This is a genomic window from Streptomyces sp. NPDC002513 (assembly GCF_053595355.1).
Window position 1 is genome coordinate 229,237 of the sequence record NZ_JBSFXK010000003.1, and the last position, 49,174, is coordinate 278,410.

At 70.6% G+C, this 49,174-nt stretch carries 45 protein-coding genes and 3 pseudogenes (1 of these 48 cut by a window edge); 30 read left to right on the forward strand and 18 right to left on the reverse strand.

From position 1 onward, the window contains the following. On the forward strand, nt 1-273 hold the 3' portion of the coding sequence (locus ACWD5Q_RS03800) for a nucleotidyltransferase domain-containing protein (protein ID WP_451425376.1). The gene continues 519 nt to the left of window position 1, outside the view; the window shows 273 of its 792 coding nt (coding positions 520-792); the start codon falls outside the window, past its left edge; the stop codon is at nt 271-273. 202 nt (nt 274-475) lie between these two features. Further along, nucleotides 476-658: pseudogene (locus ACWD5Q_RS03805) on the forward strand (hypothetical protein); the annotation flags it as partial. A gap of 5 nt (nt 659-663) precedes the next feature. Here the strand turns inward: ACWD5Q_RS03805 and ACWD5Q_RS03810 are convergent. Continuing rightward, nucleotides 664-1,098 carry a hypothetical protein gene (locus ACWD5Q_RS03810; RefSeq protein ID WP_451425377.1) on the reverse strand — a complete coding sequence of 145 codons (435 nt, stop codon included), beginning with the start codon at nt 1,096-1,098 and terminating at the stop codon, nt 664-666. Between the two features lie 14 nt (nt 1,099-1,112). After that, a complete protein-coding gene (locus ACWD5Q_RS03815) occupies nt 1,113-1,838 on the reverse strand; it encodes an ATP-binding protein (protein ID WP_451425378.1) in 726 nt (241 codons plus the stop codon). Nucleotides 1,839-2,202: 364 nt separating this feature from the next. On the opposite strand from ACWD5Q_RS03815, the gene ACWD5Q_RS03820 reads away from it, so the two are divergent. The 3 genes from ACWD5Q_RS03820 (at nt 2,203) to ACWD5Q_RS03830 (ending at nt 4,268) form a co-directional block, all read left to right on the forward strand. Further along, a complete protein-coding gene (locus ACWD5Q_RS03820; RefSeq protein WP_451425379.1) occupies nt 2,203-3,063 on the forward strand; it encodes a helix-turn-helix domain-containing protein in 861 nt (286 codons plus the stop codon). Next, complete coding sequence (locus ACWD5Q_RS03825) at nt 3,064-3,318, forward strand: DUF397 domain-containing protein (protein WP_451425380.1); 255 nt, start codon at nt 3,064-3,066, stop codon at nt 3,316-3,318. A gap of 134 nt (nt 3,319-3,452) precedes the next feature. Continuing rightward, nucleotides 3,453-4,268 carry an SAM-dependent methyltransferase gene (locus tag ACWD5Q_RS03830; RefSeq protein WP_451425381.1) on the forward strand — a complete coding sequence of 272 codons (816 nt, stop codon included), beginning with the start codon at nt 3,453-3,455 and terminating at the stop codon, nt 4,266-4,268. 371 nt (nt 4,269-4,639) lie between these two features. On the opposite strand, the gene ACWD5Q_RS03835 is transcribed toward ACWD5Q_RS03830, so the two are convergent. Further along, nucleotides 4,640-5,296: a response regulator gene (locus ACWD5Q_RS03835; protein ID WP_451425382.1), complete on the reverse strand. Its 657-nt coding sequence runs from the start codon at nt 5,294-5,296 to the stop codon at nt 4,640-4,642. Continuing rightward, nucleotides 5,293-6,480, reverse strand: a complete 1,188-nt coding sequence (locus ACWD5Q_RS03840) for a sensor histidine kinase (protein ID WP_451425383.1) — start codon at nt 6,478-6,480, stop codon at nt 5,293-5,295. The genes ACWD5Q_RS03835 and ACWD5Q_RS03840 overlap by 4 nt, the downstream gene beginning before the upstream one ends. 134 nt (nt 6,481-6,614) lie before the next feature. Here ACWD5Q_RS03840 and ACWD5Q_RS03845 point away from each other — a divergent pair, with 134 nt between their 5' ends. After that, nucleotides 6,615-7,526 (forward strand): ABC transporter ATP-binding protein, encoded by a 912-nt coding sequence (locus tag ACWD5Q_RS03845; protein ID WP_451425384.1) that lies wholly within the window; start codon nt 6,615-6,617, stop codon nt 7,524-7,526. After that, entirely contained in the window at nt 7,523-8,386 is an 864-nt protein-coding gene (locus tag ACWD5Q_RS03850; protein ID WP_451425385.1) for an ABC transporter permease, read from the forward strand. Before ACWD5Q_RS03845 ends, ACWD5Q_RS03850 begins: the two co-directional genes overlap by 4 nt. Nucleotides 8,387-8,476: 90 nt before the next feature. Here ACWD5Q_RS03850 and ACWD5Q_RS03855 read toward each other — a convergent pair whose 3' ends face one another. Then, nucleotides 8,477-9,967, reverse strand: coding sequence for a glutamate synthase subunit beta (locus ACWD5Q_RS03855; protein ID WP_451425386.1), 1,491 nt, complete (start codon nt 9,965-9,967; stop codon nt 8,477-8,479). 558 nt (nt 9,968-10,525) lie between these two features. Further along, the gene (locus ACWD5Q_RS03860) at nt 10,526-11,215 is read right to left on the reverse strand and encodes a DUF2293 domain-containing protein (RefSeq protein ID WP_451425387.1); all 690 of its coding nucleotides are present in this window, start codon (nt 11,213-11,215) and stop codon (nt 10,526-10,528) included. Between the two features lie 155 nt (nt 11,216-11,370). Between ACWD5Q_RS03860 and ACWD5Q_RS03865 the strand changes: the two genes are divergently transcribed. Continuing rightward, nucleotides 11,371-12,012 (forward strand): uridine kinase, encoded by a 642-nt coding sequence (locus ACWD5Q_RS03865; RefSeq protein WP_451425388.1) that lies wholly within the window; start codon nt 11,371-11,373, stop codon nt 12,010-12,012. A gap of 152 nt (nt 12,013-12,164) precedes the next feature. Then, the gene (locus ACWD5Q_RS03870) at nt 12,165-12,593 is read left to right on the forward strand and encodes a CBS domain-containing protein (RefSeq protein ID WP_451425389.1); all 429 of its coding nucleotides are present in this window, start codon (nt 12,165-12,167) and stop codon (nt 12,591-12,593) included. A gap of 187 nt (nt 12,594-12,780) precedes the next feature. Here the strand turns inward: ACWD5Q_RS03870 and corA are convergent, their stop codons facing one another. Beyond that, the gene (gene corA, locus ACWD5Q_RS03875) at nt 12,781-13,908 is read right to left on the reverse strand and encodes a magnesium/cobalt transporter CorA (protein ID WP_451425390.1); all 1,128 of its coding nucleotides are present in this window, start codon (nt 13,906-13,908) and stop codon (nt 12,781-12,783) included. Between the two features lie 197 nt (nt 13,909-14,105). Here corA and ACWD5Q_RS03880 point away from each other — a divergent pair, with 197 nt between their 5' ends. Next, the gene (locus ACWD5Q_RS03880; protein ID WP_451425391.1) at nt 14,106-14,900 is read left to right on the forward strand and encodes a methyltransferase domain-containing protein; all 795 of its coding nucleotides are present in this window, start codon (nt 14,106-14,108) and stop codon (nt 14,898-14,900) included. A gap of 52 nt (nt 14,901-14,952) precedes the next feature. Here the strand turns inward: ACWD5Q_RS03880 and ACWD5Q_RS03885 are convergent. From ACWD5Q_RS03885 to ACWD5Q_RS03900, 4 genes and pseudogenes are all read right to left on the reverse strand, one after another. Further along, nucleotides 14,953-15,216: pseudogene (locus tag ACWD5Q_RS03885) on the reverse strand (carbohydrate kinase family protein); the annotation flags it as partial. A 59-nt stretch (nt 15,217-15,275) separates the two neighbouring features. Further along, nucleotides 15,276-16,181 carry a pseudouridine-5'-phosphate glycosidase gene (locus tag ACWD5Q_RS03890; protein ID WP_451425392.1) on the reverse strand — a complete coding sequence of 302 codons (906 nt, stop codon included), beginning with the start codon at nt 16,179-16,181 and terminating at the stop codon, nt 15,276-15,278. 204 nt (nt 16,182-16,385) lie between these two features. Continuing rightward, a complete protein-coding gene (locus tag ACWD5Q_RS03895) occupies nt 16,386-16,940 on the reverse strand; it encodes a methylated-DNA--[protein]-cysteine S-methyltransferase (protein ID WP_451425393.1) in 555 nt (184 codons plus the stop codon). A gap of 75 nt (nt 16,941-17,015) precedes the next feature. Next, nucleotides 17,016-17,891 (reverse strand): glycerophosphodiester phosphodiesterase, encoded by an 876-nt coding sequence (locus ACWD5Q_RS03900; RefSeq protein WP_451425394.1) that lies wholly within the window; start codon nt 17,889-17,891, stop codon nt 17,016-17,018. Nucleotides 17,892-18,170: 279 nt separating this feature from the next. On the opposite strand from ACWD5Q_RS03900, the gene ACWD5Q_RS03905 reads away from it, so the two are divergent. The 6 genes from ACWD5Q_RS03905 to ACWD5Q_RS03930 all read left to right on the forward strand — a co-directional run bounded on the left by ACWD5Q_RS03905 (nt 18,171) and on the right by ACWD5Q_RS03930 (nt 26,486). Further along, nucleotides 18,171-19,037, forward strand: coding sequence for an MHYT domain-containing protein (locus ACWD5Q_RS03905; protein WP_451425395.1), 867 nt, complete (start codon nt 18,171-18,173; stop codon nt 19,035-19,037). A gap of 39 nt (nt 19,038-19,076) precedes the next feature. After that, on the forward strand, nt 19,077-21,215 hold the full coding sequence (gene uvrB / locus ACWD5Q_RS03910) for an excinuclease ABC subunit UvrB (protein WP_451425396.1): 2,139 nt from the start codon (nt 19,077-19,079) through the stop codon (nt 21,213-21,215). 160 nt (nt 21,216-21,375) lie between these two features. After that, a complete protein-coding gene (locus ACWD5Q_RS03915; protein ID WP_451425397.1) occupies nt 21,376-21,954 on the forward strand; it encodes a TerD family protein in 579 nt (192 codons plus the stop codon). Nucleotides 21,955-21,997: 43 nt separating this feature from the next. Continuing rightward, the gene (locus ACWD5Q_RS03920) at nt 21,998-23,962 is read left to right on the forward strand and encodes a TerD family protein (RefSeq protein ID WP_451425398.1); all 1,965 of its coding nucleotides are present in this window, start codon (nt 21,998-22,000) and stop codon (nt 23,960-23,962) included. Between the two features lie 286 nt (nt 23,963-24,248). After that, nucleotides 24,249-25,250, forward strand: a complete 1,002-nt coding sequence (locus ACWD5Q_RS03925; RefSeq protein WP_451425399.1) for a TerC family protein — start codon at nt 24,249-24,251, stop codon at nt 25,248-25,250. Nucleotides 25,251-25,385: 135 nt separating this feature from the next. Next, nucleotides 25,386-26,486 carry a calcium:proton antiporter gene (locus ACWD5Q_RS03930; protein ID WP_451425400.1) on the forward strand — a complete coding sequence of 367 codons (1,101 nt, stop codon included), beginning with the start codon at nt 25,386-25,388 and terminating at the stop codon, nt 26,484-26,486. Nucleotides 26,487-26,548: 62 nt separating this feature from the next. On the opposite strand, the gene ACWD5Q_RS03935 is transcribed toward ACWD5Q_RS03930, so the two are convergent. Both ACWD5Q_RS03935 and ACWD5Q_RS03940 read right to left on the reverse strand, forming a co-directional pair. Next, complete coding sequence (locus ACWD5Q_RS03935) at nt 26,549-27,853, reverse strand: MFS transporter (RefSeq protein ID WP_451425401.1); 1,305 nt, start codon at nt 27,851-27,853, stop codon at nt 26,549-26,551. A gap of 100 nt (nt 27,854-27,953) precedes the next feature. Beyond that, the gene (locus ACWD5Q_RS03940) at nt 27,954-28,100 is read right to left on the reverse strand and encodes a hypothetical protein (protein ID WP_451425402.1); all 147 of its coding nucleotides are present in this window, start codon (nt 28,098-28,100) and stop codon (nt 27,954-27,956) included. A gap of 103 nt (nt 28,101-28,203) precedes the next feature. Between ACWD5Q_RS03940 and aroQ the strand changes: the two genes are divergently transcribed. Continuing rightward, on the forward strand, nt 28,204-28,677 hold the full coding sequence (gene aroQ / locus ACWD5Q_RS03945) for a type II 3-dehydroquinate dehydratase (RefSeq protein WP_451425403.1): 474 nt from the start codon (nt 28,204-28,206) through the stop codon (nt 28,675-28,677). A 320-nt stretch (nt 28,678-28,997) separates the two neighbouring features. On the opposite strand, the gene ACWD5Q_RS03950 is transcribed toward aroQ, so the two are convergent. Together ACWD5Q_RS03950 and ACWD5Q_RS03955 are read right to left on the reverse strand one after the other, a co-directional pair. Beyond that, a complete protein-coding gene (locus ACWD5Q_RS03950; protein ID WP_451425404.1) occupies nt 28,998-29,654 on the reverse strand; it encodes an MBL fold metallo-hydrolase in 657 nt (218 codons plus the stop codon). Nucleotides 29,655-29,697: 43 nt separating this feature from the next. Beyond that, nucleotides 29,698-30,384: a maleylpyruvate isomerase family mycothiol-dependent enzyme gene (locus ACWD5Q_RS03955; RefSeq protein ID WP_451425405.1), complete on the reverse strand. Its 687-nt coding sequence runs from the start codon at nt 30,382-30,384 to the stop codon at nt 29,698-29,700. Between the two features lie 223 nt (nt 30,385-30,607). Between ACWD5Q_RS03955 and uvrA the strand changes: the two genes are divergently transcribed. Beyond that, nucleotides 30,608-33,673 (forward strand): excinuclease ABC subunit UvrA, encoded by a 3,066-nt coding sequence (uvrA, locus tag ACWD5Q_RS03960; RefSeq protein ID WP_451425406.1) that lies wholly within the window; start codon nt 30,608-30,610, stop codon nt 33,671-33,673. Between the two features lie 85 nt (nt 33,674-33,758). Here uvrA and ACWD5Q_RS03965 read toward each other — a convergent pair whose 3' ends face one another. Together ACWD5Q_RS03965 and ACWD5Q_RS03970 are read right to left on the reverse strand one after the other, a co-directional pair. Continuing rightward, nucleotides 33,759-34,670 carry a carbohydrate kinase family protein gene (locus tag ACWD5Q_RS03965; protein WP_451425407.1) on the reverse strand — a complete coding sequence of 304 codons (912 nt, stop codon included), beginning with the start codon at nt 34,668-34,670 and terminating at the stop codon, nt 33,759-33,761. After that, nucleotides 34,667-35,881: a LacI family DNA-binding transcriptional regulator gene (locus tag ACWD5Q_RS03970; protein WP_451425408.1), complete on the reverse strand. Its 1,215-nt coding sequence runs from the start codon at nt 35,879-35,881 to the stop codon at nt 34,667-34,669. Before ACWD5Q_RS03970 ends, ACWD5Q_RS03965 begins: the two co-directional genes overlap by 4 nt. Nucleotides 35,882-36,074: 193 nt before the next feature. On the opposite strand from ACWD5Q_RS03970, the gene ACWD5Q_RS03975 reads away from it, so the two are divergent. Further along, nucleotides 36,075-36,503 (forward strand): Rieske 2Fe-2S domain-containing protein, encoded by a 429-nt coding sequence (locus ACWD5Q_RS03975; protein ID WP_451425409.1) that lies wholly within the window; start codon nt 36,075-36,077, stop codon nt 36,501-36,503. Between the two features lie 44 nt (nt 36,504-36,547). On the opposite strand, the gene ACWD5Q_RS03980 is transcribed toward ACWD5Q_RS03975, so the two are convergent. Next, entirely contained in the window at nt 36,548-37,504 is a 957-nt protein-coding gene (locus tag ACWD5Q_RS03980) for a hypothetical protein (protein ID WP_451425410.1), read from the reverse strand. Nucleotides 37,505-37,964: 460 nt separating this feature from the next. On the opposite strand from ACWD5Q_RS03980, the gene uvrC reads away from it, so the two are divergent. The 11 genes and pseudogenes from uvrC to pgi form a co-directional block, all read left to right on the forward strand. Then, on the forward strand, nt 37,965-40,001 hold the full coding sequence (gene uvrC, locus ACWD5Q_RS03985) for an excinuclease ABC subunit UvrC (protein ID WP_451425411.1): 2,037 nt from the start codon (nt 37,965-37,967) through the stop codon (nt 39,999-40,001). Next, entirely contained in the window at nt 39,998-41,008 is a 1,011-nt protein-coding gene (rapZ, locus tag ACWD5Q_RS03990; RefSeq protein WP_451425412.1) for an RNase adapter RapZ, read from the forward strand. The genes uvrC and rapZ overlap by 4 nt, the downstream gene beginning before the upstream one ends. Continuing rightward, on the forward strand, nt 41,005-42,048 hold the full coding sequence (locus tag ACWD5Q_RS03995) for a gluconeogenesis factor YvcK family protein (protein ID WP_451425413.1): 1,044 nt from the start codon (nt 41,005-41,007) through the stop codon (nt 42,046-42,048). The genes rapZ and ACWD5Q_RS03995 overlap by 4 nt, the downstream gene beginning before the upstream one ends. Further along, nucleotides 42,039-43,028, forward strand: coding sequence for a DNA-binding protein WhiA (whiA, locus tag ACWD5Q_RS04000; protein ID WP_451425414.1), 990 nt, complete (start codon nt 42,039-42,041; stop codon nt 43,026-43,028). Before ACWD5Q_RS03995 ends, whiA begins: the two co-directional genes overlap by 10 nt. 13 nt (nt 43,029-43,041) lie before the next feature. Continuing rightward, nucleotides 43,042-43,349: pseudogene (locus ACWD5Q_RS04005) on the forward strand (zinc carboxypeptidase); the annotation flags it as partial. Between the two features lie 250 nt (nt 43,350-43,599). Next, nucleotides 43,600-44,607 carry a type I glyceraldehyde-3-phosphate dehydrogenase gene (gene gap, locus ACWD5Q_RS04010; RefSeq protein ID WP_451425415.1) on the forward strand — a complete coding sequence of 336 codons (1,008 nt, stop codon included), beginning with the start codon at nt 43,600-43,602 and terminating at the stop codon, nt 44,605-44,607. 159 nt (nt 44,608-44,766) lie between these two features. Next, nucleotides 44,767-45,978: a phosphoglycerate kinase gene (locus tag ACWD5Q_RS04015; RefSeq protein WP_451425416.1), complete on the forward strand. Its 1,212-nt coding sequence runs from the start codon at nt 44,767-44,769 to the stop codon at nt 45,976-45,978. Nucleotides 45,979-46,020: 42 nt separating this feature from the next. Beyond that, nucleotides 46,021-46,776, forward strand: coding sequence for a triose-phosphate isomerase (tpiA, locus tag ACWD5Q_RS04020; RefSeq protein ID WP_451425431.1), 756 nt, complete (start codon nt 46,021-46,023; stop codon nt 46,774-46,776). 131 nt (nt 46,777-46,907) lie between these two features. Continuing rightward, nucleotides 46,908-47,144: a preprotein translocase subunit SecG gene (secG, locus tag ACWD5Q_RS04025; protein ID WP_451425417.1), complete on the forward strand. Its 237-nt coding sequence runs from the start codon at nt 46,908-46,910 to the stop codon at nt 47,142-47,144. Between the two features lie 263 nt (nt 47,145-47,407). Beyond that, nucleotides 47,408-47,695 carry an RNA polymerase-binding protein RbpA gene (locus ACWD5Q_RS04030; RefSeq protein WP_019885342.1) on the forward strand — a complete coding sequence of 96 codons (288 nt, stop codon included), beginning with the start codon at nt 47,408-47,410 and terminating at the stop codon, nt 47,693-47,695. 334 nt (nt 47,696-48,029) lie between these two features. After that, nucleotides 48,030-49,174: glucose-6-phosphate isomerase (gene pgi / locus ACWD5Q_RS04035; protein ID WP_451425418.1), on the forward strand; the 1,145-nt coding region annotated here is incomplete at its 3' end.

Consider the following 49,174-nt stretch of genomic DNA (forward strand, 5'->3'; position numbering starts at 1 on the left):
AAGGCCAACCACGCCCCGAAGGGCCGCCTCACCGAGGTCGCCGGCGCCCTCGCCCTGGCGGCCGCGCACACCGCGCACGCGGTGCTCGCGGCGCGTGGGGAATGGGTGACCAACGAGAAGCGGCTGCTGGAGCGGGCGGGGCTGCGGGCCGTGGACGAGATCGTGGCGGGGCTCCGGGCCGACGCCGACGCGCTCGTGGCGGCCGTCGTGGCGGCCGGGAAACTCTTCGAGGACGTCCTCGCCGCCGCGGGAGGATCGGCGGCGGCCGGGTAGCCCGTGGGGCGGCCCGGCTCCACGCCCCTGCCGTCTGCGGTCGTGCAGGCCCCGAGGATTTTCTTCGCCGGTCGGCCGTCACCGAGTGTCGAATACGTCTCAGTACCGTCACTTCACGCCCCGTTCACCGGGGGAGAAGCGTTTGACTCTACGAGCCGATCGAGATCGGCCGCTGAGACTCGGCGTCGCAAGGAGGTGCAGGATGAACGGGCGAACGGTTCTGGAGCGCTTTCCCGCAGGCGGGCCGCGGGGCTCGTGGCCGGCGGAGGAGTACGCGCAGGCGCGCCGTCTGGAGGGGCAGCCCGCAGAGGTCGTCATGGACCTCGCGACGGACGCGTTCCTGGTGATCGTGCCGGGGGCCGACGCCGCGTCGGACAGGCAGGCGCCCGGTCATGCGCTGAGCGGCCGTGACCACGCCGGTGCCGTGCCCGTGACCTGACACAGCGCCAGGTACAGCGGGATGGGCGGGGTGTAGGGCAGGGTGTCGTCCGGCCGGTGGATGAGCCCCGGGCCGTCCGACGTCTCCGGGACGAGCGCTCCTGTGGAGTAGCGCGCGGGTGCGGGCCAGTTCAACGCGACGTCGGAGTCCGCCGGCACGATCCACCACCAGTCGGCCCGGTCGGCGTACACGCAGCCCACTCTCGGCAGTCTGGACAGCAGCAGTGGGCCGTAGGAGGCGGGTACGGTCACCGCGTCGCAGCCGAGCGGCACCGTCATGTCCTCGGGCAGGACAAGTCTCCTGGGTGCCGCTCCGGATGTCCGCCGCGCCCGCTCGAGGCGGACCAGCGAGTCCAGGGCCAGAACTTCTGCGCCCCCCTGTCCCACGGCCCCGCCACCCCTCACGTCCACGCGGTCTCCGTCCCCCAGGACGCCTGCGCCCCGGAACCCCGGCCGTCGGCCGGGGGCCGCTTCGCGCCCCAGCCCAGGTCGGAACGTGCCCCGCCGTCCGCCGGCGGCTTCTTGGCGCCCCAGCCGAGGTCGGACCGGGCCGTCGTGCCTTCGGCCGCCCCGGACCTGCCGCCGGAACACGGCAGGTCCCGGGGCGGCTCGGGGCCGGACGGCTCACCGGACTCCGACGGTGCGGCGTCCCGTGCCAGCTCCGCCCAGACCAGCAGCCCGGGCCCGGCCTCCTGGGCTCCCCAGGCACGGCACAGCGCCGCGATGAGGAGCAGTCCCCTCCCGTGCTCCTCCTCGGGGCGCTGCGGACCGGTGTGCGGCTCGCCCGGTGCGCAGCCCTCGTCCTGGACGGCTATGCGCACCAGGTCGCCGCTGTCGTGCAGTTCACACACGACATGCTCTCCGGCGGTGTGCACGATCGCGTTGGTGACGAGTTCGGAGACGACCAGGGCGGCCGTGTCGCACGTGTCCTCACACACCGCCCAGCCGGACAGCCGGGCGCGTGTCACCTGCCGCGCCCGTGCGACGGAGCCGGGGTGTGCGGCCAACTCGAAGCGGAAACGGCGCTCGGCAGCCGCGCGGGGGCGCGGCGCTGAGGCACCGCCCGGGCCGAACCGGTCTGCGGAGGCGTCTGTTCCTAACGACGCGGACGGAATCACGCATGCCACTATCGCTGTGGCATGAACACTTGGCAAGGGTCACTCTGAAAAATGCAGAGTGCAGTGCGACTCGATGAAGGGCCATGGCACACTGCTCGCAACGGCCTGCGGAGCGGTGTCAGTTGGGATCCGAGGCACGGACGGCCGGGCCGGGTACCCACACCGGCTGGGAACGGATCGAACGGTGAGGAACGGGCCATTACCGGCACCGAAGCGGATCGAACCAGCACCGAAGCGGATCGAACCAGCACGGGAACGGATCGAACGAGCAGGGACGGATCGAAGCCGAACACGGGCGTGCGCGAGAGTGCCGCGAGGTCCCGAACGGCTCGATCCGGGCTGCCGGAACACATCAGGACAGGAGGAACGCGAGGTGAGCGAGCCGCGCTCGGCGCCGACGGTCGGTCAGGTCGTCCTCGGTCGGCGCCTGCTGGACCTTCGTGAACGCGCGGGCCTCAAACGGGAGGAAGCCGCACGTATTCTGCGCGTCGCGCCCGCCACCGTGCGCCGCATGGAGATGGCCGAGGTCGCCCTGAAGATCCCGTACCTCCAGCTCCTGCTGAAGGCGTACGGGGTGGGCGACGAGGAGGCCGAGGCCTTCGTCCAACTCGCCGAGGACGCCAACAAACCGGGTTGGTGGCAGCGGTTTCACGACATTCTGCCTGGCTGGTTCTCGATGTACGTGAGCCTGGAGGGTGCGGCCGCGCTCATCCGCCAGTACGAACCGCACTTCGTGCCCGGCATCATGCAGACCGAGGAGTACGCCCAGGGCGTCCTGAGATCGGGCGCCGTCGGGCAGACCAGCCCCGAGGACATCGAGCGTCATGTGGCGTTGCGCATGCAGCGCCAGGCACTGCTCACACGCGAGGACGCGCCCCGGATCTGGATCGTGATGGAGGAGACCGCGCTGCGTCGCCCGGTCGTCGGGCCCCGCGTCATGCGTGCCCAGGTCGACAGGCTGCTGGAGATTGCACAACTGCCCCATGTGACGCTGCAGGTGCTCGAGTTCTCCTCGGGACCGCACCCCGGTACGTACGGGCCCTTCGTCCTGTTCCGATTTGCCATGTCAGAACTGCCGGACATGGTCTACAGCGAGTACCTGACCGGCGCCGTCTACCTCGACGCGCGTACCGAGGTGGCGACCCACCTCGAGGTCATGGACCGCATGGCGGCCCAGGCCGCTACAGCACAACGCACGAAGGAGATCCTCGAGGATCTCCGCAAGGAGCTGTGAATGAACCGCATCACGCCGCGCGCACGCGTCTACAACGGCATGCCCGCCCGCGAACTCGGCAGCGAGGGCTGGCACAAGCCGTGGAGCGGAGGCAACGGCGGCAACTGCCTGGAGGCGATGAAGCTCGCCGACGGCCGGGTCGCCGTCCGCCAGTCCACCGACCCGGACGGGCCCGCGCTGATCTACACCTCCGACGAGATGACCGCGTTCATCGAGGGAGCCAAGGCGGGGGAGGCCGACTTCCTGGTCTCGTGACTGATGCGTCGTTCCACGACGTTGTTATCCGCACCACCGAGTTGCCGGCACCACCGACTTGTCATTCGGTTGTTCAGTTCAGTTGTTCAGTCCAGTTGATCACTGACGTTCCCACGGAATTACGGAGTTCCTTCATGACCGGGCAGAACCCCGCACCGGACGCTGTCGTCATCGACACGAGCAAGCCGCATCCGGCACGGATGTACGACTGGTACCTCGGCGGGAAGGACAACTATCCCGTCGACGAGGAGATGGGCCGGCAGATGCTCCTCCTCGAGCCCAGGGTGCCGGTGATGGCACGGGTCAACCGTGCGTTCATGCACCGCGCCACGCGCTGGCTGGCGCACCAGGGCGTACGGCAGTTCCTGGACATCGGGACGGGCATTCCGACCGAGCCGAACCTGCATCAGATCGCTCAGGCCATCGCACCGGACGCGCGCATCGTCTACTGCGACAACGACCCCATCGTGCTGGCCCACGCGGCGGCCCTGCTGCGCAGCACGCCCGAGGGGGTGACCGAGTACCTGCAGGCCGACGTGCGGGACCCGGACACCATCATCGACGGCGCCCGGCGGGTTCTGGACTTCGACCGGCCCATCGCGCTGTCCCTCGTGGCGCTGCTGCACTTCGTCTCCGACGAGGACGGCGCGCAGACCCTGGTGAGCCGGCTGCTGTCCGAACTGCCCTCCGGCAGCTACCTGATGATGACCCACGCCACCGCCGACTTCACCCCGGATGACTCGGCGGCGGCGAGCGAGAAGCTCAAGGCGGCCGGGATCACCCTCGCGCTTCGCTCCCGCGACGAGTTCGCCCGCTTCTTCCACGGGCTCGACCTCGTCGAACCCGGGGTGGCGGTGGTCCACCAGTGGCACCCGGAGCTGGGCGAGCCGGTCCCGGGACAGGACGACGGCGTCATTCCGGGCTACGCCGCGGTGGCCCGCAAGCCGTGACTCCGGGGTTCCGCCGGATGGCCGGGGCCCAGGGCCGTGAGGCCCCTTTGGGGCGTGTGGCCCCAAGCCCGTGGCCCTGGACCGGCCACCCGGCAGCAGTCGTCCCCCTCGGGGCCGGAGGAGATGGGTGGTGGCCGAGGGCGTCGGCGACGACGGGGGCGGGCATCTCCAGAACGTGCTGGCGGATCGCGGAGGCCCGGCCGGCGATGGTGGGGATGCCGAGGTCGTTGACCAGAGCGGAGAGGGTGTCGGGGTGCATCGGCCGCGGCCGTCGGCCTCGCGTCCAGCCGATCTCGACCACTGTGCGCATGGGTGTCAACTCATGTGACACCAAACCGCTCTCCCGGGTCGTTCCTGCTCGACCGCCCACCTCACCGTGAGGGCGAGACCAGGCCGATCTCGTAGGCGAGGATGACGAGGTGGACCCGGTCGCGTGCGTCGAGTTTGGTGAAGAGTCGTGCGAGGTGCGCCTTGGCGGTGGCCACGCTGATGGAGAGCTCCTGGGCGATTTCGGTGTTGGACAGCCCGCGGCCGACGAGGGTCAGGACCTCGCGTTCCCGGGAGGTGATGCCGTCGACCACCACCCGGCGGGCGGCGGAGGGTTCGGGGCGTGCGGCGAACTCCTCGATAAGACGGCGCGTGACACTCGGAGCTATGAGTGCGTCTCCGGCGGCGACGACCCTGATCCCGTCGAGGATGGTCTCCAGGGGCATGTCCTTGACGAGGAAGCCGCTCGCTCCGGCGCGAAGCGCGCCGTAGACGTAGTCGTCGTCGAAGGTGGTGAGGACGAGGACATGGGTCTGCGACTCCGGATCCGCGGTGATCCGGCGGGTGGCTTCGATGCCGTCCGTACCGGGCATCCGGATGTCCATGACAGCAACGTCCGGCCGCAGCCGGGTGACCAGGTCCACCGCCTCGGCGCCGTTCCCGGCTTCCCCGACTACCTCCAGATCGGGGGTGTCGGCGATGAGGACGCGCAGGCCGGTACGGATCAGGGGCTGGTCGTCGATCAGAACAGCACGGATCACCGTCCCACCTCCACAGGCACCGGCAGCCGCGCTGCCACGTGAAAACCGCCTTCCGGACGCGGCCCGGCGCTGAACTCGCCGTGCAGCACACTGACCCGCTCCCGCATCCCGGCGATACCGAAGCCGGAGCCTGAGCCTGAGCCTGAGCCTGAGCCGGTGCCACCACAGCCGAGGTCGACGATATCGACGGCCAGTTCGTCCTGCCGGTAGTCGACTGTCACGCTGCAGTCCCGGGTGCCGGAGTGCCGCACGACGTTGGTGACCGCCTCCTGGACGATGCGGAAGGCCGCCAGGTCGATGTCGGAGGGCAGCCTGCGACGGTCCCCCCGCCATCGGACGTCGACCCGGACGCCGGCGGCCGCGGTCCGCCCGACCAGGTGATCCAGGGCGGCCAGACCAGGGGCTGGGCCGAGTGGCGCGGACGCCTGGTCGCCCTGCCGCAGCGCGCCGAGCATCTGCCGCAGGCCGGCGAGGGTCTCCCTGCCGGTGGCCTCGATGGCGTCCAGCGCGTTGCGCGTCTCGGCGGGCTGGGTGTCCATGACCCGGCTGCCCACGCCGGCCTGGATGGCGATGATGCCAATGTTGTGGGCGACCATGTCGTGCAGCTCCCGGGCGATGCGCAGCCGTTCGGCGGTGACTGCCTGCTGTGTGGCCTGGGCGCGCACTGTGTCCGCGTGCACCCGGTTCTGATGGATCGTGTTGCCGATCAGCCAGGCGATGACGACGGTCAACGCCAAGGCGGCCTGCACCGAGAGGTTGACCGCGTACCCGAGTGCCAACCGCCAGACCGTGTCCGCGGCCACCGTGCCGACCGGCAGCATGGCGGCCAAGACCGATATGTGCCGCGAGCGGGTTGCCGAGGTGTAGCCCACAAGCGCGTCGGCCAGGAGGAAGAGCACGAACGGCGTCTCCCGCACCGGCATCCCGGACGAGAAGACGGCTCCCGCGAGCGCCACGGCCACGGCCGCCAGTGGCGCGCGGAACAGCAGCAGTGCGCCCAGAGTCGTGACGATGGCGGTGACCAGGAGCGGTGCGTCCTCGATGTTGCCGTTGTACCGGAGCAGACGCCGCAACTCGTCCGGCCGTTGAAGCGTGCGCACCAGGATGACGGTTGACCAGAAGGCCGCCACCCACACACCCGAGGGCACGGACTTGAGCATGGGTGGACGAGGCGCGGCGGTCATGGGGCAGATCGTATGCGCGCCGCCCCGCCGCGACATCGGCCCACGGGCGTAATCCCCCGGGCTACCGGCACGCGACCCCAGGTGTGGCCCACGGGCCGATGCCGGCACCCCATCCTCCCCGGCACCGTTGGCCCGTGATCGAAGCCACCCGACTGACCAAGCGGTACGGCGACACCGTCGCCGTCGACAACCTGACCTTCACCGTGGAACCGGGTAAGGTCAACGGCTTCCTCGGCCCGAACGGCGCCGGCAAGTCCACCACGCTGAGGATGATCCTGGGACTGAACGCCGCCAGCGGTGGATCCGTCACCGTGGACGGGGTCCCCTTCTCGAATCGTCCGCGCGGGCTGCGCCACGTCGGCGCGCTGCTGGACGGGCAGGACGTCCACGGCGGACGAAGCGCGCAGGCGCACCTGTCCGCCCTGGCCCGCAGTAACCGCATCCCGCCGGCCCGTGTGGACGAGGTCCTTCAGGAGGTCGGCCTGGCCAAAGCGGCGCGGCGCCGCATCGGGGGGTTCTCTCTCGGGATGAAGCAGCGGCTCGGCATCGCGGGCGCCCTCCTCGGCGACCCGCCAGTACTGCTGTTCGACGAGCCGCTGAATGGGCTGGATCCCGAAGGCGTGCTGTGGGTGCGCGGGCTGTTTCGCCGCCTGGCGTCCGAGGGCCGCACCGTGTTCGTCTCCAGCCACATGATGGCCGAGATGCAGCACACCGCTGACCAGCTCATCGTCATCGGTCGGGGCCGATTGATCGCAGACCGGAGTCTGGCGGACTTCGCGGACCGCGACGCTTCCCTGAGCGCGACCGTGCACACGCCCGACCTGGCTGCATTGGCGGACGCGCTGATCGCCGAGGGCGCGTCGGTACTGAGGGAGAGCGACGAGACGGGCCGGGTCACCGGCCTGACCGCGGCCCGGATCGGAGAGCTCGCCCACCAGCACCGCATCGTGCTGCACGAACTCACCCCCCAGACCTCGTCTCTGGAGTCGGCCTTCATGTCCCTCACCGCCGACAGCGTCGAATACCTCGCAGGAGAGACCCGATGAGCACACCGACGTTGTCCGGCACCAGGCCGTCCGAGCGTGTGGCGGAACCCGCGCCGCGGTTCGTGGACCTGCTCGGCGCCGAGTGGATCAAGACGCGGTCGCTGCGGTCGACCTACTGGGTGCTCGCGCTCAGCGCGGTGGCCGCCATCGCGATCAACGTGAACGCCGTCCACAGCGATCTGCCGTACATAGACCGTCCGCATCCCGTGGTGCCCGGCTCGCCGCCCTTCCGGTACGACCCGCTGTTCCACGGCCTCAACAGCATCGCCGCCGACCTCATGGCGCTGGCGGCGGCCAGCTTCGGCGCCATCACGGTCTTCGGCGAGTACGCCACCGGAATGATCCGGACCACGTTCGCCGCCGTTCCCGACCGCCGCGCGGTGATCACGGCCAAGGTGGCCCTCGTCACGGTGATCACACTCGTCCTCGGCGTGATCGTCTCCACGACGTCGTTCTTCACCACCAATGCGATGCTGGCCTCCCGCCACGTCGGGCTTTCGATCAACGACCCCGGCTGTCTGCGGGCGGTCATGGCCTACGGGCTGGTCGTTCCGGTCTGCGCGCTCATCGGCATGGCGTTCGGCGCCGTCTTGCGACACGCCACCGCCTCGATCATCGCAGTCGTAGGGCTTCTGTTCATCGTGCCTCTGCTCTTCGGCGGTGACCGGTACAAACTCCTCAAGGAGATCGGCGACTATCTGCCCCTCCACGCCGAGAGCCGACTGGCTCTCAACCCGAACTCCTCTACCGACCTGGGCAAGTATCCGGGAACGATCACCGGCTCGTGGATCGCGCTCGCGGCCTGGGCGCTCGTTTCGGTGATCGTCGCCGTGGTTGTCGTGCGGCGCCGGGACGTGTGAAGGCGGCTTTGCGCAGGCGGCACCCGCAACCGCCGATGGGCTGCCGCCGTCCCGGCCAGGTCGAATGGCGGGTCACCACGATCACCACGTCTACGCCGTCATCGGCCGGTCGTACGGCCCGATCGGGGCCGTCAGGTGCGACGCGCCGCCCGTCAGCCGTCGGTCGACCGCCGCCGCCACGGCCCGCCCCTCGGCGATCGCCCACACGATCAGCGACTGTCCGCGCGCGGCGTCCCCCGCGGCGTACACCCCCGGGACGTTCGTCGCGAAGTCCTCGTCCCGCGCGATGGTCCCGCGTGCGTCGAGCGCGATCCCGAGCTGGTCGATCAGCCCGTCCCCGCGGTCGGGCCCCGAGAAGCCCAGCGCGAGCAGCACGAGGTCCGCGGGCAGCGTCCGCCCGGTACCCGCCACCGGTCGCCGCCGCTCGTCCACCTCGACCAGGTGCAGCGCGCGTACGTGCCCCTCGGCATCCCCCGTGAAGCGCAGCGTGGACGCCGCGAACAGCCGGGCGTCCGCGTCCGCCTCGGGCGCGGTCCGCAGATCGCGCGCCTCCTCGTGCGCGGCGGACAGCCGGTAGATCTTCGGGTACGTCGGCCACGGTTGGGTGTCCTCGTTCCGGCCCGCCTCCGGCTGTGGGTAGATGTCGAGCTGGGTCACGGACGCCGCCCCTTCGCGTACCGCGGTACCGAGACAGTCCGCCCCCGTGTCCCCGCCCCCCACGATCACGACATGCTTTCCCGCCGCCGTCAGCGGCGAGACCTCCAGGTCCCCCTCGCACACCCGGTCGGCCAGCGGCAGATACACCATCGCCTGATGGATCCCGGCCAGCTCCCGCCCGGGCACGTCCAGTTCCCGCCATGCCGTGGCGCCCGTCGCGATCACCACGGCGTCGTATCGCGCCCGTAGTTCGGCGGCCCCGATGTCCTTCCCGATGGCCGTCGACGTACGGAACTTGGTCCCCTCCGCACGCATCTGCCCCAGGCGTCGGTCGAGATGCCGTTTCTCCATCTTGAACGCCGGTATCCCGTACCGCAGCAGCCCTCCGATCCGGTCCGCGCGCTCGTACACCGCCACCGTGTGCCCGGCGCGCGTGAGCTGCTGGGCCGCCGCGAGCCCGGCCGGCCCCGACCCCACGATCGCGACCGTCCGCCCCGACAGCCGCTCCGGCGGACGCGGTGGCGCGAACCCCTCCTCCCAGGCCCGGTCGGCGATGGCCACCTCCACGTTCTTGATGGTGACCGCGGGCTGGTTGATGGCGAGTACGCACCCCGCCTCGCACGGCGCCGGACACAGCCGCCCCGTGAACTCCGGGAAGTTGTTCGTGGCGTGCAGCCGGTCGCCGGCCGCGCGCCAGTCCTCGCGCGAGACGAGGCCGTTCCACTCGGGGATCAGGTTGCCGAGCGGGCACGCCTCGTGACAGAAGGGGACCCCGCAGTCCATGCACCGGTTCGCCTGGCGGCTGATGATCGGCAGCAGGGCGCCCGGGACGTACACCTCGTTCCAGTCCCGCACCCGTTCCTCCACGGGCCTGCGGGGCCACTCCTCCCGGGGGGTGCTCATAAAGCCCTTGGGATCGGCCATGGCCGTCCCCCTCGTGCACGCGTACGGGGTCGCTTCGTGCCACGATACGACGCTCTTTTCCCGTTCGCCCCTCGTCAGCAGGCCCCCGACCGCAGCTCGGGCCGCTCGGGCAAGGAGCGGGGATGCCGCCCGGGCGCGGGCGAGGACGAACCCGGAAACCTTCACGGCCTCCGGGTCACCGTACGTGACCTCGCGTACGAGCATGGTGACCATGTGATCGCCCCACGCGAACGCATACGTGACCGTCCACCGCCCGCGCCGCACCGGCCACAAGCCGACAGCCGAACGACCGACTCCCGCCCCGGCTGTGGCTGTGGCTGTGGCTGTGGCTGTGGCAGTGGCAGTGGCAGCCGGCCCTGGCCCGGTCCGCCCCGTCCCGGGCCCCGATCTGCGTCCGACCCCGACCCCGGCCCGACCCCGGCCCGACCCCCGACCCTGCCCCGGCCCGGCCCGGCCCGCCCCGACCCTCGACCCCGTCCCGTCCCGTCCCGGCCCGACCCCCGTCCCGTCCCGGCTCCGACCTCGGGCCCCGGCCCCGTCCCGGTCGGCCCGCCCCGGTCACGCCGCCTCTCGAAGCCGCCACTCCCGCAGCACCGTCTCCACGCTCTCAGAGATGTGCCGACGCGCCTCGGGTCTCGGCACCCCGTTCATCAGCAGCCGGTCGTACGGCGTCTCCAGGTGCCGTATCGACGCCCGCACCGCCGCCGTCACCGCGTCCGGCGACAGCGTCCGCCCCGCCGCGCTGCGGCCGACCCGTCCGCTCCCGCGCACCGCGGCATGCGCCGCGATCTCCTCCGCACGCCCGGCCGGGCACCCGGGAAACAGCCGACGGACCTCCCGAGCGAAAGCCTCCGTGAACCGCAGGTCCTCGACCGCGCGCCGCTGTGCGTCCCGCGCCCGGCGTCTGCGCCGCGCCTCCGCATCCGCCAGGCACCGCTCCTCGGCGAGCGCGAGCGCCGCCTCCTCGACGAGCACCCCCTGCCGCTCGTACCGGCCGTGACGCCGGTTGAACCGCACCACCACCGCGGAGAGCGCACTCGCCTCCCGTGACCGCCTGGTCAGCGCCGCGTCGCCACGCGGCAGGAACACCAGATGCCCGAGGTCCGCACAGTCCAGGCACCGGGGCGTTCCCTCCTCCAGCACCAGCAACGGCAAAGGCCCGCTGCGGCACCCGGCGCAGTGCCGCCGCTTCAGTGACTGGAACACCAGAAGTCCGTCATCAGGTGGGGTAGTTACGCTCGGCGCCATACCCACTCCATTCCCCGCCCGGCCGAGCGGCGATCCCGATGGACCCCGTCCTGGCCGCGGCCTCGACGCGATCCCGCCCGGCAGCGACTCCGCCGCGCCCGTCCTTGTGCGAGGGGGCCGGCCGTCTCGTGGTTCCACCCCGGTGGCGCGGCATCATGGGCTCTGTGCGACTCGAAGCGATCACCTGGGAACGGCTCGGCGACCTCCTCGCCGACCGGCTGCTCGACCTGAAGCCCGACGACGGCAGCCCATGGCCGCGCATCGCCTTCGACGGAGCCCCGGCCGCGCGCCCCGGCGACCTTGCCCAGCGTGTGTCCGACGCCCTGCGGATACGCGGCCGCTCCTCGCTCGTCGTCGGCACGGAGGGCTTCCTGCGCCCCGCGTCCCTGCGCCTGGAACACGGCCACCGGGACCCGGACTCCTACTACGACGGATGGCTCGACACCGGCGCCCTGTGGCGCGAGGTCTTCGGGCCCCTCGAACCCGGCGCCGACGGCCGCGTCCTGCCCGATCTGCGGGACCCGGTCACCGACCGCGCCACACGGAGCCCCTCCGTCCGACTCCCGCCCGGCAGCCCCCTGTTGCTCCATGGTCCCCTCCTCCTTCGGCACTGGTTCCCCTTCGACCTGACCGTCCATCTGCTCCTGTCGGCCGGCGCCCTGCGCCGCCGCACCCCCGAGTCCGAGCACTGGACCCTTCCCGCCTTCGAGCGCTACGAGGCGGAAATCTCCCCGGGGGCCTCCGCCGACGTCCTGGTCCGCGCGGACGACCCGCGCCACCCCGCCTGGAACGGCTGAACGCACCCCGCGCACCCCGCTGACCGGCCTGCCCACGCCGCCCGCCCCGCGCCTCCGGGTGCGCCTGGGCGCGGGCACGGCGAGAATTGAGGACGCCGGGACATGCGGTGCGTCCCGTGCCGCGCCGGCCGTCCGGCAACGGGAGGTACTACATGACCACCGCCGGAGACATCATGCACCGTGGTGCCCAGTGGATCCCCGCCCATGAAACCCTGGACCGCGCCGCCCAGCTGATGCGCGAACTCAACGTCGGTGCGCTGCCCATCAGTGACGAGAACGAACGGCTCTGCGGCATCCTCACCGACCGCGACATCGTCGTCGGCTGTGTGGCCGTGGGCCACGATCCCTCACGGGTGACTGCGGGCGAGATGGCCCGAGGCACACCGCGCTGGGTCGACTCGAACGCCGACATCAGCGAGGTGCTCCAGGAGATGGAGGGGCACCAGATCCGCCGGCTTCCCGTCATCGAGAACAAGCGCCTCGTCGGCATGATCAGCGAATCCGACCTGGCCGGTCACCTGACGGAGAATCAGATGGTCGAGTGGGTCGAGAACGTCTACGCGAGGAGCGCGACGCGCTGACCCGGACCACGCTGACCCGGACCACGCAGACCCGGACCAGGCGTGCCCACGGCCCGCCGACCGTTCCACCCGGGGCGCAGGCCACCCCCGGCCCGTCCGCCAGCCGGTCGGCAGTCGTCGACCGGCTCGGACCGGCGGCACCGGGCACCCCGAGAGCCGGGGGCAGCCTGGCGTCGGGCCCGCGGGGTCACAACCAGCCGTTGCGCTTGAACCCCCGGTACAGGACGAGACAGGCGACGGCTATCACGACCAGAACCAGGGGGTAGCCGAGTCTCCAGTGCAGCTCGGGCATGTATGTGAAGTTCATGCCGTACACACCGGTGACCATCGTCGGCACCGCGATCAGCGCGGCCCAGGCCGTGATTCTGCGCATGTCGTCGTTCTGAGCGAGGCTCACCTGCGCGAGATGTGCCTGCAGGATCGAGTTGAGCAGTTCGTCGAAGGAGGCAATCTGTTCGGTGGCGCGCAGCAGATGGTCGAAGACGTCCCGGAAGTACGCCTGTATCTCCGGGGCGATCACCCGGATCGGCCTGGTGGCCAGCTCCTGGAGGGGCCGGTCCAGGGGCGCCACCGCCCGCTTCAGTTCCAGGAGTTCACGTTTGAGCTGGTAGATGCGGCCCGGATCCAGTCGCGCGCCGTTCTCCGCGAACACATCCGTCTCGACCTGGTCGATGTCCTCCTGCACCGCGTCCGTGACGCTCAGATAGTCGTCCACCACATGGTCGGCGATCGCGTGCAGCACCGCGGCGGGGCCCTTCGCGAGCTGCTGGGGGTGGGCCTCCAGTTCCTCACGCAACGGCCCGAGAGAGCCGTGCCGTCCGTGTCGCACCGTGATGACGAAGGCGGGACCGATGAACACCATGATCTCGCCGGTGCTCACCACCTCGCTTGTCGCGGTCAACTCCTTGTGTTCCACGTAGCAGACGGTCTTGAAGACGGCGAACAGCGTTTCCCCGTACCGCTCCAGCTTCGGGCGCTGGTGCGCCTCGACCGCGTCCTCGGCCGCGAGCGGATGCAGATCGAAGAGCTCGGCGATTCCCGCGAACTCCTGGTCCGTCGGCTCGTGCAGCCCGAGCCAGACGAATCCGTCGTCGCTCCTGCGGACCCGCTCCACGGACTCGACCAGATTCCCGCCGTCGGGAACGCGGACGCCCTCCCGATACGTCACGCAGTTGACCACCGCGGAGCCCAGTGGCGACCGGGCGGGGTGGCTCAGATCGACGCGCGCCCGGCGCCGCGCCAATCGCGCCACCTTGCGGAGGCCGCTGACCCTGTCGAGGCCCGTGACCCTCCGCAGATTCCCTGCCATGGACATCTGGATCTCCTTGGATGGATCTCCTTGCGCCGCACCCGGCGCCCTCGCGGGCCAGTCTGCCAGTCGGCCTCGATCGCTGGAGAAGCCTGTGGAAACGGAAAGTTCCGCTTCGGTACACGGCTTGTCGGGTCACCCGGCACCGGTCACGCGGAGGGTCGGCGGGCACGGCCGGGGCGGACAGGTGGGATGATCGCCGTATGACGCCGAGCGACGGGTATCTCCTCGACAACCAGCAGGCCGAGGCGGGCCGGCGTTTCGACGCGCTCTCCGCTCTCTTCGATCCCACGACGTTCCGTCATATCGAGGACCTCGGTATCGGGCCCGGCTGGCGTTGCTGGGAGGTCGGCGCCGGCGGCACCTCCGTGGTCTCCTGGCTCGCCAAGAAGGTCGGTCCGACCGGAAAGGTCCTCGCCACCGACATCGACACCTCGTGGGCGGTGTCGGCCGCCCGGCCCCCGATCCAGATCCGTACCCACGACGTCGGCGTCGAAGAGCCGCCGGGGGTGGGATTCGACCTGGTGCACGCCCGGCTCGTCCTCGTCCATGTACCGGACCGGGAAAGGGCGTTGCAGTCGATGATCAAGGCCCTGAGGCCCGGCGGATGGCTGCTGGTCGAGGATGCCGACCCCGAGCTCCAGCCCCTCATCTGCCCGGACGAGTACGGCCCCGAGCAACAGCTCGCCAACCGTCTGCGCCGGGGTTTCCGCACGCTCCTCGCCCAACGCGGTGCCGACCTCTCCTACGGCCGCCGGCTGCCGCGCCTGCTCCGCGAGGCGGGGCTGCGGCGGGTGGAGGCGGACGCGTACTTTCCGCTCGCCTCGCCCGCCGGCGCGGTCCTCGAAGCCGCGACCGTCCGGCAGGTCCGTGACCGGCTCGTCGCCGCGGGCCTCGCCACGGACGAGGAGATCGACCGTCATCTGTCCCATGTCGCGTCCGGCACGATGGACCTGGCCACATCCCCGTTGATCTCGGCCTGGGGGCGCAAGGAGTAGCGGCACCGGGGGAGGGCGGCGCCCGGCAGGGCGCAGCAGGCCCCCGGGGCACCTACCCGCCGCCCGCCGGGGGCCTGCCTCCCACTTTCCCTACCGCCATGGCCCCCGCCCTGCACCCTTGCGCCGTCGCCTCCTCCGGTTCCGCCCCCGTCAGGAGGGCCGCCAGGAAGGCCCCGGTGAAGGCGTCGCCCGCGCCCGTGGTGTCCCGAGGGGTGGCGGGGACTGCCGGGATCCGGGCACGGACCGTTCCCGACACGGCCACCAGCGCCCCCTCCGCGCCCTGCTTGGCGACCACCAGGGGCAACTCGCGGCTCAGGCCGCGGTGCCGGGCGACGACATCCGTGACGACGTCCCCGATGACGAGCAGAGCCCCGCTCACGCCTTCGCCCAGGCCGCCGCGATCCGTGCCGCGAGGAGTACGTTGCTGCGCACCGCCGCCAGATTGGCACTCAGCGAGGCCCCCTCGGTGTGCCGTACCAGATAGTCGAGCAGGAACGGCGTGACCGCCTGACCGGTGACACCCTCGTCCTCGCATGCCTGCAGCGCGGCGGCCAGCACACGCGCGTGGAGCTGCGGATCGAGTTGCTCCTCGGCCGCGACGGGCTGGGCGACGATGAGCGCCGAGTCCGGACCCCCGAGCACGTCCTGTGCCCGCATGACGCCCGCCACCTCGTCCGGAGACTCCAGGGTCCAGTCGACCGGATGCCCGGAGTCGGACAGATAGAAGCCCGGGAACCGGTCGGTGCGGTATCCGGCCACCGCCACGCCCAGTGTCTCCAGACGCTGCAGCGTCGCCGGCACGTCCAGGATCGACTTCACGCCCGCGCACACCACGGTGATCCTAGTTCTGGCCAGCAGACCCAGGTCGGCGGACTCGTCCTGGGTCGCGGTCCACTGCCGGTGCACCCCGCCGAGGCCGCCCGTCGCGAAGACCCGTACCCCGGCGAGGGAGGCAAGCAGGGCCGTCGCGGACACCGTCGTCGCCCCGCTCACCCCCGCTGCGGCCGCGAGCGGCAGATCGCGATGGCCCAGCTTGCGGACCCCCTCCTCGTTCGCGATCCGCTCGACCTGCTCCTTGTTCAGCCCGACATGGGCCTGGCCGTCCAGGACGGCGATCGTCGCCGGCACGCAGCCCTCCTGCCGTACGAGGTCCTCCAGGTCCAGTGCGACCTGGAGGTTCCGCGGCCGGGGCAGCCCGTGCGCGATGATCGTCGATTCCAGAGCCACCACCGGCCGGCGGGCGGCGAGGGCCTCCCGCACCTCTTCGGACACCATCAGCACGCGCGTGCCTCCTGTCTCTCGGTCTTCCCTCATCTCTGGCGGGCGGCGCCCCCGGCCAAACACGTGCGAGCCATGGGCGGGAGAACACCAGCCTGGGGCCATGACGGACAACTCGCCACGTCGTGACCGGGCCGTCCCTGTGGATCCGCGACCCGGACGGGAACGTCTTCGAGGCACGGCCCTGCGAGCAGTCCGCGGAGCGGGTCAGAAAAGCGGTACCGGCAGCACCCCTTCGAGCGCGAGCAGCTTGCGTTTGGTCTCCAGCCCGCCCCCGAACCCGCCGATGCCGCCGTCGCTCTCGACCACGCGATGGCACGGCACGACCACCGGCAGCGGGTTCGCACCCATCGCCATCCCCACGGCCTGGGCCGCCCCCGGCTGGCCCACCCGGCGGGCCAGATCGCCGTACCCCACCACGGCCCCGTACGGCACGCCGGAGGCCAGCGCGCGCAGCACCTGCCGGTTGAAGCCGGTGATCAGGGACCAGTCCAGCGGCAGCGCGAAGTCGCGCAGCCCACCCGCGAAGTAGGCCGTCAGCTGGCGTATCGCCTCGGTCAGGAGCGGAGCGTCCGGGGCCTCGACGGGCTCCGTGCCGAGCCGGGACGCCAGCCGCGCCAGGGACGTGTCGCGCACGGCCTCCGTCGCGTGGAACACCACGTTCACCAGGCCGTCGCGCGTCGCGGCCAGCAGCAGGGGGCCGATGTCCGTGGCGACCACGGTCCACACCAGGCGCTGCTCGTCCTGCCCGTCACTGTTCATGTGCCCACCGTACGGCCCGGCACCGACAACGCCGCCGTGGACGGGGGCCGGCCGGTCGCATTCGCAGGCGCGGGATCAGCGGGCCGTGACCGCCGTCCGCACCACGTCGGGGACGTTCGTGATGACACCGTCCACGCCGAAGCCGTCCACCCGCCGGGCCTCGTCCGCGCCGTTGACGGTCCAGGCGAAGACCCTCATCGGCTTGTCGTGCGGCCCCTTGAGCGCGTGCACCGCGGAGACGTATCCGGGCGAGAGCCTGGTGTACTCCGCGTTGATCTGGTCGGCGAACCGGGAGTACGCCGGCAGCTCCGTCACCCGCGGTGTGCCGAGATAAGCCGTCCTGATCCCCGGTCGCAGGTCGTGGACCGTGCGCACACTGGCCGCGCTGAAGCTCTGGACGATCAGCCGTCTCCTCAGGTGGCCGGAGTCGAGCCAGCCTTCCTTGGCCAGCAGCGCGAGGGTCTCGCGCTCGATGCCCGGATACAGCTCTGGGTTCTTGATCTCCAGGACCAGGTTCTGATGGTTGTGCGACAGGCGCTCCATGTACTGCTGCAGCGTCGGTACCCCCACGCCCGCGTACCGTCGGCCGTACCAGCCTCCCGCGTCCAGGCGCGCGATCTCCTTGGCGGTGAAGTCCTTCACCCGCCAGGGCGCCCGGTGCGGGAACAGCTTTCTGACATTGGTCGTCCGGTCCAGCGTGGCGTCGTGGATCACGACGAGCCGGCCGTCCTTGGTGCGCTGCACGTCGTTCTCGACCCAGCGGAAACCCATGGCGGCCGCCTTGTCGATGGCGGCCAGGGTGTTCTCGGGCGCGGAGCCGGAGGCGCCGCGGTGGGCGACGACGACCAGCCGGTCGCCGCCGGCGGCCCCGGCGTGCGGCGTCGGCAGTATGGCGATCCCGACTCCGAAGAACGCGACGGCCGTGGCGGCGACTGCAACGCGCGCGTGCATACCTACTCCTCACGTCGGACGATCACATACAGCACCAGAGTGGCAGCAGACGGACAGGTACGTGAGGAACGGGGCGGGCACAGATCGGCAGGGGTTGCCCAGAAGCGCTCACAAGTGCCGCACAAGTGCGGCAGCGTCGTGCTTCTTTGCCGGAAAATCGTTCGCCCGTTCCGGTGGGAGTCATACTCTCTGCCACAACCCTGACCGTCGTCGCGGTCCTGGGGATGGGGACATTTCCGGATTTCAGGGACGCATTCAGGGTGAGGAGGGCCGACGCGCATGCAGAGCACCGTCGACGGCTTCAGCTACGGACTTGTCACTCCGGTGGTGGCGTACCTCATGGCCTGCCTCGGCGGCGCGCTCGGTCTGCGCTGCACCGCACGATCGATGCTGGTGGCCCAGTCCTGGCGGGCCGGATGGCTCGCCCTGGGGTCGACCGCCATCGGGTCGGGCATCTGGACCATGCACTTCATCGCGATGATGGGGTTCACCGTGCGGCACACCCCGATCCACTACGACAGGACGATCACGTTCGCGAGCCTCGTCGTCGGCGTCGTCATGGTCGGAGTCGGCGTCTTCATCGTGGGGTACCGGGGCGCGACCGGGGTGGCGCTCTTCACCGGTGGCACCCTCACCGGTCTGGGTATCGCCTCGATGCACTACCTCGGCATGGCCGGGATGCGTCTCGACGGGGTGTTGGAGTACAACACCCTCACCGTCGCAGCGTCCGTCGTCATCGCGGTCGTCGCGGCGACCGCCGCCCTCTGGGCCGCCGGACAGATCCGCGGCTTCCTCTGGAGCGTCGGGGCGAGCCTCGTCATGGGACTCGCCGTCACGGGCATGCACTACACGGGCATGGCCGCCCTCTCCGTCCATCTGCACGGCACCGGGGGAACACCCGGCGGTGAGACGCCCGCAGCCCTGCTCGCCCCGATGATGATCGGCCCGCTCGCCTTCCTGTGCCTCGCCGGCGTCGTCGTGATGTTCGACCCGCTGATGGTCATGGGCAAGCCCGCCTGGACCCCGGTGGAGCGCAAGCCCGGGATCCCGGCCCATCCCCAGGTCACCCACACCGGACGGCATCCGTCCTCCCGCCTTCGCCGACGCCCCGCCCAGCGGGACTTCCGGGCTCCGCAGAACCGGTGACCGCCCCCGATGTCAGTGCGGGGTCGTACGGTGGAGAACATGCGGCCCGTTTCCCAGATCGAACGCTCGGTGGCGCCCTTCGAGGTCGTCAGCCCCTATCAGCCCAGCGGTGACCAGCCCACGGCCATCGCCGAGCTGGACAAGCGCATCCGCGCAGGTGAGAAGGACGTCGTCCTGCTGGGCGCGACCGGCACCGGCAAGTCCGCGACCACCGCGTGGATGATCGAGAAGCTTCAGCGGCCCACCCTGGTGATGGCCCCGAACAAGACACTGGCCGCCCAGCTGGCCAACGAGTTCCGCGAGCTGTTGCCGAACAACGCGGTCGAATACTTCGTCTCGTACTACGACTACTACCAGCCCGAGGCGTACGTCCCGCAGTCGGACACGTACATCGAGAAGGACTCCTCGATCAACGAGGAGGTGGAGCGCCTGCGCCACTCCGCGACCAACTCGCTGCTCACCCGCCGTGACGTCATCGTGGTCGCCTCGGTCTCCTGCATCTACGGCCTCGGTACCCCGCAGGAGTACGTGGACCGCATGGTCAGCCTCAAGGTCGGCGACGAGATCGACCGCGACGAGCTGCTGCGCCGCTTCGTCGACATCCAGTACACGCGCAACGACATGGCGTTCACCCGGGGCACCTTCCGGGTGCGCGGCGACACCATCGAGATCTTCCCGGTCTACGAGGAGCTGGCCGTCCGCATCGAGATGTTCGGCGACGAGATCGAGGCCCTCTCCACCCTCCACCCGCTCACCGGCGAGGTCATCAGCGACGACGAGCAGCTGCACGTCTTCCCCGCCTCCCACTACATCGCGGGACCCGAGCGCATGGAACGGGCGGTCAACGGCATCGAGAAGGAGCTGGAGGAGCGCCTGGCCGAGCTGGAGAAGCAGGGCAAGCTCCTGGAGGCCCAGCGGCTGCGCATGCGCACGACGTACGACATCGAGATGCTCCGCCAGATCGGCACCTGCTCCGGCGTGGAGAACTACTCGATGCACTTCGACGCCCGCGAGCCCGGCTCCGCGCCGAACACCCTGCTCGACTACTTCCCGGAGGACTTCCTGCTCGTCATCGACGAGTCACACGTCACGGTGCCGCAGATCGGTGCCATGTACGAGGGCGACGCCTCCCGCAAGCGCACTCTGGTCGAGCACGGCTTCCGCCTGCCCTCGGCCCTGGACAACCGCCCGCTGAAGTGGGAGGAGTTCCAGCGGCGCATCGGCCAGACCGTCTATCTCTCGGCGACCCCGGGGCAGTACGAGCTGTCCCGCTCCGACGGCCAGGTCGAGCAGATCATCCGCCCCACCGGACTCGTCGACCCCGAAGTCGTGGTCAAGCCCACCGAGGGCCAGATCGACGACCTGGTGCACGAGATCCGCAAGCGCACCGAGAAGGACGAGCGCGTCCTGGTCACCACGCTCACCAAGAAGATGGCCGAGGACCTCACCGACTACTTCCTGGAGCTCGGCATCCAGGTGCGCTATCTGCACAGCGACGTGGACACCCTGCGCCGGGTCGAGCTGCTGCGCGAGCTGCGCTCCGGTGAGTACGACGTCCTGGTCGGCATCAACCTCCTCCGGGAGGGCCTCGACCTGCCCGAGGTCTCCCTGGTGGCGATCCTCGACGCCGACAAGGAGGGCTTCCTGCGCTCGGGGACCTCCCTCATCCAGACCATCGGCCGTGCCGCGCGCAATGTCTCGGGTCAGGTCCATATGTACGCCGACAAGATCACGCCGGCGATGGAGAAGGCCATCGAGGAGACCAACCGCCGCCGCGAGAAGCAGGTCGCGTACAACAAGGCGCACGGCATCGACCCGCAGCCGCTCCGCAAGAAGATCAACGACATTGTGGCGCAGATCGCCCGGGAGGACGTGGACACGGAGCAGCTGCTCGGGAGCGGATACCGCAAGGTGAAGGACGGCAAGGGCGCCAAGGCCCCCGTGCCCTCGCTCGGCGGCCAGGCGGCGAAGGGCGCCAAATCCGCCAAGGGCAAGGCCAAGGAGACGGTCCCGACCGACCGTCCGGCGGCCGAGCTCGCCGAGCAGATCGAGGAGCTGACCGAGCGGATGCGGGCCGCGGCCGCGGATCTGCAGTTCGAGATCGCGGCCCGGCTGCGCGACGAGGTGTCCGAGATGAAGAAGGAACTGCGTCAGATGAGGGAGGCGGGCCTGGCCTGACGGCCCCGCCACCCGTGGCGGACCCCGGAACGCGCGCGGTGTGTTGCAAGACTGACACAAAGCGCGGTCCGGGGTTCGTCACTGTCAGTGCCGCTGCGTAGGGTTTTGGCATCCGCGGGGTCCGCGGCCAACAGGGGACCGCTCGAGAGGGGAACGGCGCGTGACCGTCAACATGACCAAGGGGCAGGCCATCAGCCTGCAGAAGAACGACGGAGGCACGCTGACCGCTGTGCGCATGGGGCTCGGCTGGCAGGCCGCCCCCCGGCGCGGGCTGTTCGGTTCGCGCACCCGGGAGATCGACCTCGACGCGTCAGCCGTGCTCTTCGCGGACAAGCAGCCCGTGGACGTGGTCTTCTTCCGGCACCTGGTGAGCGACGACGGATCCGTGCGGCACACGGGCGACAACCTCGTCGGCGGAGCGGGCCAGGGCGGTGACGACGAGGCGATCCTCGTCGACCTGCAGCGCGTTCCGGTCCACATCGACCAGATCGTCTTCACCGTGAACTCGTTCACGGGCCAGACGTTCCAGGAGGTGCAGAACGCGTTCTGCCGCCTGGTCGACGAGACCAACGGCGAGGAACTGGCCCGCTACACGCTGGCCGGCGGGGGCGCGTACACGGCGCAGATCATGGCCAAGGTCCACCGCGCGGGTGCGGGCTGGTCCATGACGGCCCTGGGCACCCCGGCCAACGGCCGTACGTTCCAGGACCTGATGCCGGCGATCCTGCCGCATCTGTAGGCGTCCGGACGCCGGATACACAACGACACAGGGGGACGAGGCGATGACGGCCGAGCTGGTCCGGGGGCAGAACCATCCGCTTCCGCGGGTCCGCCTCGAGGTCCGGGTGTCGGCCTGCACACCGGTCGTGGCCGGGGCCACGCTCGCCGACGCACAGGGCAGGGTGCCCGGCATCGAGTGGGTGGCCCACCCGGGCGCGCCCACGCTGCCGGGCATCGAGGTCTCCCGGCAGGCTGCGGCCGACCACCGGCTGGCCTTCGACCTGGACGCGCTGCCGGAGAGCGTGCACCGGGTCAGCGTGCTGCTCGCCCTGCCCACGGGGACCGGCGGCCCGGCGCGGTTCGGCGGCCTCGCCGCCCCCGTCGCCGCCGTCACCGGCATCGACGGCGCCGAGGTCGCCCACTACCGGATCAGCGGCCTGGACTCCGAGTCCGCGGTCGTCGCGCTGGAGCTCTACCGCAGGCAGGGCGCCTGGAAGGTCCGCGCGATCGGCCAGGGCTACGCGGGCGGGCTCGCCGCGCTCCTCGCGGATCAGGGACTGCCCGAGGCCGAGCCTCTCGCGGGCGAGATCAACGAGGCGGTCGTCCAGGGCCTGGCCCGCTCGATCGCACCGCCTGCGCCACGCCTCCCGGACGGCGACCGCACCCGGCGGTCGGCCACCCCGGCAGCACCCCAGGGGGCCTCCGGCGCCGTACCGTCCCACCAGGATCCACCGGGCGTGCCGCGGCCGGGATCCCCGTACGACGCCTCCGGCTCGCGCGACCCCGTCCCGCAACCGGCTTCCGGCGGCCCGGTCGACTACGTGCACCCCGGTCGGCAGAGCGCGGCACCGCCAGTGCCCGCACCGACCGCGCCCGCGGCACCGTCCGGGCAGCCCGCACAGCCCGTCGCGGGCGACGCCACCGGCTGGTCCATGGAGGAGCGGCTCTACAACCAGGTGTGGGGCATGTTCGAAGACCTGGCGCGCACGGTCGCCGCGTACCGCAGCGCCGTCGACTTCGCCGACTCACGCCTGGAGCGGGAGCTGGACCGGGTGCTGGCCGATCCGCGCAACCGGATCGGCGGGCAGAGCGACGCTGCGCGCGAGGCGGCCCGGAGCAGACACAGCCGACTCGTCACCCAGGCCAGAGCCGCGCTCGACCGCGACCTCACCCAGCTCGACGCGGAGTCGGACGTCGTCGAGCCCGCGCTGCCCCCGGCGTACGCACGCTGGGACAATCCGGTCTGGCACGGGTACCGGGTGCCGACGGAGATCCCCATGGCCGTGCGCCTGGGAGACCTGCGTCTCCCCGAGAGCGAGACCTTGCGCATCCCCATGCTGGTCAGACTGCCGTTGGAACGCGGGCTGTGGATCGACAGCGGACGTTCCGGCTCCCTCGACCCGCTGGTGGACTCCGACGGACTGCGCCGGCTCGCCATGGAGACGGCGGTGGTGCACGCGGCACGGCTGCTGGCGGTGTACCCGCCTGACGAGTTTGCGGTGGAGGTGATCGACCCGGCGGGTTCGGGCGCCCCGGCGCTTGCCCCCCTGGTGCGGTCCGGGGTGCTCGTCGATCCGCCCGCGGTCGGCGGTGCGGGCGTCGCCGATGTGCTGACCCGGCTGACCCAGCGCGTCGACCTGCTGCAGATGGCAGTGCGCGGTGGCGCCCCGGACGCGTTGCCACCGGGCCTCGACACCGCCGGGCGTCTGCTGATCGTGCATGACTTCCCGCATGGTTTCGACGACCGGGCCGTGACCCGACTGCGCTATCTCGCGGACGAGGGCCCGTCCGTCGGCGTGCAGCTGATGATGGTCGCGGACCGGGAGGACGCCGCGGGCTACGGTCCGTTGCTCGACCCGCTCTGGCGCTCACTGCTGCGGCTCACCCCTGTTCCCGACGACCACCTCGCGGACCCCTGGGTCGGCCATGCGTGGACGTATGAACCACCGCGCGTGCCACAGGGCAGCGAGGTGCTCGCCCAGGTGCTCGGCCGGGTCGCTCAGGCCCGCCGCACCGGGAACCGCTGACCCGCCCCACCTGTTCGTCAAGAACAAGTAAAGGCGCTCTGAGCTGGCAGTTTAGATATTTCTTTGCCAACTTCTTTACCTTTCCTTGGTGATTGGGGTAATGTCTTCCCCACGGAGGGGAGTACTCCCTATCTGCAGCGGCGCACCCGTCAGTACGGATCAGGCCAGATCCCGGGACGCCGGCCCGCAGGCACCGGACGCATCACGCGCTCCGGGTTCCTCGGGTGGAAGAGACCTCCGGCAGCGACGACGCTGATATCCGCCGTGACGTACTGCCGGAGGCGCAGTGACTGTTTCCCTGACCCTGTGGGTCCTGACGATCGTGGGTCTCGCCGCCCTCATCTCGGTCGACTTCTTCATCGGCCGCAAGCCGCACGACGTGTCGGTCAAGGAGGCCGGTGTCTGGACGATCGTCTGGATCGTCCTGGCCGGACTGTTCGGTGTGGGCCTGCTCGTCCTCGGCGGCGGGCAGCCGGCCGGAGAGTTCTTCGCGGGCTTCATCACCGAGAAGTCGCTCAGTGTCGACAACCTCTTCGTCTTCGTCCTGATCATGACGAAGTTCGCGGTGCCCTCGCAGTACCAGCAGCGCGTGCTCCTCATCGGCGTGCTCATAGCCCTGGTCCTGCGGGCCGCGTTCATCGCCGCGGGCGCCGCGATGCTCGCCTCCTTCTCGTGGATCTTCTACCTCTTCGGCGCATTCCTGATCTGGACGGCCTGGAAGCTGATCCAGGACGCCAGGACTGGGAACGAGGAAGAGGAGTACGAGGAGAACAAGCTGCTGAAGGCGGCCGAGCGTCACTTCGGGGTGGCCGACCGCTACCACGGCACCAAGCTGTGGATCGAGGAGAACGGCAAGCGGGTCATGACGCCGATGCTGGTCGTGATCCTCGCGATCGGCACCACCGACGTGCTCTTCGCTCTCGACTCCATCCCCGCCATCTTCGGCCTGACCCAGGACCCGTACATCGTCTTCACGGCCAACGCGTTCGCGCTGATGGGTCTGAGGCAGCTCTACTTCCTCATCGGCGGCCTGCTCAGGAAGCTGGTCCACCTCTCCTACGGCCTGTCGGTCATCCTCGGCTTCATCGGGGTCAAGCTGGTGCTGCACGCGCTCCACGAGTCCGGTGTGCACGTCCCCGAGATATCCCTACCGGTCTCCCTGGGCGTCATCTGCGCCGTTCTGGTCGTCACGACGATCACCAGCCTGATGGCCTCCAGGAAGCAGGAGGCGGTCGAGGCGGCGGGGAAGGGCGGCGAGGACGCCCGGAAGAACAACGTCGAGGCGTGACCGCACGGGACCAGGGCGCGTGGCAGGGAGGGGTGCGTGGCGCACCGCCGCGCATCCCCACGGTGCGCTTCAGGCCGTGCGGTGGCCGCCTGACCTGGGATGCGGGCCCCGCACGGGTCTGCGACGATCATTGACATGGTCGTCGGGCTCCGATCACTCGCGACGCGATGGACGGCCGTCGTGCCGGTGGCCGCGGTGGTCCTCCTGTCCCTCACCTGGGGACGCGCGCTGCCCGGCGGGGTCGTTGTCCTGGTGACGGTGATCCTCGCCGGATCCGTCCTGGCGGCGGTCGACCACGCCGAAGTGGTCGCGCACCGGATCGGTGAGCCTTTCGGGTCACTCGTCCTCGCCGTCGCGGTCACGGTCATCGAGGTCGCGCTCATCGTCACCCTCATGACGGATGGTGGTCCCAAGAGCGCGACGCTGGCCCGTGACACGGTCTTCGCGGCCGTGATGATCACCTGCAACGGCGTCGTCGGAGCGAGCCTCCTGGTGGCTTCGCTGCGCCATGGGATCGCGGTCTTCAACCCCGAGGGAACCGGGGCGGCGCTCGCCACCGTCGCGACCCTGGCGACCCTCAGCCTGGTTCTGCCGACGTTCACCACGAGCAAGCCCGGTCCGGAGTTCTCCCCGGCCCAGCTCACCTTCGCCGCACTCTCCTCACTGATCCTGTACGGGCTGTTCGTGACCACCCAGACGGTGCGCCACCGGGACTACTTCCTCCCGCTGACCCGGCAGGGAGAGGTGATCCGCGCGAACGACCACGCCGACGCACCCTCCGCCCGTGCCGCCGCCCTCAGCCTGGGCCTGCTCGCGCTGGCCCTCGTCGGCGTCGTCGGACTCGCCAAGGGCGTCTCGCCCGCCATCGAGTCCGCGGTGGTGGCGGCGGGCATGCCGCAGTCCGTCGTCGGGGTGGTGATCGCGCTGCTCGTGCTGCTGCCGGAGACCATCGCCGCCCTGCGGTCGGCGCGCCGCGACCGGGTCCAGACAAGTCTCAACCTGGCCCACGGCTCGGCAATGGCCAGCATCGGCCTGACCATCCCCGCCGTCGCCTTCGCGTCCCTGTGGCTGTCCGGACCGCTCGTCCTCGGCGTCGGTCCCGTCCATATGGTGCTGCTCGCCCTGACCGTGGTGGTGAGTTCGCTGACCGTGGTACCCGGGCGCGCCACGCCGCTTCAGGGCGGTGTGCACCTCGTGCTGTTCGCGGCGTATCTGGAGCTGGCGGTGACCCCGTAGACGGCTCGGCGCCCGCGGCCGGCGGGCAAGCCGGCCGCGGGCGCCGGTGCGCGTCCGTGGTCTCACCCGGGCGCGGGTTCCGTCACCGTGACGGGCACCGGACCTGTCTCCGGCAGCAGCGCGAAGCACCCCAGGCTGAGCAGGGCCACCGCCGTCAGATAGAGGCCGACACCCCAGGGCACCCGGCCTCCGTGCTCGGCCAGCGTGGTGGCCACGATCGGGGTGAGGGCGCCGCCGAACACTCCGCCGAGGTTGTAGCCCACGGCCGCACCCGTGCACCGCACCCGGGGTTCGTACAACTCCGGCAGATACGCGGAGGTCACGGCGAACATGGTGATGAGGGCGAGCGTCGCGCCCAGGAACCCCAGGAACATCAGCAGGGGCTCGCCCGTGGACAACAGCGCGACCATGGGGAACATCCACAGGGCGACACCGACGCACCCCGTGAGGCACAGCGACCGCCGTCCGTAGCGGTCGCCCAGGAGGGCCGCGAGGGGGGTCAGGGCGCCCTGCACCAGGACCGTGGCCATGACGCACGTCAGCATGACCGGGCGGGTCACCCCGAGCCGCTCCGTCGCGTAGGCCAGGGACCAGGTCGTCACGGAGTAGAAGACCGCATACCCGACCGCGAGCGCGCCGGCCGTGAGCAGCACCAGCCTCCAGTGGACGCGCACGACCTCGGCGAGCGGTACCCGCGCACGGTCCTCGATCTTCAGGAAGAGCGGACTCTCCGTCACGGAACCGCGCAGCCACAGGCCCGCTGTCGCCAGCAGTCCCGCCGCCAGAAAGGGAATCCGCCACCCCCAGGAGGCGAACTGCGCCTCCGACAGTGTCGCCGACAGCCCCAGGACCATGCCGTTGGCCAGCACGAACCCCAGTGATGGGCCCATCTGCGGAAAGCTTGACCACAGGGCGCGCCGACCGGGCGGCGCGTGTTCCAGGGTCAGCAGCACCGCACCGCCCCACTCCCCGCCGAGCCCGAGCCCCTGTACAAAGCGCAGCACCAGAAGGAGCACGGGCGCGGCCGTGCCGATCGTGTCGTACGTCGGCACACAGCCGACCGCCACCGTCGCGGTGCCGGTCAGCACCAGGGAGGCGATGAGGACCGGACGTCTTCCGCGCCGGTCTCCGATGTGTCCGAACAGCACCGAGCCGAGCGGACGGGCCAGGAAGCCCACCCCGAAGGTGCCGAAGGCCGCCAGTGTGCCCGCCAGCGGCGAGAAGGTCGGAAAGAACAGAGGCCCCAGGACCAGGGCGGCGGCGGTTCCGTAGACGAAGAAGTCGTAGAACTCGATGGCGGTCCCCGCCAGTGAGGCGGCCGCGAGCCGCAGCAGGGAAGGCGCCCTCACATTGCGTACATCGTGCATGCCCCGTCAATTACCCACCGTGATCGGCCGTTACGGGGGCGCATGGGGGCTCGGTGCATGACGTGACGGGAGAGGGCGTACGCCCGGGGCCGCGGGGTGATCAGTACGTCACGGTGATGCGCCGGGTGGGGCCGTCCACGCGCACGGTGCCGCCGTACGGAATGACGGCCGCAAGCCCCGAGGACGGCGAGAGGACGGCGACGCGATCACCGGGGGCCGGCCTCGGCGGGTACGTCGGGTGCGTCATGACGGGAGGGTGCGCAGTGCCGGCTGCTCGGCAGATCGTGATAAACCGGGGGCTGAGCAGCGGTCCCGTGGGGGCCGGCAGATCCGAACGGACCGGAGGAACCGTGCCCCGTACCCTCGCCGACGCCCCGATCATGGTCCTCAACGGCCCCAACCTGAACCTCCTCGGGCAGCGTCAGCCGGAGATCTACGGCTCCGACACGCTCGCGGACGTCGAGGCGCTGTGTGTGAAGACGGCGGCCGCCTATGGGGGCACGGTGGACTTCCGGCAGTCCAACCACGAGGGCAAGCTGGTGGAGTGGATCCACGAAGCGCGGCTGAACCACACGGGGATCGTGATCAACCCGGCCGCCTACTCGCACACCTCCATCGCGATCCTGGACGCGCTCAACACCTGCGACGGACTGCCGGTCGTGGAGGTCCACATCTCCAACATCCATCAGCGCGAGCAGTTCCGGCACCACTCGTACGTCTCCCTGCGTGCCGACGGCGTCATCGCCGGATGCGGTGTGCAGGGATACGCATTCGCGGTGGAGCGGGTCGCGACGCTCGGGGGAGCGGCACGCACGGAGGCGTGACGCGCCGTCACCGGACCTGAGCGAGACGTCGAGTCCGGTGGTCAGTGGCGGGTGCCACGATCACTCGATACCGGCGCGGACCGCCTCGGCGGCCTACGCGCAATACGTCAGGGTGAGCGCCGGGGCCGCCGGCCGAGGGCGGGAGACGAGGGACCGGCGGCCCGTGCCGCGCAGGAGCCGTCATCCTGGGCGGGGCTCCTTTCAGTTGACCGCGTCGAGGCGTGCGCCGGGAGCGCGCGCGTGCGACCGGCGCGTGCGAACGGTTCACACGGGGTGCGTGCGCCCAGCCTTTTCCGCCGGGCGCGTTGCGGGGGCGGCGCTCACCACCCTCGCGCGTGCCACTCCGGCAGGTGCGGGCGCTCGTCGCCCAGCGTGGTGTCGTTGCCGTGCCCGGGGTAGACCCACGTCTCGTCGGGAAGCACGTCGAAGATCTTCGTCTCGACGTCATGGATCAGGCTGGCGAAGGCTGTCGGGTCCTTGTGCGTGTTGCCCACGCCGCCCGGGAAGAGACAGTCTCCGGTGAACACGTGCGGGTGCCCGTGGGGGTCGTCGTAGACGAGGGCGATCGAGCCGGGGGTGTGGCCCACCAGGTGGCGCGCGGTCAGCTCCACGCGCCCCACCCGGATCGTGTCGCCGTCGTCGACCGGTACGTCCGTCGGCACGGGGACGCCCTCGGCGTCGTCCCGGCCCGCGTACGTCCGCGCGCCCGTGGCCGCCACGACCTCGGCGAGCGCCTGCCAGTGGTCCCCGTGCCGGTGCGTGGTGACGACGGAGGCGATGCCGTCGTCACCGATCATGCCGAGGAGGGTCCTCGCGTCGTTGGCCGCGTCGATCAGCAGCTGCTCATCCGTGGCCCTGCAGCGCAGCAGATAGGCGTTGTTGTCCATCGGGCCGACCGCGATCTTGGTGATCATCAGGTCCTTCAGCTCGTGCACATCCGCCGGGCCGCCGACCGTCACCTGTCCGCTGTACGTCATGGCGGCAGCCTATAGCGGTGACGGGGCCGACGGGCGCGTCGGCCTACAGCGGCGGAAGCGTCGGCAGCGGTCCGCCCTCGACCCGCAGCGCGGAACCGTCGCGGCGTCCCGCGAGCCAGCCGAGCAGCGCGGGGGCGGGCCCCTGGACCGTGGTCCCGGGCTCGGCCGCCTCCCGGCCCGTGCGCCACGCGCGCGTGCCGTCCGTGACGCGGGTGGGCGGCACCCCGGGATGCCCGGTGAAGCGTTCCGTGAGGAAGACGATCTCCCGCTCGACGAACTCCGCCGGGAGGTCCTCCAGCTCGTACCCGATCCCGAGGTCGACGTGGTGGAGCTCGACCTCGGCCCACCGCCGGAACGGCACCCGGGCCGCCGTGTCGGTGACGCCGTTGCGCAGTTCCACCGTGCGTGACCAGTCCGCCGGCGCGTCCCCGGCCCGCTGGAACCGGACCGCGCTGTCGCGCAGGTCGGCGAGCTGGGTGTCCAGCGGGCGCGGGGCGTCCCGGTCGATGTCGGCGTCCCGTGCCTCGGCGGAGACGTACATCGGACGCCCCTCCAGTACGTTCACGAGTGCGTCGGCGTTGCGGGAGAGGTGGGCCAGGACGTGGCCACGGGTCCAGCCGGGCAGCCGTGACGACTCGGCCACTGCCGCGTTGTCCAGCGTGGCGGCTGCGGTGAGGAGCCGTTCGGTCGCGTCACGTACAGACGCCAGGTCGTGCGCGTGATCATTCATGGGGTCGACCCTAGCTCGGCCACTCCTTCGGGTGAAGGAGGTGAACTCCGGCCGCAAATCGAATGCACGTGCTATATGGTCGAGTGCGGCGTCGGGCATGCTGGATGGCTGGGGATTGTTATCAACCCAGGAATCCGACCGGCGTTGTCAGTGGCTCCCCCTAGTCTGAGAAAGCACAGGGGCCCCGCCCCTGTCGCTTCTCTCAAGAAAGGTGCGGACCGGCGTGGCCGACCGTCTCATCGTCCGTGGCGCGCGCGAGCACAATCTGAAGAATGTCTCGCTCGACCTGCCGCGCGACTCGCTCATCGTCTTCACGGGCCTGTCGGGGTCGGGCAAGTCCTCGCTGGCCTTCGACACGATCTTCGCAGAGGGCCAGCGGCGCTACGTGGAGTCGCTGTCCTCGTATGCCCGGCAGTTCCTCGGCCAGATGGACAAGCCGGACGTCGACTTCATCGAGGGCCTCTCACCGGCGGTCTCGATCGACCAGAAGTCGACCTCGCGCAACCCGCGCTCGACGGTCGGCACGATCACCGAGGTCTACGACTACCTGCGGCTGCTGTTCGCGCGCATCGGCAAGCCGCACTGCCCCGAGTGCGGCCGCCCGATCTCCCGCCAGTCGCCGCAGGCCATCGTCGACAAGGTCCTGGAGCTGCCGGAGGGCAGCCGCTTCCAGGTGCTGTCGCCGCTGGTGCGCGAGCGCAAGGGAGAGTTCGTCGACCTCTTCGCCGACCTCCAGACCAAGGGGTACAGCCGTGCGCGGGTGGACGGCGAGACGATCCAGCTGACGCAACCGCCCACCCTGAAGAAGCAGGAGAAGCACACCATCGAGGTGGTCGTCGACCGCCTCACGGTCAAGGACTCCGCCAAGCGCCGCCTCACCGACTCCGTGGAGACCGCGCTCGGCCTGTCCGGCGGCATGGTCGTCCTCGACTTCGTCGACCTCCCCGAGGACGACCCCGAGCGCGAGCGCATGTACTCGGAGCACCTGTACTGCCCGTACGACGACCTGTCCTTCGAGGAACTGGAGCCCCGCTCCTTCTCCTTCAACTCGCCCTTCGGCGCCTGCCCCGAGTGCACCGGCATCGGCACGCGGATGGAGGTCGACCCCGAGCTGATCGTCCCGGACGAGGAGAAGACCCTCGACGAGGGCGCCATCCACCCCTGGTCGCACGGGCACACCAAGGACTACTTCAGCCGCCTCATCGGCGCCCTCGCGGACGCGCTCGGCTTCCGCACCGACATCCCCTTCGCGGGCCTGCCGCAGCGCGCCAAGAAGGCCCTGCTCTACGGCCACAAGACGCAGATCGAGGTCCGCTACCGCAACCGGTACGGGCGCGAGCGCGTGTACACGACACCGTTCGAAGGCGCCGTCCCCTTTGTGAAGCGCCGCCACAGCGAGGCCGAGAGCGACGCCAGCCGGGAGCGCTTCGAGGGCTATATGCGCGAGGTGCCCTGCCCCACCTGCCATGGCACCCGGCTCAAGCCGGTCGTGCTCGCGGTCACGATCATGGACAAGTCGATCGCCGAGATCTCCGCGATGTCGATCAGCGACTGCGCGGACTTCCTGGGCGAGCTCAAGCTCGACGCCCGTGACAAGAAGATCGCCGAGCGGGTCCTCAAGGAGGTCAACGAAAGGCTGCGGTTCCTGGTCGACGTCGGCCTGGACTACCTGTCGCTGAATCGTGCGGCCGGCACCCTCTCCGGCGGTGAGGCCCAGCGCATCCGTCTGGCCACCCAGATCGGCTCCGGACTCGTCGGCGTCCTGTACGTCCTCGACGAGCCGTCCATCGGCCTTCACCAGCGCGACAACCACCGGCTGATCGAGACCCTGGTCCGCCTCCGCGACATGGGCAACACGCTCATCGTCGTCGAGCACGACGAGGACACCATCAAGGTCGCCGACTGGGTCGTCGACATCGGCCCCGGCGCGGGTGAGCACGGCGGCAGGGTCGTGCACAGCGGCTCCCTGAAGGAACTGCTCGCCAACGAGGAGTCGCAGACCGGACAGTACCTCTCGGGCAGGAAGTCGATCCCGCTGCCCGGCATCCGGCGTCCGCGCGACCTGTCCCGGCAGCTCACGGTGCACGGCGCCCGGGAGAACAACCTCCAGGACATCGACGTGTCCTTCCCGCTGGGCGTGTTCACGGCCGTCACCGGCGTGTCCGGCTCCGGAAAGTCGACCCTGGTCAACGACATCCTCTACACACACCTCGCCCGCGAGCTGAACGGCGCGAGGAACGTGCCCGGGCGCCACACGCGCGTGGACGGCGACGACCTCGTCGACAAGGTCGTGCACGTCGACCAGTCGCCCATCGGCCGCACCCCGCGGTCGAACCCGGCGACGTACACGGGTGTCTTCGACCACATCCGCAGGCTGTTCGCCGAGACCACCGAGGCGAAGGTCCGCGGCTATCTGCCGGGCCGCTTCTCCTTCAACGTCAAGGGCGGCCGCTGTGAGAACTGCGCGGGCGACGGCACCATCAAGATCGAGATGAACTTCCTCCCGGATGTCTACGTCCCGTGCGAGGTCTGCCACGGCGCCCGCTACAACCGGGAGACCCTGGAGGTCCACTACAAGGGCAAGTCCATCGCCGACGTCCTGAACATGCCGATCGAGGAGGCCATGCACTTCTTCGAGGCGGTGCCGGCGATCTCCCGCCATCTGACGACGCTGCACGACGTCGGTCTGGGCTACGTCCGCCTCGGCCAGTCCGCGACCACCCTGTCCGGCGGTGAGGCCCAGCGTGTGAAGCTCGCCAGCGAGCTGCAGAAGCGGTCCACCGGACGCACGGTCTACGTCCTGGACGAGCCGACCACCGGTCTGCACTTCGAGGACATCAGCAAGCTGCTCACGGTGCTCGGCGGACTGGTCGACAAGGGCAACACGGTCATCGTCATCGAGCACAACCTCGACGTCATCAAGACCGCCGACTGGCTCGTCGACATGGGCCCCGAGGGCGGTGCGGGCGGTGGTCTCGTGGTCGCCGAGGGGACGCCCGAAGAGGTCGCCGGGGTGCCGGCCAGCCACACCGGCAAGTTCCTGCGCGAGATCCTCGGCGCGGAGCGCGTCAGCGACGCGGCCTCGGTCGTGGCGCCGCGCAGGGCGACGGCCGCCAAGACGGTCGCGGCCACGTCGACGGCCAGGAAGACGGCGACGGCCCGGACGGCGAAGAAGGCCGTGCCGGCCAAGACCGTGAACACCGTCAACAACACGGCGGCCAAGAAGGCGGTCGGCGCCTCGAAGAAGGCGGCACCCGCGAAGAAGGCCACGCGGGCACGCAAGGCCTAAAGCCCCCTACGAAAACCGGCGCCCCGCGGAACGTCCCGCGGGGTGCCGGTCGTTGGACGGCCGGCCGTTCCGCCTCGTGTGGCAGCTACGGGGCCGCCAGCTCGGACGCGTACGGCGGTTCCGCGCCGGCCCGCGAGCAGGTGATCGCCGCGGCGCGGGCCGCGAAGTGCAGCAGACCCCGCCAGCCGTCGGCGTCCAGAGCGGCCAGCGCCGCAGGGGAGAGGGCATCGCGGGCGGCCAGGCCGTGCAGCAGAGCCGCGTTCACCGTGTCGCCGGCGCCGATGGTGTCCACGACGTCGACCGGTACCCCTGCCACCGAATGCTCCGCCCCGTCGCGGGTGAAGACCGTCATCCCGTCGCCCCCGCGGGTGATCACCACCGCCAAGGGCCCGGAGGCCAGCCATTCGTGCGGGGTGCCGCCCAGCCAGTGGGCGTCCTCGGCCGAGAGCTTGAGCAGGGACACCGACGGCAGCCAGCTCTTGAAGCGGGCCCGATAGGCGTCGGGGTCCGGGATCAGCCCCGCACGGATGTTCGGGTCGAGGGTGGTGAACACGCCCTGGGCGGCGGCGTCGCGCATCAGCTCCTCGTAGGCGGTCGCCCCCGGTTCGAGAACGAGGGAGAGGGTGCCGAACGAGACCGCCCGCGTGCCCTGCGGAAGGCTCGCCGGCGCCGTGAACAGCCGGTCGGCGGCGCCCTCGGCGTAGAAGGAGTATGCGGCCGAGCCGTGGCCGTCGATCGTGGCGACGGCCAGGGTGGTCGGCTCGGGGCCGCGCTGCACCGCCGACACGTCCACGCCCGCCGCGCGCAGCCCGTCGAGCAGGGCCTCGCCGAAGGAGTCGGACGACACACGGGAGCAGAAGGCCGTCGGGGAGCCGAGCCGGCCGAGGGCCACGGCGGTGTTGTAGGGGCCGCCGCCGAGCGCCGGTCGCATGAGTGCGAGGGCGCCCGCATGCTGCGGGACCAGGTCGATCAGAGCCTCACCGGCGACGACGATCACGAGGGGCTTCCCTTCTCGGAATGGGTGTCGGGGCAGCCGCACGAGGTGCGGTGGACGAAGGTGCAGGGCAGCCGCACGGTGCGGGAGGGACGGTCCGGCGCGTCGAGGCGCTCCAGGAGCAGCCGTACGGCCTCCGCGCCGATCTCCTTGCTGGGCTGGGCGACCGCGGTGAGCCGGGGCGAGAACAGATCAGCCCAGGCGAAGTCGTCGAAGCAGGCGAGCGCCAGGTCGCCCGGTACGGACAGTCCGCGATCGCGCAGGGCCCGCAGCGCTCCGATGGTCATCACGTTGTTGGCGGTGACCAGGGCCGTGGGCGGTGCGGCGAGCGACAGCAGGGCGGCAGTGGCGCGCTGGGCGCCCTCCGCCGCGGAGTCACCGTGAGCCACCAGTCGCTCGTCGTGGAGGAGCCCGGCGGCCGCGAGGCCCTGCCGGTACCCGCTGATCCGCTCCGTCGTGGTGCTGAATCCGGGCAGACCCGCGACCAGGCCGATCCGCCGGTGGCCGAGTCCGGCGAGATGGGTGACCAGATGAGCCATGGGGTCGGCGTTCTCGGCGCAGACCTGGTCGAAGCGGAAGGAGCCGCGGGCGTGCTTGTCCCGCGCGCGGGTGCCTGCGGTCTCTTCGTCCCGCGCGGGAGTGTCCGTGGCGTGTTCGTCCCGTGGGGGAGTGCGTGCGCTCTGTTCGTCCCGTCCGGGCGTGCCTTCGGTCTGTTCGTCCCGCGCGGGGGCGTCCGCGGTGTGCTCGTGCGGCGGGGTGGCCGCGGGGGACACCAGCCGGTCGAGGAACACGGTCGGGACGCGGTGTCGCGCGAGGAGGGCGAGGAGTGCGCGCGGGTCCGCGGAGGGCGCGACGATCACCCCGTCGGCACGTCGCTCGTGCAGCAGCCGGACGACCTCGTGCTCGTGCTCCGGGTCGTCGTGCGGATCGGCGATGAGCAGGCCGTAGCCGTGCTCCCGGGCGCGCGCCTCGACTCCCTGGAGGATCTCCGTGAAGTACGGGTTGCTGATGGCCGATACCGCGAGCCCGATGGACCGGGTGCGCGAGGTCACCAGGGAACGGGCGAGCGAGTTCGGTGTGTAGCCCAGCTCGTCGATGGCGTCCAGCACGGCCTGGCGGGTGCGCGGCAGCACCGGGCGGGTGTCGTTCAGTACATGGGAGACGGTCGCGACGGACACACCCGCGCTCCGTGCGACATCGGCCATCGTTGCCAAACGTGTTCCCCTTCCTGGGTCGTCCGGGCGGGAACGTATCCCATTCGGCGGCTGACGTAAACGCTTGCGCAAACGTTTACGTCGGCCTCGGTGCCGAGCGCTCTCCGCCCCGGTCGCAGACGGACTGGCCGCCACCGGTATCGTCGGCGTGTCCCCCTTCTGGCGTACACCGCCCCTGACCAGTGGAGATCTCATGTCCGCCCGTCCCTCCGCGAGCCGTCGTACCGTCCTGCGCGGGGCGGCGCTCACCCCGGTCGCCGGGCTGGGACTCGCGGCCTGCGCGCCCGGCGGCGACACCGGCGCGACGCCCGCCGCGCCCACCGCCCCGGTCGCGCTCGGAGCCGAGAGCGAGGTTCCCGAGGGGGGAGCGAAGCTGTACCGGGACGAGAACGTCGTCGTGAGCCGCGCCGCGGACGGCACCCTGAAGGCGTACAGCACCATCTGCACGCACGCGGGATGCGCGATCAACAAGCTGGCGGGCACGACGCTGGTCTGCCCCTGCCACGGAAGCCAGTTCGACGCCGTCACGGGCAAGGTGGTGCAGGCCCCGGCCACCGAGCCGCTGCACGAGCTGTCCGTCGAGGTGAAGAACGGCAGGATCGTGGCGGGCCCGGCGGCCTGACCGCACGGGCGGCTCCCGCGGTTCGACGGCTCAGCGGGGCAGGATCACTGCCAGTCCCATCCGATCCCCACGATCCCCGACCGCACCCTCGGCTCCACCAGGTGCACCGAGCGGTGGCTCCCGCTCAGCCGCAGCTCCTGGCGGCCGCTGCGGGGGGCGGCGGGGGAGTGCTGGGTGAACCGGTGGCAGCGCACCGGCAGGGCCTCCTCGTCGAAGCGCACCTGGAGTGCGTACTGGCCGCCCGCCAGGCCGAACCCACGGACGAATTCGCGGGACGCGCCGGCGGTGCCGTCCTCGAAGGCGTAACGGAAGAGAAACGTATCGCCGGTGTACAGCCGGGTGTCGAAGAGCAGTTCGGCGACGAGGACGCCGGTGCCGCGATGCCAGCGCACCCGGCCGGTACGGCAGTTCTCCAGCGAGTGCACCGTGATGTGCTCGGGGGCGCACCCCGGATCGCCGTGGTGGACGGCCAGATAGCGGTCCACACCGTCCTTGTGGGCGCGCACGATGTGATGGGACTCCCGGGCCAGCAGCTCGCGGTGCGCTCCGATACGGACGTGGTCCTGGTGGCCGATGGTGTGCAGTCCGCCGTCGAGCGGCGACTCCAGCTCGGTGAGGAGCCGCTCCAGCGCGTCCGAGGCCTCCACCCGGGAGCGGTACGACCGGCCCGCGGGCCGGTCGGGGCCGGTCGGCTCGGCGGTCTCGGCGAGCAGCCGGATGAGCGACTCGTCGGGCAGGTGGAGGATCTCCTCCAGGGCGCGCACGGCGCGCAGGGACTCGGGGCGCTGCGGGCGGCGCGCCCCCTGCTGCCAGTAGCTCAGGCTCGTCACCCCGACCCTGACCCCGTGCCGCGACAGATGGTGCTGCACGCGCTGCAGCGGCAGCCCGCGGGCGGCGAGCGCGGCGCGCAGCGCGACATGGAAGGGGCCGCCGCGCAGGGCCGCCGCCAACTCCGCCGGAACGACCGGAACGACGTCCGCGTGCTGTGTGCCGTGCCGCATACAGGGGGGCCTTTCTGTGAGGGTGCGCGACGGCTGGTCGGACCGCGCGCAGGGTCGTACCGGGCCATGCCAAAGGCGTGTGAGGTCCGTTCACGAGCGGACCTCTCCGGCGGCGGCCCGAAGTTTTCCCGCATTGAAGCGTGTTGACCAGACCCCGACAACACCTGAGGTGCGACGAGCGGCGGACCGCGGCCGAAGGCTGCGCCCGCTGCTGCGGGATACTCACCGGCTGCTGTGCGGGCGCGCCGGAAACGGCCCGCCGTGCGCTCCCCGCGCATGTGGCCGACAGAACCGGCCCACGCGGACCGGCCGCCGACGGGGTGCCCCGGAGGGGGCGGGCGGGGCAGGAGGTACCACGGCCGGGTGCCAGACGATCTCGCGAGACCGGGGCGGGACTCCGCCGGGAGGGGTTGTCCACAGGCACGCCGCGCTGTCGGCCCTCGCCAGTAGGGTGTGAGACATGGCCGACCCCTCCAGCTACCGACCCAAGCCGGGCGAGATCCCGGACTCTCCCGGGGTCTACAGGTTCCGGGACGAGCACCGTCGGGTGATCTACGTCGGAAAGGCGAAGAGCCTTCGCCAGCGCCTCGCGAACTACTTCCAGGACCTGGCGGGCCTCCACCCGCGCACCCGCACCATGGTCACCACCGCCGCGTCCGTGGAGTGGACCGTGGTGTCCACCGAGGTCGAGGCTCTGCAGCTGGAGTACACCTGGATCAAGGAGTTCGACCCCCGGTTCAACGTCAAGTACCGCGACGACAAGAGCTACCCCTACCTCGCGGTGACGATGAACGAGGAGTTCCCGCGCGTGCAGGTGATGCGCGGCCAGAAGCGCAAGGGCGTGCGCTACTTCGGGCCGTACTCCCACGCGTGGGCGATCCGCGACACCGTTGACCTGCTGCTGCGCGTGTTCCCCGTGCGCACGTGCTCGGCGGGCGTCTTCAGGAACGCCGCCCGCACCGGCCGCCCCTGCCTGCTCGGCTACATCGGCAAGTGCTCCGCGCCCTGCGTCGGCCGGATCTCGCCCGAGGACCACACCGAACTGGCGGAGGACTTCTGCGACTTCATGGCCGGCCGCACGGGCGCGTACCTCCGCCGCCTGGAGAAGCAGATGACGGAGGCCGCCGAGGACATGGAGTACGAGCGGGCCGCCCGGCTGCGCGACGACATCGATGCCCTGAAGAAGGCCATGGAGAAGAACGCGGTCGTGCTCACCGACGCGACCGACGCGGACCTCATCGCGGTCGCCGAGGACGAACTGGAGGCGGCCGTGCAGATCTTCCATGTGCGCGGCGGGCGCGTGCGCGGCCAGCGCGGCTGGGTCACCGACAAGGTGGAGGACGTCACCACCGGCGCCCTCGTCGAGCACGCCCTCCAGCAGCTCTACGGCGAGGAGACGGGCGACTCGGTGCCCAAGGAGGTCCTCGTCCCCGCGCTGCCCGACCCCATAGAGCCGGTCCAGGACTGGCTCACCGGCCGCCGCGGGTCCCATGTGTCGCTGCGCATCCCCCAGCGCGGCGACAAGAAGGCGCTCATGGAGACCGTGCAGCGCAACGCCCAGCAGGCGCTCGCCCTGCACAAGACCAAGCGCGCCTCCGACCTGACCACCCGCTCCCGGGCCCTGGAGGAGATCGCCGAAGCCCTGGACCTGGACAGCGCCCCGCTGCGGATCGAGTGCTACGACATCTCGCACCTCCAGGGCGAGGACGTGGTGGCATCCATGGTCGTCTTCGAGGACGGGCTGCAGCGCAAGAGCGAGTACCGCCGCTTCCAGATCAAGGGCTTCGAGGGCCAGGACGACGTCCGCTCCATGCACGAGGTGATCACCCGCCGCTTCCGGCGCTACCTCGCGGAGAAGGAGAAGACGGGCGAATGGGCGGACGGGGAGGTCGCCCTGACCGAGGACGACGGGCGGCCGAGGCGGTTCGCCTACCCGCCGCAGCTCGTGGTGGTCGACGGCGGGCAGCCGCAGGTCGCCGCCGCCCGGCGGGCCCTGGACGACCTGGGCATCGATGACATCGCCGTCTGCGGTCTCGCCAAGCGCCTGGAGGAGGTCTGGCTGCCGGACCAGGACGATCCGGTGGTCCTGCCCCGCACCAGCGAGGGTCTGTACCTGCTCCAGCGCGTCCGGGACGAGGCCCACCGCTTCGCGATCACCTATCAGCGCACCAAACGGGCCAAACGGGTCAGGTCGAGCCCCCTGGACGAGGTGCCAGGGCTCGGCGAGACCCGCAAGCAGGCGCTCGTGAAGCATTTCGGCTCGGTGAAAAAGCTGCGATCCGCGACAATCGACCAGATTCAGGAGGTCCCCGGCATCGGCCGCAAGACGGCCGGGACGATCGCCGTGGCCCTCGCCCAGGCGGCCCCGGCCGCACCCGCCGTGAACACGGCGACTGGAGAGATCATGGAAGAGGAAGAACCCGGGACGACCCCGGGGTCCCCCGGAGAGCCCGTGACCGCGGGCGCCCCGGACGAGCGACGGGGGCAGGAGACATGACCGAGCACGACCAGCGCACAGAAGAACGCTCAGCCCAGGGCGAGGCCGCCCGGAACGAGGCGGGCGAGGACCGGACACAGGCGACGGTCCAGGAAAACGGAGCACAGGTGAGTACGGGCAGCGAAACAGCCGGGGCCGCCGACGCGGGCATCCCCGAGCTGGTGATCATCTCCGGCATGTCCGGCGCCGGCCGTTCGACGGCCGCCAAGTGTCTGGAGGACCTCGGCTGGTTCGTCGTCGACAACCTGCCGCCCGCGCTGATCCCCACCATGGTGGAACTGGGCGCCCGCTCCCAGGGCAACGTCGCCCGGATCGCGGTCGTCGTGGACGTCCGGGGCCGGCGCTTCTTCGACAACCTCCGCGAGTCCCTGGCCGACCTGGAGGCGAAGCACGTCACCCGGCGGATCGTCTTCCTGGAGTCCTCCGACGAGGCCCTGGTCCGCCGCTTCGAGTCGGTCCGCAGGCCGCACCCGCTGCAGGGCGACGGCCGCATCGTCGACGGGATCGCCGCCGAGCGCGAGCTGCTGCGCGAGCTGCGCGGCGACGCGGACCTGGTGATCGACACCTCCAGCCTGAACGTGCACGAGCTGCGAGCCAAGATGGACGCCCAGTTCGCCGGCGAGGAGGAGCCCGAACTGCGGGCCACCGTCATGTCCTTCGGGTTCAAGTACGGCCTGCCGGTCGACGCCGACCTGGTCGCGGACATGCGCTTCCTGCCCAACCCGCACTGGGTCCCGGAGCTGCGCCCCTACACCGGCCTCAACGAGGAGGTCGCCGCGTACGTCTTCAACCAGCCCGGCGCCAAGGAGTTCCTCGACCGGTATGCCGAGCTGCTCCGGCTCATCGCGGCCGGGTACCGCCGTGAGGGCAAGCGCTATGTGACCATCGCCATCGGCTGTACGGGGGGCAAGCACCGTTCCGTCGCCATGTCCGAGAAGCTCGCCGCCCGCCTGGCCGCCGAGGGTGTGGAGACCGTGGTCGTGCACCGGGACATGGGGCGCGAGTGACGGGACGTACTCTGCGGCTGAGCAGGCTGCGCCGAGTGGCGCCCGAGGAACGCGGCGGCCGGGCGCGCCGCCGTGGTGCCCAGCCCAAGGTGGTCGCCCTCGGCGGAGGCATGGGCCTGTCCGCCTCGCTCGCCGCTCTGCGCCGGATCACCGGTGACCTCACCGCCGTCGTCACCGTCGCCGACGACGGCGGCTCCAGCGGCCGCCTGCGCGACGAACTGGGCGTGCTTCCGCCGGGCGACCTGCGCAAGGCGCTGGCCGCGCTGTGCGGCGACGACGACTGGGGCCAGACCTGGGCCCGCGTCATCCAGCACCGCTTCCATTCCCGGGGCGATCTGCACGATCACGCGGTCGGCAATCTGCTGATCGTGGCCCTGTGGGAGCAGCTCGGCGACCATGTCCAGGCCCTCGACCTCGTCGGCAGGCTCCTGGGCGCCCATGGCCGTGTCCTGCCCATGTCCGCCGTCCCGCTGGAACTTCAGGCCCTGGTCAAGGGCCACGACCCGGAGCATCCGGACGAGATCAGCACCGTACGGGGGCAGGCGACCGTCGCGCTCACCCACGGGGAGGTGCAGTCGGTGCACCTCGTGCCGCCCGACCCGCCGGCCGTCCCGGAGGCCGTCGAGGCGGTCCTGGACGCCGACTGGGTGGTGCTCGGACCCGGCTCCTGGTTCTCCTCCGTGATCCCGCATCTGCTCGTGCCCGAGCTGCTTGACGCCCTCATGGAGACCAAGGCACGCCGGGTGCTCTCCCTCAACCTCGCGCCGCAGCCGGGAGAGACCGAAGGGTTCTCCCCGCAGCGTCATTTGGAGGTTTTGGGACGACACGCCCCTAAACTCGCCCTGGACGTGGTGCTGGCCGACCAGGCCGCCGTGCCCGACCGTGCCTCGTTGACCGAGGCCGCCAAGCGGTTCGGCGCCGCGGTCGAGCTGGCGCCGGTGGCCCGTACCGACGGAACCCCGCGGCACGACCCGGAGCTGTTGGCCGCCGCGTACGACCGTATTTTTCGGATGCATGGAAGGATCGGCCCATGGCGATGACGGCAGCGGTGAAGGACGAGATCGCCCGGCTTCCCGTCACCCGGACCTGCTGCAGAAAGTCGGAGGTCTCGGCGATCCTGCGATTCGCGGGCGGACTGCACCTGGTCAGCGGACGTATCGTGATCGAAGCGGAGCTGGACACGGCGATGGCGGCCCGGCGTCTCAAGCGGGACATTCTGGAGATCTTCGGCCACAGCTCCGAACTCATCGTCATGGCCCCCGGCGGTCTGCGCCGCGGCTCCCGCTATGTGGTGCGCGTGGTGGCGGGCGGCGACCAGCTCGCCCGGCAGACCGGCCTCGTGGACGGCCGCGGCCGTCCGATCCGCGGCCTGCCCCCGCAGGTGGTCTCAGGGGCCACCTGTGACGCCGAGGCGGCCTGGCGCGGCGCCTTCCTGGCGCACGGCTCGCTGACGGAGCCCGGCCGCTCGTCGTCCCTGGAGGTGACCTGCCCCGGCCCGGAGGCCGCGCTCGCCCTCGTCGGCGCCGCCCGCCGCCTGTCGATCGCCGCCAAGGCGCGGGAGGTACGGGGTGTGGACCGCGTCGTCGTCCGGGACGGTGACGCGATCGGCGCGCTGCTGACCCGGCTTGGCGCGCACGAGTCCGTGCTGGCCTGGGAGGAGCGGCGGATGCGCCGCGAGGTCCGGGCCACGGCGAACCGCCTTGCCAACTTCGACGACGCCAACCTGCGCCGCTCGGCCCGTGCCGCCGTCGCCGCCGGCGCGCGCGTCGCCCGTGCCCTGGAGATCCTCGGCGACGAGGTCCCCGAGCACCTCGCGGCCGCGGGGCGCCTGCGCATGGAGCACAAGCAGGCCTCCCTGGAGGAGCTGGGCGCTCTCGCCGACCCGCCGTTGACCAAGGACGCGGTCGCGGGGCGTATCCGCCGACTGCTGGCCATGGCCGACAAGCGCGCCGCGGACCTGGGCATCCCGGGGACGGAGTCCAACCTCACCGAGGAGATGGCGGACAACCTGGCGGGCTGACGGGCAGCCCCCGACAGCGACCGGCACCACCGGCGCCCGGCACAGCTTCACGGGCTCCTCGAACGGCCGGCCGCGGGTGAACTTCCCTCCGAGCCGCTACGCCGGGAAGACGGCCGAGGTCGCGCCGGGCTCTCCCGCCGACGACGCCCCGCTCGTCGGCGGCGGCACGCCGCCGAGACCGACGGCTTCGAGACGTCCCTCGGCGCCTGGAGTGTGCCCGGCCCGCCCGCGGGCAGCCCCGCCGTCCTCACGGATCGGGCGCGCACAGGGGCGCTGTTGCGGACCTGCGGTGCGGTCACCACGGACCGCACCGTGCTTCTGCATCGCCGCGCTCGGCGGCCGGACCCCCCGTTGTCAACGGCAGTTGGTTCCGTATCGCCGGAAGGGGTGACGGGACCTTCGGGGCAGGGCGGTCCGTACCTCTACTGGCGGGTACGGGCCACACTGCCGTGTATGAGCCATCTCGATGTCACTCCGGAGGCCTCAGGGGGGTAGGGTCGTAGGCGGTCGGGGACATCCCAAATAAAGCTCGCCGGCATCGAGAGCCGGCGTACCACGAGGAGATCGGTTCGTGACGATCCGCGTAGGCATCAACGGCTTCGGCCGCATCGGTCGTAACTACTTCCGCGCGCTGCTGGAGCAGGGTGCAGACATCGAGATCGTGGCTGTCAACGACCTGGGTGACACCGCGACCACCGCTCACCTGTTGAAGTACGACACCATCCTCGGCCGCCTCAACGAGGAGGTGTCCCACACCGAGGGCACCATCACCGTCGACGGCAAGGCCATCAAGGTTCTGTCCGAACGCAACCCGGCCGACATCCCCTGGGGCGAGCTGGGCGTCGACATCGTCGTCGAGTCGACCGGCATCTTCACCAAGAAGGAAGACGCCGAGAAGCACATCGCCGGCGGTGCGAAGAAGGTCATCATCTCGGCTCCGGCCAAGAACGAAGACGTCACCATCGTGATGGGCGTCAACCAGGACGTGTACGACCCGGCGAACCACCACGTCATCTCCAACGCCTCCTGCACCACCAACTGTGTGGCGCCGATGGCGAAGGTCCTCGACGAGAACTTCGGCATCGTCAAGGGTCTGATGACCACGGTGCACGCGTACACGAACGACCAGCGCATCCTGGACTTCCCGCACAAGGACCTGCGCCGCGCCCGCGCCGCCGCCGAGAACATCATCCCGACCACCACCGGTGCCGCCAAGGCCACCGCCCTGGTCCTGCCGCAGCTCAAGGGCAGGCTGGACGGCCTGGCCATGCGCGTCCCGGTCCCGACCGGCTCGGTCATCGACCTGGTCGTCGAGCTTTCCCGCGACGTCACCAAGGAAGAGGTCAACGCCGCCTTCCTGAAGGCCTCGGAGGGCGAGCTGAAGGGCCTGCTCGAGTACACGGAGGACCCGATCGTCTCCTCCGACATCGTGCACATCCCGGCGTCCTGCACCTTCGACTCCTCCCTGACCATGGTCCAGGAGGGCAACAACGTGAAGGTCATCGGCTGGTACGACAACGAGTGGGGCTACTCCAACCGCCTCGTCGACCTGACGGCCTTCGTCGGCAACCAGCTCTGATCGCCGAAGCAGGCATCTCGATGTGAGAACAGGGCTCGGGCAGCGCGTGCTGCCCGGGCCCTGACTCACGTGGAGCGAGCGGTCCCGCACACGGCGGGGCCCGTTGCGTGCCGGCCGATCAGCCCTCGTACGATCAAGAGCCCTCACCTGGAGTCCCCCATGAAGACGATCGACGAACTTCTCGCCGACGGCGTGGACGGCAAGCGAGTCTTCGTCCGCGCCGACCTGAACGTCCCGCTGGCCGACGGCCTCATCACCGACGACGGCCGTATCCGCGCCGTTCTGCCCACCGTCAGGGCCCTCGCCGAGGCGGGCGCCAAGGTGATCGTCGCCTCGCACCTGGGCCGCCCCAAGGGCGCTCCGGATCCGGCGTTCTCCCTGCTGCCGGCCGCCGAGCGCCTCGGTGAACTGCTCGGCGCGCCCGTGGCGTTCGCCCAGGACACCGTCGGCCCCGCCGCCCACGACGCGGTGAACGGCCTTCAGCCGGGCCAGGTCGCGGTCATCGAGAACCTGCGCTTCAACCCCGGTGAGACCTCCAAGGACGACACCGAGCGCGGCGAGTTCGCCGACCGGCTCGCCGCCCTCGCCGACGTGTACGTGGGGGACGGCTTCGGGGCGGTGCACCGCAAGCACGCCTCCGTCTACGACCTCCCGGCCCGGCTGCCGCACTACGCCGGCTACCTCATCGCCACCGAGGTCGGTGTCCTGAAGAAGCTCACGGAGGACGTCAAGCGCCCGTACGTCGTCGTCCTGGGCGGTGCCAAGGTCTCCGACAAGCTGGCCGTGATCGACCAGCTCCTCGACAAGGCCGACCGGCTGCTCATCGGCGGCGGCATGGTGTACACCTTCCTCAAGGCCAAGGGCTACGAGGTCGGCATCTCCCTCCTCCAGGAGGACCAGGTCCCGGCCGTCACCGAGTACATCGAGCGCGCGGAGAAGCGCGGCGTCGAGCTGCTCCTCCCCGTCGACGTGCTGGTCGCCCCGGAGTTCCCGGACCTGAGGACCAAGGCCCCGGCGAATCCCACCGTCGTCGCCGCGGACGCGATCCCGGCGGACCAGCAGGGTCTGGACATCGGTCCGGAAACCCGCAAGCTGTACGCCTCGAAGCTCGCCGACGCCGCCACCGTCTTCTGGAACGGCCCCATGGGCGTCTTCGAGCACCCCGACTACGCCGAGGGCACCAAGGTGGTCGCCCAGGCCCTCGTCGAGTCCCCGGGCTTCACCGTGGTCGGTGGCGGCGACTCCGCCGCCGCCGTCCGCATCCTGGGCTTCGACGAGTCGGCATTCGGCCACATCTCGACCGGAGGCGGCGCCTCCCTCGAATACCTCGAGGGCAAGACGCTCCCCGGCCTCGCCGCACTGGAGGACTGAACCTCAATGGCTGCATCTATTCCTGCTGGGCGCATGCCGCTGATGGCGGGCAACTGGAAGATGAACCTCAACCACCTCGAGGCCATCGCCCACGTCCAGAAGCTCGCCTTCGCCCTGGCCGACAAGGACTACGAGGCCGTCGAGGTCGCCGTCCTGCCGCCCTTCACCGACCTGCGCTCCGTGCAGACGCTGGTCGACGGCGACAAGCTCAAGATCAAGTACGGTGCCCAGGACCTCTCGGCGCACGACTCGGGCGCCTACACCGGCGAGATCTCGGGCCCGATGCTGGCCAAGCTGAAGTGCACGTACGTGGTGATCGGCCATTCCGAGCGCCGGCAGTACCACGACGAGAGCGACGAGCTGGTGAACGCCAAGGTCAAGGTGGCCTTCAAACACGGTCTGACCCCGATCCTGTGCGTCGGCGAGGAGCTGGAGATCCGTGAGGCGGGCAACCATGTCGGGCACACGCTCGAACAGGTCGAGGGCGGTCTGAAGGACCTCTCGGCCGCGCAGGTCGAGTCCATCGTGGTCGCCTACGAGCCCGTCTGGGCCATCGGTACCGGCAAGGTCTGCGGTGCCGACGACGCCCAGGAGGTCTGCGCGGAGATCCGCGGCAAGATCGCCGAGCTGTACACGCAGGACGTGGCCGACAAGGTCCGCATCCAGTACGGCGGCTCCGTGAAGTCGGGTAATGTGGCCGAAATCATGGCGAAGCCGGACATTGACGGCGCCCTGGTCGGCGGTGCCTCGCTGGACGTCGACGAGTTCGCCAAGATCGTCCGCTACCGGGACCAGTGACCGGCGCTCCGCGGGCGAACCGAACAGCCGTGAGTGTGTCCTAGGGGCGATCCGGCGTACCCTTGCGGGGGCATGGTGGCCGTCCACCGTGCCCCCGTCGTCCATCCGAGTCCGAGGAAGTTGGTCCAGCCGTGGTTTTGGGGTTTTCGATCGCCCTGATCGTCTTCAGCCTGCTGCTGATGCTGCTGGTGCTGATGCACAAAGGGAAGGGCGGCGGCCTCTCCGACATGTTCGGTGGCGGCATGCAGTCCTCCGTCGGCGGCTCCTCGGTCGCCGAGCGCAACCTCGACCGGATCACCATCGTGGTCGGTCTGCTCTGGTTGGCGTGCATCGTGGTGCTCGGCATGCTGATGAAGGTCAAGAGCTGACGCCTGCGCGGCCCGGTACCGGCAGACCGCGCAGGAAGTACGTAACGCCCCATGTCGGGTACACGCCTTCGGGCGCGGCCTATCATGGGGCTTGCGTCTGGGACGGGGGTAACTCCCATCACTGGACGCGCGTTGGGCCTTACGTAGACTGAGGGGCTCGCAGCGAAGCGAAACGCCGACTCGCTTTGCGGCACCATCACGCAGGGAGTTACGACGTGGCAAGTGGCAACGCGATCCGGGGAAGCCGGGTCGGGGCGGGGCCGATGGGCGAGGCCGAGCGCGGCGAGTCCGCGCCGCGTCTGCGCATCTCCTTCTGGTGTTCCAACGGGCACGAGACCCAGCCGAGCTTCGCCAGCGACGCGCAGGTTCCCGACACCTGGGACTGCCCGCGCTGCGGCTTTCCGGCCGGACAGGACCGGGACAACCCGCCGGCACCGCCGCGTACGGAGCCCTACAAGACGCACCTCGCCTATGTGCGGGAGCGGCGCAGCGACGCGGACGGCGAGGCGATCCTCGCCGAGGCGCTCGCCAAGCTGCGGGGCGAGATCTAGAAACCGAGTCCGGCCGGGCACCGCGTGGTGCCCGGCCGGAACTGCTTTCCGCCACCGGCGGCAGTCCGCCTCCGCGCGCACGGTGTACGCCGTCCGCGGCCCTGCCGCGGCAGTGGAGGCCCGCCGCCCTGCCGGGCCGGGACCCGCTCGCCGCCCCCTTCTTCCTCCTGCCCGTCATCGCGCCGACACCCCGGTGCAAGCCGGACGTACCTGTTGTTGTGCCGGACGACGGTGCGACACCGGGCCACCGCACCCCCTGATCAATTAGGTTGGAACCGGCAGCGGGGTGAGACACACGCAGCGGCACCGGCAAGGAAGAAGGCGGAAGTCCGAGATGAACGCAGACAGCCGTACCAGGCTCCATCAGACGCCCGAGTGGACCGCTCTGGCCAAGCATCGCGAGGAACTCGGCGAGGTGCGGCTGCGGGACCTGTTCGCGGCGGACCCCGCGCGCGGCAGCGGGTACACCCTGGAGGCCGGCGATCTGTACGTCGACTACTCCAAGCACCTGGTCACCGACGAGACACTCAGGCTGCTGCGCGAGCTGGCCGCCGCCCGGGACGTGTTCGGCCTCAGGGACGCCATGTTCCGCGGCGAGAAGATCAACGTCACCGAGAACCGCGCGGTCCTGCACACCGCGCTGCGCGCCCCGAGGGACGCCGTCATCGAGGTCGACGGGGAGAACGTGGTCCCCAAGGTCCACGCGGTGCTGGACAAGATGAGCGCCTTCGCCGACCGGGTCCGCTCGGGCGAGTGGACCGGCCACACCGGCAGGCGCATCAGGAACGTCGTCAACGTCGGCATCGGCGGCTCCGACCTGGGTCCGGCGATGGCGTACGAGGCCCTGCGCGCCTACACCGCCCGCGATCTGACGGTCCGCTTCGTCTCCAACGTGGACGGCGCCGACCTGCACGAGGCCGTCCGGGACCTGGACGCGGCCGAGACGCTGTTCGTGATCGCCTCGAAGACGTTCACCACGATCGAGACGATCACCAACGCGACCTCGGCGCGCGGCTGGCTGCTCGACGAGCTGAAGGCCGGTCAGGAAGCCGTCGCCAAGCACTTCGTGGCCCTGTCGACGAACGCCGGGAAGGTCACCGAGTTCGGTATCGACCCCGACAACATGTTCGAGTTCTGGGACTGGGTCGGCGGCCGCTACTCCTACGACTCGGCGATCGGCCTCTCGCTGATGATCGCCATCGGCCCGGACCGCTTCCGGGAGATGCTCGACGGCTTCCACCTCGTCGACGAGCACTTCCGCACCGCGCCCGCCGAGGCCAACGTCCCGCTGCTGCTGGGCCTGTTGGGCATCTGGTACGACAACTTCTTCGACGCCCAGACCCATGCGGTGCTGCCGTACAGCCACTACCTGTCCAAGTTCACCGCCTACCTCCAGCAGTTGGACATGGAGTCCAACGGCAAGTCCGTGGACCGCGACGGGCATCCGGTGGAGTGGCAGACCGGCCCGGTGGTGTGGGG

Coding starts and splice junctions, on each gene's coding strand:
- ACWD5Q_RS03860 (WP_451425387.1), bottom strand. CDS start 11,215: ATGGCGCCGAGCGTAACTACCCCACCTGATGACGGACTTCTGGTGTTC.
- ACWD5Q_RS03980 (WP_451425410.1), bottom strand. CDS start 37,504: ATGCGGCACGGCACACAGCACGCGGACGTCGTTCCGGTCGTTCCGGCG.
- rapZ (WP_451425412.1), top strand. CDS start 39,998: ATGACCGAGCACGACCAGCGCACAGAAGAACGCTCAGCCCAGGGCGAG.
- ACWD5Q_RS03825 (WP_451425380.1), top strand. CDS start 3,064: ATGAACCGCATCACGCCGCGCGCACGCGTCTACAACGGCATGCCCGCC.
- ACWD5Q_RS03900 (WP_451425394.1), bottom strand. CDS start 17,891: ATGCACGCGCGCGTTGCAGTCGCCGCCACGGCCGTCGCGTTCTTCGGA.
- ACWD5Q_RS03955 (WP_451425405.1), bottom strand. CDS start 30,384: ATGAATGATCACGCGCACGACCTGGCGTCTGTACGTGACGCGACCGAA.
- ACWD5Q_RS04030 (WP_019885342.1), top strand. CDS start 47,408: ATGGGCGAGGCCGAGCGCGGCGAGTCCGCGCCGCGTCTGCGCATCTCC.
- ACWD5Q_RS03975 (WP_451425409.1), top strand. CDS start 36,075: ATGTCCGCCCGTCCCTCCGCGAGCCGTCGTACCGTCCTGCGCGGGGCG.
- ACWD5Q_RS03950 (WP_451425404.1), bottom strand. CDS start 29,654: ATGACGTACAGCGGACAGGTGACGGTCGGCGGCCCGGCGGATGTGCAC.
- ACWD5Q_RS03880 (WP_451425391.1), top strand. CDS start 14,106: ATGACGCCGAGCGACGGGTATCTCCTCGACAACCAGCAGGCCGAGGCG.
- ACWD5Q_RS03870 (WP_451425389.1), top strand. CDS start 12,165: ATGACCACCGCCGGAGACATCATGCACCGTGGTGCCCAGTGGATCCCC.
- ACWD5Q_RS03850 (WP_451425385.1), top strand. CDS start 7,523: ATGAGCACACCGACGTTGTCCGGCACCAGGCCGTCCGAGCGTGTGGCG.
- uvrB (WP_451425396.1), top strand. CDS start 19,077: ATGCGGCCCGTTTCCCAGATCGAACGCTCGGTGGCGCCCTTCGAGGTC.
- ACWD5Q_RS03895 (WP_451425393.1), bottom strand. CDS start 16,940: ATGAACAGTGACGGGCAGGACGAGCAGCGCCTGGTGTGGACCGTGGTC.
- ACWD5Q_RS03930 (WP_451425400.1), top strand. CDS start 25,386: ATGGTCGTCGGGCTCCGATCACTCGCGACGCGATGGACGGCCGTCGTG.
- ACWD5Q_RS03840 (WP_451425383.1), bottom strand. CDS start 6,480: ATGACCGCCGCGCCTCGTCCACCCATGCTCAAGTCCGTGCCCTCGGGT.
- corA (WP_451425390.1), bottom strand. CDS start 13,908: ATGTCCATGGCAGGGAATCTGCGGAGGGTCACGGGCCTCGACAGGGTC.
- ACWD5Q_RS03940 (WP_451425402.1), bottom strand. CDS start 28,100: ATGACGCACCCGACGTACCCGCCGAGGCCGGCCCCCGGTGATCGCGTC.
- uvrC (WP_451425411.1), top strand. CDS start 37,965: ATGGCCGACCCCTCCAGCTACCGACCCAAGCCGGGCGAGATCCCGGAC.
- ACWD5Q_RS03920 (WP_451425398.1), top strand. CDS start 21,998: ATGACGGCCGAGCTGGTCCGGGGGCAGAACCATCCGCTTCCGCGGGTC.
- ACWD5Q_RS03865 (WP_451425388.1), top strand. CDS start 11,371: ATGGGCTCTGTGCGACTCGAAGCGATCACCTGGGAACGGCTCGGCGAC.
- ACWD5Q_RS03855 (WP_451425386.1), bottom strand. CDS start 9,967: ATGGCCGATCCCAAGGGCTTTATGAGCACCCCCCGGGAGGAGTGGCCC.
- ACWD5Q_RS03830 (WP_451425381.1), top strand. CDS start 3,453: ATGACCGGGCAGAACCCCGCACCGGACGCTGTCGTCATCGACACGAGC.
- ACWD5Q_RS03935 (WP_451425401.1), bottom strand. CDS start 27,853: ATGCACGATGTACGCAATGTGAGGGCGCCTTCCCTGCTGCGGCTCGCG.
- whiA (WP_451425414.1), top strand. CDS start 42,039: ATGGCGATGACGGCAGCGGTGAAGGACGAGATCGCCCGGCTTCCCGTC.
- ACWD5Q_RS04015 (WP_451425416.1), top strand. CDS start 44,767: ATGAAGACGATCGACGAACTTCTCGCCGACGGCGTGGACGGCAAGCGA.
- ACWD5Q_RS03905 (WP_451425395.1), top strand. CDS start 18,171: ATGCAGAGCACCGTCGACGGCTTCAGCTACGGACTTGTCACTCCGGTG.
- tpiA (WP_451425431.1), top strand. CDS start 46,021: ATGGCGGGCAACTGGAAGATGAACCTCAACCACCTCGAGGCCATCGCC.